General features: G+C 38.3%; 54 protein-coding genes (2 of these 54 cut by a window edge). 25 read left to right on the top strand and 29 right to left on the bottom strand.

The window, feature by feature from the left end:
• On the bottom strand, positions 1–197 hold the 5' portion of the coding sequence (locus ACH63V_RS02830) for a hypothetical protein (protein WP_263613181.1). It extends 322 nt beyond the left edge of the window; the window shows 197 of its 519 coding nt (coding positions 1–197); it begins with the start codon at positions 195–197; its stop codon lies off the left edge, out of view.
• A gap of 236 nt (positions 198–433) precedes the next feature.
• Between ACH63V_RS02830 and mrdA the strand changes: the two genes are divergently transcribed.
• Both mrdA and rsmD read left to right on the top strand, forming a co-directional pair.
• Positions 434–2,452, top strand: a complete 2,019-nt coding sequence (gene mrdA, locus ACH63V_RS02825; protein WP_396462664.1) for a penicillin-binding protein 2 — start codon at positions 434–436, stop codon at positions 2,450–2,452.
• On the top strand, positions 2,452–2,997 hold the full coding sequence (rsmD, locus tag ACH63V_RS02820; protein WP_311072065.1) for a 16S rRNA (guanine(966)-N(2))-methyltransferase RsmD: 546 nt from the start codon (positions 2,452–2,454) through the stop codon (positions 2,995–2,997). The genes mrdA and rsmD overlap by 1 nt, the downstream gene beginning before the upstream one ends.
• A gap of 72 nt (positions 2,998–3,069) precedes the next feature.
• Here rsmD and ACH63V_RS02815 read toward each other — a convergent pair whose 3' ends face one another.
• The 9 genes from ACH63V_RS02815 to ACH63V_RS02775 all read right to left on the bottom strand — a co-directional run bounded on the left by ACH63V_RS02815 (position 3,070) and on the right by ACH63V_RS02775 (position 9,347).
• Positions 3,070–3,525, bottom strand: coding sequence for a hypothetical protein (locus ACH63V_RS02815; RefSeq protein ID WP_343570480.1), 456 nt, complete (start codon positions 3,523–3,525; stop codon positions 3,070–3,072).
• A gap of 57 nt (positions 3,526–3,582) precedes the next feature.
• Complete coding sequence (locus tag ACH63V_RS02810) at positions 3,583–4,152, bottom strand: HupE/UreJ family protein (RefSeq protein WP_396462663.1); 570 nt, start codon at positions 4,150–4,152, stop codon at positions 3,583–3,585.
• Between the two features lie 9 nt (positions 4,153–4,161).
• On the bottom strand, positions 4,162–4,776 hold the full coding sequence (ureG, locus tag ACH63V_RS02805; protein ID WP_000140200.1) for an urease accessory protein UreG: 615 nt from the start codon (positions 4,774–4,776) through the stop codon (positions 4,162–4,164).
• Positions 4,777–4,802: 26 nt separating this feature from the next.
• Complete coding sequence (locus tag ACH63V_RS02800; protein WP_396462662.1) at positions 4,803–5,468, bottom strand: urease accessory protein UreF; 666 nt, start codon at positions 5,466–5,468, stop codon at positions 4,803–4,805.
• The gene (ureE, locus tag ACH63V_RS02795; RefSeq protein WP_396462661.1) at positions 5,455–5,937 is read right to left on the bottom strand and encodes an urease accessory protein UreE; all 483 of its coding nucleotides are present in this window, start codon (positions 5,935–5,937) and stop codon (positions 5,455–5,457) included. The genes ACH63V_RS02800 and ureE overlap by 14 nt, the downstream gene beginning before the upstream one ends.
• A gap of 73 nt (positions 5,938–6,010) precedes the next feature.
• Entirely contained in the window at positions 6,011–7,711 is a 1,701-nt protein-coding gene (gene ureC, locus ACH63V_RS02790) for an urease subunit alpha (RefSeq protein WP_396462660.1), read from the bottom strand.
• A gap of 37 nt (positions 7,712–7,748) precedes the next feature.
• A complete protein-coding gene (locus ACH63V_RS02785) occupies positions 7,749–8,057 on the bottom strand; it encodes an urease subunit beta (protein ID WP_396462659.1) in 309 nt (102 codons plus the stop codon).
• An 11-nt stretch (positions 8,058–8,068) separates the two neighbouring features.
• Complete coding sequence (ureA, locus tag ACH63V_RS02780; protein WP_039248685.1) at positions 8,069–8,371, bottom strand: urease subunit gamma; 303 nt, start codon at positions 8,369–8,371, stop codon at positions 8,069–8,071.
• 100 nt (positions 8,372–8,471) lie between these two features.
• Positions 8,472–9,347 (bottom strand): urease accessory protein UreD, encoded by an 876-nt coding sequence (locus ACH63V_RS02775; RefSeq protein ID WP_304393790.1) that lies wholly within the window; start codon positions 9,345–9,347, stop codon positions 8,472–8,474.
• A gap of 194 nt (positions 9,348–9,541) precedes the next feature.
• Here ACH63V_RS02775 and ACH63V_RS02770 point away from each other — a divergent pair, with 194 nt between their 5' ends.
• Complete coding sequence (locus tag ACH63V_RS02770) at positions 9,542–9,865, top strand: hypothetical protein (protein WP_188198314.1); 324 nt, start codon at positions 9,542–9,544, stop codon at positions 9,863–9,865.
• Positions 9,866–10,066: 201 nt separating this feature from the next.
• The gene (locus tag ACH63V_RS02765; RefSeq protein WP_022575036.1) at positions 10,067–10,546 is read left to right on the top strand and encodes a copper resistance protein NlpE; all 480 of its coding nucleotides are present in this window, start codon (positions 10,067–10,069) and stop codon (positions 10,544–10,546) included.
• A 63-nt stretch (positions 10,547–10,609) separates the two neighbouring features.
• Here ACH63V_RS02765 and ACH63V_RS02760 read toward each other — a convergent pair whose 3' ends face one another.
• A complete protein-coding gene (locus ACH63V_RS02760; RefSeq protein ID WP_002054455.1) occupies positions 10,610–12,214 on the bottom strand; it encodes an isocitrate lyase in 1,605 nt (534 codons plus the stop codon).
• Positions 12,215–12,802: 588 nt separating this feature from the next.
• On the opposite strand from ACH63V_RS02760, the gene ACH63V_RS02755 reads away from it, so the two are divergent.
• The 3 genes from ACH63V_RS02755 to ACH63V_RS02745 all read left to right on the top strand — a co-directional run bounded on the left by ACH63V_RS02755 (position 12,803) and on the right by ACH63V_RS02745 (position 17,130).
• Entirely contained in the window at positions 12,803–13,792 is a 990-nt protein-coding gene (locus tag ACH63V_RS02755) for a LysR family transcriptional regulator (RefSeq protein WP_001047619.1), read from the top strand.
• Between the two features lie 122 nt (positions 13,793–13,914).
• Positions 13,915–15,240 (top strand): hemolysin family protein, encoded by a 1,326-nt coding sequence (locus ACH63V_RS02750; RefSeq protein WP_263613172.1) that lies wholly within the window; start codon positions 13,915–13,917, stop codon positions 15,238–15,240.
• Positions 15,241–15,792: 552 nt separating this feature from the next.
• Positions 15,793–17,130 (top strand): CitMHS family transporter, encoded by a 1,338-nt coding sequence (locus tag ACH63V_RS02745; RefSeq protein WP_263613171.1) that lies wholly within the window; start codon positions 15,793–15,795, stop codon positions 17,128–17,130.
• A gap of 47 nt (positions 17,131–17,177) precedes the next feature.
• Here ACH63V_RS02745 and ACH63V_RS02740 read toward each other — a convergent pair whose 3' ends face one another.
• Complete coding sequence (locus tag ACH63V_RS02740; RefSeq protein ID WP_263613170.1) at positions 17,178–17,690, bottom strand: hypothetical protein; 513 nt, start codon at positions 17,688–17,690, stop codon at positions 17,178–17,180.
• A 213-nt stretch (positions 17,691–17,903) separates the two neighbouring features.
• Between ACH63V_RS02740 and ACH63V_RS02735 the strand changes: the two genes are divergently transcribed.
• Entirely contained in the window at positions 17,904–18,461 is a 558-nt protein-coding gene (locus tag ACH63V_RS02735; protein ID WP_311086397.1) for a DUF2239 family protein, read from the top strand.
• Between the two features lie 52 nt (positions 18,462–18,513).
• Here ACH63V_RS02735 and cysN read toward each other — a convergent pair whose 3' ends face one another.
• The 5 genes from cysN to lysS form a co-directional block, all read right to left on the bottom strand.
• Positions 18,514–20,127 carry a sulfate adenylyltransferase subunit CysN gene (gene cysN / locus ACH63V_RS02730; RefSeq protein ID WP_396462658.1) on the bottom strand — a complete coding sequence of 538 codons (1,614 nt, stop codon included), beginning with the start codon at positions 20,125–20,127 and terminating at the stop codon, positions 18,514–18,516.
• 30 nt (positions 20,128–20,157) lie between these two features.
• A complete protein-coding gene (gene cysD, locus ACH63V_RS02725) occupies positions 20,158–21,066 on the bottom strand; it encodes a sulfate adenylyltransferase subunit CysD (protein ID WP_000140408.1) in 909 nt (302 codons plus the stop codon).
• Positions 21,059–21,190: a hypothetical protein gene (locus tag ACH63V_RS02720; RefSeq protein ID WP_002054314.1), complete on the bottom strand. Its 132-nt coding sequence runs from the start codon at positions 21,188–21,190 to the stop codon at positions 21,059–21,061. Before ACH63V_RS02720 ends, cysD begins: the two co-directional genes overlap by 8 nt.
• A gap of 255 nt (positions 21,191–21,445) precedes the next feature.
• The gene (locus tag ACH63V_RS02715) at positions 21,446–22,888 is read right to left on the bottom strand and encodes a capsule assembly Wzi family protein (protein ID WP_396462657.1); all 1,443 of its coding nucleotides are present in this window, start codon (positions 22,886–22,888) and stop codon (positions 21,446–21,448) included.
• 189 nt (positions 22,889–23,077) lie between these two features.
• On the bottom strand, positions 23,078–24,607 hold the full coding sequence (gene lysS, locus ACH63V_RS02710) for a lysine--tRNA ligase (RefSeq protein WP_263613166.1): 1,530 nt from the start codon (positions 24,605–24,607) through the stop codon (positions 23,078–23,080).
• Between the two features lie 258 nt (positions 24,608–24,865).
• Between lysS and ACH63V_RS02705 the strand changes: the two genes are divergently transcribed.
• Positions 24,866–25,354 carry a YqiA/YcfP family alpha/beta fold hydrolase gene (locus ACH63V_RS02705; RefSeq protein ID WP_343569786.1) on the top strand — a complete coding sequence of 163 codons (489 nt, stop codon included), beginning with the start codon at positions 24,866–24,868 and terminating at the stop codon, positions 25,352–25,354.
• 22 nt (positions 25,355–25,376) lie between these two features.
• On the opposite strand, the gene ACH63V_RS02700 is transcribed toward ACH63V_RS02705, so the two are convergent.
• The gene (locus tag ACH63V_RS02700) at positions 25,377–25,817 is read right to left on the bottom strand and encodes an SRPBCC domain-containing protein (RefSeq protein WP_396462656.1); all 441 of its coding nucleotides are present in this window, start codon (positions 25,815–25,817) and stop codon (positions 25,377–25,379) included.
• A gap of 442 nt (positions 25,818–26,259) precedes the next feature.
• Between ACH63V_RS02700 and rubA the strand changes: the two genes are divergently transcribed.
• From rubA to oxyR, 4 genes are all read left to right on the top strand, one after another.
• A complete protein-coding gene (rubA, locus tag ACH63V_RS02695) occupies positions 26,260–26,424 on the top strand; it encodes a rubredoxin RubA (RefSeq protein WP_000760495.1) in 165 nt (54 codons plus the stop codon).
• 92 nt (positions 26,425–26,516) lie between these two features.
• Positions 26,517–27,698 carry a rubredoxin reductase RubB gene (gene rubB / locus ACH63V_RS02690; protein ID WP_396462655.1) on the top strand — a complete coding sequence of 394 codons (1,182 nt, stop codon included), beginning with the start codon at positions 26,517–26,519 and terminating at the stop codon, positions 27,696–27,698.
• Positions 27,699–27,750: 52 nt separating this feature from the next.
• Complete coding sequence (gene estB / locus ACH63V_RS02685) at positions 27,751–28,695, top strand: esterase EstB (RefSeq protein ID WP_215899744.1); 945 nt, start codon at positions 27,751–27,753, stop codon at positions 28,693–28,695.
• A 6-nt stretch (positions 28,696–28,701) separates the two neighbouring features.
• Positions 28,702–29,610, top strand: coding sequence for a LysR family transcriptional regulator OxyR (oxyR, locus tag ACH63V_RS02680; protein WP_002054474.1), 909 nt, complete (start codon positions 28,702–28,704; stop codon positions 29,608–29,610).
• A gap of 29 nt (positions 29,611–29,639) precedes the next feature.
• Here the strand turns inward: oxyR and ACH63V_RS02675 are convergent, their stop codons facing one another.
• Complete coding sequence (locus tag ACH63V_RS02675; RefSeq protein ID WP_396462654.1) at positions 29,640–30,230, bottom strand: SPOR domain-containing protein; 591 nt, start codon at positions 30,228–30,230, stop codon at positions 29,640–29,642.
• Positions 30,231–30,287: 57 nt separating this feature from the next.
• Here ACH63V_RS02675 and ACH63V_RS02670 point away from each other — a divergent pair, with 57 nt between their 5' ends.
• Entirely contained in the window at positions 30,288–30,416 is a 129-nt protein-coding gene (locus ACH63V_RS02670) for a hypothetical protein (RefSeq protein ID WP_396462669.1), read from the top strand.
• Positions 30,417–30,467: 51 nt separating this feature from the next.
• On the opposite strand, the gene ppk1 is transcribed toward ACH63V_RS02670, so the two are convergent.
• Both ppk1 and mtgA read right to left on the bottom strand, forming a co-directional pair.
• A complete protein-coding gene (gene ppk1 / locus ACH63V_RS02665; protein ID WP_396462653.1) occupies positions 30,468–32,546 on the bottom strand; it encodes a polyphosphate kinase 1 in 2,079 nt (692 codons plus the stop codon).
• 104 nt (positions 32,547–32,650) lie between these two features.
• Positions 32,651–33,328: a monofunctional biosynthetic peptidoglycan transglycosylase gene (gene mtgA, locus ACH63V_RS02660; protein ID WP_396462652.1), complete on the bottom strand. Its 678-nt coding sequence runs from the start codon at positions 33,326–33,328 to the stop codon at positions 32,651–32,653.
• 76 nt (positions 33,329–33,404) lie between these two features.
• On the opposite strand from mtgA, the gene ACH63V_RS02655 reads away from it, so the two are divergent.
• The gene (locus ACH63V_RS02655; protein ID WP_396462651.1) at positions 33,405–34,214 is read left to right on the top strand and encodes a rhomboid family intramembrane serine protease; all 810 of its coding nucleotides are present in this window, start codon (positions 33,405–33,407) and stop codon (positions 34,212–34,214) included.
• A gap of 1 nt (position 34,215) precedes the next feature.
• Here the strand turns inward: ACH63V_RS02655 and ACH63V_RS02650 are convergent, their stop codons facing one another.
• Both ACH63V_RS02650 and ACH63V_RS02645 read right to left on the bottom strand, forming a co-directional pair.
• On the bottom strand, positions 34,216–36,675 hold the full coding sequence (locus tag ACH63V_RS02650) for an ABC transporter permease (RefSeq protein ID WP_396462650.1): 2,460 nt from the start codon (positions 36,673–36,675) through the stop codon (positions 34,216–34,218).
• Between the two features lie 3 nt (positions 36,676–36,678).
• A complete protein-coding gene (locus ACH63V_RS02645) occupies positions 36,679–37,371 on the bottom strand; it encodes an ABC transporter ATP-binding protein (RefSeq protein WP_396462648.1) in 693 nt (230 codons plus the stop codon).
• A gap of 44 nt (positions 37,372–37,415) precedes the next feature.
• On the opposite strand from ACH63V_RS02645, the gene ACH63V_RS02640 reads away from it, so the two are divergent.
• Positions 37,416–38,039, top strand: coding sequence for an arylesterase (locus ACH63V_RS02640; protein ID WP_396462647.1), 624 nt, complete (start codon positions 37,416–37,418; stop codon positions 38,037–38,039).
• 32 nt (positions 38,040–38,071) lie between these two features.
• Here ACH63V_RS02640 and ACH63V_RS02635 read toward each other — a convergent pair whose 3' ends face one another.
• Positions 38,072–38,686: a carbonic anhydrase gene (locus ACH63V_RS02635; RefSeq protein WP_003653067.1), complete on the bottom strand. Its 615-nt coding sequence runs from the start codon at positions 38,684–38,686 to the stop codon at positions 38,072–38,074.
• 284 nt (positions 38,687–38,970) lie between these two features.
• Between ACH63V_RS02635 and ACH63V_RS02630 the strand changes: the two genes are divergently transcribed.
• Together ACH63V_RS02630 and ACH63V_RS02625 are read left to right on the top strand one after the other, a co-directional pair.
• Positions 38,971–39,996, top strand: coding sequence for an alpha/beta fold hydrolase (locus ACH63V_RS02630; protein WP_263613155.1), 1,026 nt, complete (start codon positions 38,971–38,973; stop codon positions 39,994–39,996).
• A 26-nt stretch (positions 39,997–40,022) separates the two neighbouring features.
• A complete protein-coding gene (locus tag ACH63V_RS02625) occupies positions 40,023–41,030 on the top strand; it encodes a hypothetical protein (RefSeq protein WP_396462646.1) in 1,008 nt (335 codons plus the stop codon).
• Positions 41,031–41,052: 22 nt separating this feature from the next.
• On the opposite strand, the gene ACH63V_RS02620 is transcribed toward ACH63V_RS02625, so the two are convergent.
• The gene (locus tag ACH63V_RS02620; protein ID WP_396462645.1) at positions 41,053–43,092 is read right to left on the bottom strand and encodes a ligand-gated channel protein; all 2,040 of its coding nucleotides are present in this window, start codon (positions 43,090–43,092) and stop codon (positions 41,053–41,055) included.
• Positions 43,093–43,256: 164 nt separating this feature from the next.
• Entirely contained in the window at positions 43,257–43,895 is a 639-nt protein-coding gene (gene nfuA, locus ACH63V_RS02615) for a Fe-S biogenesis protein NfuA (protein ID WP_004703125.1), read from the bottom strand.
• 158 nt (positions 43,896–44,053) lie between these two features.
• On the opposite strand from nfuA, the gene ACH63V_RS02610 reads away from it, so the two are divergent.
• The 5 genes from ACH63V_RS02610 to ACH63V_RS02590 all read left to right on the top strand — a co-directional run bounded on the left by ACH63V_RS02610 (position 44,054) and on the right by ACH63V_RS02590 (position 49,892).
• Entirely contained in the window at positions 44,054–44,671 is a 618-nt protein-coding gene (locus ACH63V_RS02610; RefSeq protein WP_396462644.1) for a rhomboid family intramembrane serine protease, read from the top strand.
• A 169-nt stretch (positions 44,672–44,840) separates the two neighbouring features.
• Entirely contained in the window at positions 44,841–46,517 is a 1,677-nt protein-coding gene (locus ACH63V_RS02605; protein WP_396462643.1) for an arylsulfatase, read from the top strand.
• On the top strand, positions 46,514–47,521 hold the full coding sequence (locus ACH63V_RS02600; RefSeq protein ID WP_396462642.1) for an SUMF1/EgtB/PvdO family nonheme iron enzyme: 1,008 nt from the start codon (positions 46,514–46,516) through the stop codon (positions 47,519–47,521). The genes ACH63V_RS02605 and ACH63V_RS02600 overlap by 4 nt, the downstream gene beginning before the upstream one ends.
• 115 nt (positions 47,522–47,636) lie before the next feature.
• A complete protein-coding gene (locus ACH63V_RS02595; protein WP_343569805.1) occupies positions 47,637–47,801 on the top strand; it encodes a hypothetical protein in 165 nt (54 codons plus the stop codon).
• A 543-nt stretch (positions 47,802–48,344) separates the two neighbouring features.
• The gene (locus ACH63V_RS02590; RefSeq protein WP_396462641.1) at positions 48,345–49,892 is read left to right on the top strand and encodes a hypothetical protein; all 1,548 of its coding nucleotides are present in this window, start codon (positions 48,345–48,347) and stop codon (positions 49,890–49,892) included.
• Positions 49,893–49,937: 45 nt separating this feature from the next.
• On the opposite strand, the gene ACH63V_RS02585 is transcribed toward ACH63V_RS02590, so the two are convergent.
• Both ACH63V_RS02585 and ACH63V_RS02580 read right to left on the bottom strand, forming a co-directional pair.
• A complete protein-coding gene (locus ACH63V_RS02585) occupies positions 49,938–51,272 on the bottom strand; it encodes a D-serine ammonia-lyase (RefSeq protein WP_396462640.1) in 1,335 nt (444 codons plus the stop codon).
• A 162-nt stretch (positions 51,273–51,434) separates the two neighbouring features.
• The gene (locus ACH63V_RS02580) at positions 51,435–53,066 is read right to left on the bottom strand and encodes an inorganic phosphate transporter (protein ID WP_396462639.1); all 1,632 of its coding nucleotides are present in this window, start codon (positions 53,064–53,066) and stop codon (positions 51,435–51,437) included.
• A gap of 465 nt (positions 53,067–53,531) precedes the next feature.
• Between ACH63V_RS02580 and metH the strand changes: the two genes are divergently transcribed.
• Together metH and ACH63V_RS02570 are read left to right on the top strand one after the other, a co-directional pair.
• Positions 53,532–57,218, top strand: a complete 3,687-nt coding sequence (gene metH, locus ACH63V_RS02575; protein WP_396462638.1) for a methionine synthase — start codon at positions 53,532–53,534, stop codon at positions 57,216–57,218.
• Positions 57,219–57,285: 67 nt separating this feature from the next.
• On the top strand, positions 57,286–57,489 hold the full coding sequence (locus tag ACH63V_RS02570) for an amino acid transport protein (RefSeq protein WP_396462637.1): 204 nt from the start codon (positions 57,286–57,288) through the stop codon (positions 57,487–57,489).
• Positions 57,490–57,498: 9 nt separating this feature from the next.
• Here the strand turns inward: ACH63V_RS02570 and ACH63V_RS02565 are convergent, their stop codons facing one another.
• Positions 57,499–57,671, bottom strand: the 3' portion of a protein-coding gene (locus ACH63V_RS02565) for a hypothetical protein (RefSeq protein ID WP_396462636.1). Its footprint extends 274 nt past the window's final position; the window shows 173 of its 447 coding nt (coding positions 275–447); the start codon falls outside the window, past its right edge; the stop codon is at positions 57,499–57,501.

Below are 57,671 nucleotides of genomic sequence, written 5' to 3'. Positions count from 1 at the left end.
ACTTTTGCGTAAGCAATTCCATAAGGATTTACCCACTCACCATTGAGATGTAACAATTTTTGAGTAAAACCTGCGCCTACATTCCAAGTAGCTGCTTTATGATCTGCTAATTTTGCTTCTGGAAGAAATGAGTAATCTTGAGCATGCGCCCAACTGCTTACTGTCAAAACTGCAAGTAAGGGATAAATTTTTCTCATTATTTTCTCCATTTTCCCTAATCGTATAGTGAGAACAACCCTATTCTATTGAATGAGAGACTTTAACAGAATTATTTTGCTTCTTATATACAAGACTCTACAATTTTGTTGTCTACAAAGTCAAAAAAGCCAATTTGCCTCTTCGCTGAAACTTTAAAAATTATGCAATATTTTAACTGCGCTTGCGTTAGAATAAGCAGCTATTTTTCTCACCCTATGTCATTAAGTCGATCCGTATGAAACAGCACTTTCCTTTAAAAGATATCCAGCAAGAAAAGCGCATTTATCGAGGTCGTATATTTTTTGCCGTAGGTCTTGTGATTATCTGTCTATTGGTATTAGCCAGCCGATACGCTTATCTGCAAATTTTTCATTACGATGAGTTCTCAACTGCATCGGATAAAAACCGTATTCGTTTACAACCGCTCCCCCCTGCTCGTGGTTATATTTATGACCGTAATGGGGTTTTACTAGCAGATAACTATCCGGTCTTTACCGCAACATTAAGTAAGGCAGATGTTGAAGATCCGGATGCAGTTATTGAACAATTACAACAAATTCTAGAGCTTACTCAAGAAGATGTAGACCGCTTTAAAAGCCGTATTAAAACGGCGCGTAAAACTGAACGCGTAGCAATTAAGCTCAACTTAACCGAGACAAATATTGCTAAGTTTAGTGAAGTTAAATACAAATTCCCTGGGGTGAGAATTGAAACCCAAATGACGCGCTATTATCCGCATGGTGAATTGTTTGCTCATGTGATTGGATATGTTGGCCGTATTAACGATAAAGAATTAAAAAGTATTGATAAAGATTTATACGCTGGAACAAACCTGATTGGTAAAATTGGCGTAGAGAAAAGCTATGAAGATTTACTTCACGGAACACCAGGTTATGAATCTGTAGAAGCAGATGCTCATAGTAATGTATTGCGTCATTTAGGGCGTAAAGATCCAACTCGTGGTAATGACCTGTACTTATCATTAGATTATGGTTTACAAGTTGTAGCATCACAGCAACTTGCTGGTCGCCGTGGTGCAATTGTTGCGATAGACCCACGTACTGGCGAAATTCTTGCGTTGGTTTCAAGCCCAAGCTTTAACCCAAACTTATTTGTGACAGGTATTAATCATAAAGATTATAGCTCTCTACGTGACAACATCGACCAACCTCTTTATAACCGTGCTGTTCAAGGGGCCTACCCTCCTGGTTCGACCATTAAACCAATGGAAGCGATGGGTGGTTTACATTATGGTATTGTCGACTGGTCCACTGCTATTTCTGACCCAGGTTACTTCCATTTACCTGGTGACTCTCACAAATTCCGTGACTGGAAAAAAACTGGTCATGGCATCGTGAACATGCACAAAGCCATTATCATGTCTTGCGATACCTATTTTTATATTTTGGCAAATCAAATGGGTATCGACCAGATGAACCAATGGATGCGCCAATTTGGCTTTGGTCAAAAAACAGGTGTCGACTTACCAAGTGAAAGTGAAGGTTTATACCCAAGTCCTGAATGGAAAATGCGTACACGCAAAACCAAATGGATGAAAGGTGAAACTATTTCCGTGAGTATTGGTCAAGGTGCATTTACTGCAACCCCATTACAACTTGCAATGGCAACTGCTATTACAGCAAATCACGGCTCACATGTAGTTCCACATGTTCTACGTGCATCGCATGGTGCAAAACCATTTACAGTCCGTAATGCACCTGATGGAAAAATTAATTTCAACGGTACAGATGAAGACTGGGTAAAAATGCGAGAAGCCATGATTGATGTAATTCAATCAGGTACTGGACGTGGTATCCGTACATCGCTCTATCAAATTGCCGGAAAAACAGGTACTGCACAGGTTAAGAGTATTGCGCAAGGTAAACGCTACAACGAAGCTGCGCTTAGTGAACGCCAACTTGACCATGGTCTTTTTGTTGGATTTGCACCTGCTGACAAACCTGAAATCGCAATCGCAGTCATTTGGGAAAATGGTCGTCATGGTGGTTCAGCAGCTCAACTTGCTAAGCCGATATTTGATTACTGGTTATTAACCCGCAATAAAAATCCGATTCGTCCAGCCAACCATCAAGTCAATGGTGGCCTTATGACAGCCGGAATTAAACCGGGTGAGCTTCCAAGTGGCGGCGAAACTGCTAGCTCTACTCCAGCAGCTGCTACAACTACCGCAGCAGCAACATCTACTCCACAAGCTGCTCCTGCTCGCCCTGCTACAAATGAGATCGATGAATAATGAAAAATCAATTACGCATTATTGGGGGCGAATGGAAAAGACGAGTTTTACCATTTGCCAGTATTGAAGGCTTAAGACCTACCCCAGATCGTGTCCGTGAAACGTTATTTAACTGGCTCATGTGGGACATTCAAAATGCGCAGGTTCTCGATATTTGTACAGGCTCTGGTGCGTTAGGCTTTGAAGCACTTTCACGCGGTGCCGCATCTGTTTACATGATTGAGCCAGATAAGACTCAAGCACGATTTTTAAAAGATAATATTCAACTATTAAAAGCTCAAAATTGTCATTTAGTTAATGCAACTGCTCAGCAAGCATTGCCGCGCTTAAAAGAACAGTTTGATGTGGTTTTTTTAGATCCGCCTTATAGTCTCGATCTATGGCAAGAGCTCGCTCATTTGGCAGATTCGCATATTAAAAAGAATGGGTACATTTATATTGAGGCTGACCGAGATTTAGCTCAGCTTCAACTTCCTGCAACATGGCAACAAGTTAAAACCACTAAAGCTGGCACAGTACACGCTGGGCTTTATCAGAAAATTTAATCATTTAGCATTTTATGGCGAATTACTTTACCTGATCTATTTATTTGAATTCGATTATTTTAATTTTGTATTTCAGAATAGATAGATCGTAAAAAATCGTATGAGTTGACCTCGATCGTAAGGAAAACTCGAAATATATTCATAACCAATTTTCAGTCTTGGATTAACACTATAATTAACTCCATACCCAACTGAAATGGATAAATCTTGAATATTAATATGATTCGTTAATCCAGTGATGCTTTTGCTGTGCAGTTGCCCCGTATCATAGGCTGTATAATTATAAATCACCCAACGCTCATTTGAATAAAATTCATTTTTGAGCACATTATAGTTATTAACTTCATCATCATGCTCAATAGCTAAACGCCTTTGTTCCAAGTTTAAATCTGATTGATCTAACAACTGGTCTGTATCTAGCAAAGTAGAATCACTTTCTAGTTGAAAAAAATCATAGGCCTGAACATCTCCACTATAAAAGATAACCATCGCTGTAAAAACAGTATAAATATTTTTATGCACACACATTTTATTTTGCAAATCAAAAAAGGTAGCTTAAAGCTACCTTTTTCTGCAAGTTTTTAATTAACTTAAACCAATGACTGCAACAATTGCTGCGCAAGTACCCACAATCTTTTTGCCATAAGGTACATATCGCGTAAACACGGCACCTAGTGCTAAGCCACCGCAATAAATAAGTGCCATGCCAGCAACCATACCTGTTACTAATGCAACAATATGCCCTGTATGTGCGAGTTCAACACCATGAGCTATACCATGAAAGCTTGCGAGTAATGCAGCAGCAATAGGCAAAATCCGATTTGATTTTGTCCATAGTGCAACCGCCGTAACAATCAAAGAAGCAATAATTCCGTATTCAGCCATACTCGCTGGCACCAAACCTTCAGCACCTACTAAAAAGCCTACAATTAAAGTAATACTTAAAGTAATGACTCCGGCAATTTTCCACTGTTTAGCTGCTGACCACAACAGGACACCAAAACCCAAAGCCATCACTAAATGATCGAGACCAGTAAAAGGGTGAATAAAACCTGCCATAAACCCTGAATGTGCATGATCATGCCCCGGGTGCGCCATAGCTAACACAGGTAACATGCTAAGGAGCCCGACACTACATTTTTTAATGAAATTCATAGTTACTCCTTAAGCCTTAAACAGCCCTTGCTTCTCAATAAATTGAATAATTTCTTCAAGTCCATCTTGTGTTTTCATATTTGAAAATAAAAATGGCTTTTCACCGCGCATGCGTTTGGCATCTTGGTCCATGACATCAAGGTTTGCGCCAACCATAGGTGCAAGGTCAGTTTTATTAATAATCAGTAAATCTGACTTAGTAATACCCGGTCCACCTTTGCGTGGAATCTTTTCACCACCTGCTACATCAATAACATATAAAGTTAAATCAGAAAGTTCTGGGCTAAATGTTGCCGCTAAATTATCACCACCACTTTCAATAATAATCAGCTCTAAGCCATCAAATTTTTCACACAGATCATCAATCGCAGCCAAGTTAATTGAGGCATCTTCACGAATTGCTGTGTGTGGACAACCACCTGTTTCCACACCCACAATCCGATCTGGCGACATCGCTTCATTACGGGTTAGAAAGTTTGAGTCTTCTTTGGTATAAATATCATTTGTCACTACAGCCATATTGTATTTATCACGCAAGGCACGGCATAAGTTAAGCGTAAGTGCTGTTTTACCTGAACCGACTGGCCCACCAATTCCGACTCGTAATGGACTACGTTCTGTCATGATTTTTATCCTTTTATTTCCTAATTTTAAGATCTGAATAAACGTGAATATTGAGTTTCGTGTTTCATGCTCAGCATGGCATAGCGGGGTAAAGCACTACTCAATTGCTCATCTTTAAGTTTTAAAGCCTTCTCTACAGCGTGTGGTACTAGACCATGCAAATGCCACAAAATTCTTTGTCCTCCCATTTGGCCCAATGGGACGGTTTTTACGGCTGCTAAAACCTGATTTTCCAAAACGGTAAAGGTATATGCCGTAAGCACATCCTCTTCTTTAAGTTCTAAACGACCACAGAGCTGCGCATAGACAGGCACAAAACCAAACTGCTTTTTAACCTCAACCGTTTTTTTTAAAACATCTTTAATCCATGCATTTAAAGAAAATGCGAGTTGCTGAGATTCAGCGAGTAACTCTTTACTTTCTCTGCTTGCCTTATACAAATGTGCCCAAATCAGGAACTCGTCTGGCTCATCATAATGTTGCATAAGACGTTTGAGTACAGGTAACTCAAAGCGTACTAACAGCATTTCCAGCACTTCTTCAAAGTAAGCAATTGCCGAGGCTTCATCGTGTATTAAGCCAATATCAATGGCTGTTTCCACACCTTGTGAATAGCAATACGCTCCAACTGGCAAAGCCGTTGAAGACAGTGTCAGCAGTTGAAGTAATTGCACAGCATTATGAATGGACATGGTGTAAAGCTTTTATTGGGCTTAAGCGATGGTCATGACTATGCTGAGCATAAGCACCGCTTTCAGGTTCAAAAGGATGATCTGTTTCTGTCACTGTCAGCCCCAAACCTTCTACCATTTCTGCAAGCACATGATCAGGTTCAAAGTATAAAGCTGTAGGCGTCAACATTAATGGCACATGTCGGTTACCTAAGTGATAGGCAGCTTTAAGTAAATCAAAATCAGTTTGAGCACTAACTTGCATTAAACGTTCAGGCTTGGCATCAACACGCAATACATCGCCCTCTTGCGTTGCAATATATGAACCACTACGCAAAATGCCAGTACGAGGCAAATCCGCACCGATATCTACGCCACTCGCTAAAGTCGCCCGAAAGCGGGATTTTTGGCGTGTATCAAAAGTCAGTTCAACCGTTTCAAATGCTTGATCAGGAGAAATATGTTCAAGGCGTTGTGTATAGATTTTCATTTAGCTCTTCTCTCCTTATTTATTTCATTCATGTTGTATAAATTAATGAGGTAATTCATCTCGACAAAATTCATCAAAACAAGAAATAACGCTGAGCCATGGGTAACACTTCAGCAGGTTCACACGTTAATAACTCACCGTCAGCTCGCACTTCATAAGTTTCAGGGTGAACATGCATAACTGGACAATATGTATTATGTTTCATATCGGCTTTGGTAATTGAACGCGTATTTTTACACGGACTAATTAACTTTTTGAGGTCTAACTTCTCAGCAACTTTTTCATCAATTGCTGCTTGAGATAAAAAGGTAATACACGTGTTATGTACACCACGTGGATAGGCGCCAAACATTGGACGATAATGCACGGGTTGAGGTGTCGGAATAGAGGCATTGATGTCACCCATAGGTGCCGCTGCAATCATGCCACCTTTAATAATCATGGAAGGTTTCACACCAAAAAAGGCAGGTTTCCATAACACTAAATCAGCAAGTTTTCCGACCTCAATCGAACCAATTTCATGGCTTAGACCATGGGTAATTGCTGGGTTAATCGTATATTTGGCAATGTAGCGTTTAACTCGATTGTTATCATGAAACTCATTATCACCGTCTAAAGGGCCACGTTGAATTTTCATTTTGTGGGCAGTCTGCCAAGTTCGTAAAATGACTTCACCGACACGTCCCATTGCCTGAGAGTCAGAAGACATCATGGCAATAGCACCTAAATCCTGCAAAATATCTTCAGCAGCAATGGTTTCACGGCGAATACGACTTTCCGCAAAAGCAATATCTTCAGCAATTGCAGGGTCTAAATGATGGCAAACCATGAGCATATCTAAATGCTCATCAATGGTATTAATGGTATAAGGTCGTGTTGGGTTGGTCGAAGATGGCAAGACATTACTTTGCCCAATTGCTTTTAAAATGTCGGGAGCATGTCCACCACCTGCACCTTCGGTATGGTAGGTATGAATGGTACGGTCTTTAAATGCGGCCAGCGTTTCTTCTAAAAAACCACCTTCATTTAAAGTATCCGTGTGAATCGCAACCTGTACATCAAACTCATCTGCCACACTCAAACAGTTATCAATCGCTGCTGGTGTTGAGCCCCAGTCTTCATGTAATTTTAATCCAATTACCCCAGCTTTAATTTGCTCTCGAATTGGGTCTGGCAAACTCAAATTACCTTTGCCCAATAGGCCAATATTCATAGGCAAATCATCAATTGCCTGCAACATGGTCGCAATATGCCAAGGCCCTGGAGTCACTGTTGTTGCTGAAGTTCCTGCTGCTGGTCCTGTACCACCGCCCACCATTGTTGTTGTACCAGACATAAGCGCGGTTTCAACTTGTTGAGGACAAATCCAGTGAATATGAGTATCAATACCACCTGCCGTTAAAATTTGCCCTTCACCTGCAATCACTTCTGTTGCAGCACCTAAAGGGATGGTAATGTCAGGTTGAATATCGGGGTTGCCAGCTTTTCCTATTTTCCAGATTCGGCCATTTTTTAAGCCAACATCAGCTTTTACAATTCCCCACCAATCCACAATTAAAGCATTGGTAATGACTGTGTCAGCAACTTCATCAGCTAAAAGTTGAGATTGCCCCATCCCGTCACGAATAACTTTACCACCGCCAAATTTAACTTCTTCACCATAGGTCGTTAAATCTTGTTCAACCTCAATAAAAAGCTCTGTATCAGCTAGGCGAATACGATCACCGACCGTTGGACCAAACATCTCAGCATATGCACGACGTGACATTTTCATAATTTTTTACTCATATCTTTCATTATGGTTGTTATGTTTAATCCAACTTACCCATGACTCGGCCTGCAAAACCATATACTTCTCGCTTACCAGCTAAAGCAACAAGTTCCACTTCTCGGCTTTGCCCTGGTTCAAAACGTATTGCGGTACCCGCTGCAATATTTAAGCGAAAACCTTTTGCTGCTTCACGGTCGAACTGAAGTGCATCATTCGCTTCATAAAAATGAAAATGCGAACCGACTTGAATAGGTCTATCTCCAAGATTAGCCACTACAACTTTTAAAGTTTCTCGTCCGACATTCAGTTCAATGTCAGTCTCTGGAGTAATGATTTCGCCGGGGATCATAAGCGTTCCTTTTATACGATAGGCTGATGAACAGTGACTAATTTCGAACCATCAGGAAAAGTTGCTTCGACCTGAACCTCAGCAATCATTTCCGCTACGCCATCCATGACATCTTCACGCTTTAATAAGGTAGTACCGTAATGCATCAAATCACTGACTGTCATTCCATCTCGTGCACCTTCAAGTAAGGCTGCGGAAATAAATGCAACTGCTTCTGGATAATTCAGCTTTAAACCTCGCGCTTTACGACGCTCAGCCACCAAGCCTGCGGTAAAAATGAGTAACTTGTCTTTTTCTGTTGGATTGAGTTCCATATCTCTTTCCTAATAACATCTAGTTTTCTTTAAGCAAAATGCGTGCTCAAAAGCAGCATACTTGTTTTAATCGTTTTTTAAATACGCAATTTAACGTAAATTAGGTTTTCCAAATTCTTGGAAATTCTTCATCTAAATCAAACCAATAACGTCTCAATCTTGCTCTTATAGCGGCAAAAGCATCATGACAATGCCGTACATCATTTCCTAAAAAACGTGCACACAGTACATCTTCTAGTAACGTCAAAGTCACAGGTACATCCATACGCATAATGAGTTCACGGATGAGTTCAACATGTTGCTCTAAATAAAATGAAGAACGGAATTTCTTAGGGGGTACAGCCCAGAAACTTGCCATCACAGCTTGATTATTCATACCTAAACATGAGCTTAACCAGCGATCTCCACCTTCAAAATACAAAGTATCGGCAACTAATAATTTATTTTCACGCCATAATTTAAACTGGTTGTGATAACTTCCCTGAACAAAATTTTCAGCCCGAGCCTGTCGACCCAATACCAGCATATCCCATCCAATAAAACTTGCTGTTTGTTCAAGGTGAATATGTGTTTCCGAGTGTGCTACAGCACCATCGAACAACATCGTTTCTTGTGGCATCCACTCTAAAATAGAGTCATTTTTTACAGTCAAATAAATATGCTGAAAAGCTTGTTTGCCGTTGGTTCTATACCATTTCCCAGCTCCAGGCGTGGTAATCACCGCATGTGCCTGCTCTGCTGTTTCAATTTGGAAAGTAAGATGATCACCTCCTGCAATACCTGCTGGTGGATGCACAATAATTGCGTGGCAAACTCCTGTTTTTTCTGGCCAAAGCATTTTTTGCACCCGAACAGGGCCATAATGTTTTCGATGACTCATTATGGTGCGAGAATTTTTAAAACAGAAACCAAGCTCTAATTGGGCATACCAAAATGGTGCTGAAGAACTCTGAGAAAATTGTTGAATCCGATTCATTTTGGCTCATTTTTAATAATGGCTTTTTTAATAAGCAAAATATGCACCAAATACAAAAAGAGGTCATTACAAACTTAGAAACAATTTTTTTATTTTAATGAGTTAAAAAACAAGCAATGTCTAACATAAAACCACAGTAAAGCATGGAATTATTTATACAATAGCGCCCATCCTCGCTCTTATAAATTTTTTCCATGAAAATCTTTTTCGTGTTAGTACCTTTTGTATTTTTAACTGGGTGTATTTTTGGCCAATCTAGTGAGGTCAAACGCGCAGAAAAACTATTAAATAATTTTCAATGTAAAAATGTTGAAACAAGTGAAATGCCTACAAGCTCTATCAACTCTTATTACCAACAAACTTTAGCGGTGAGTAAAGATAAAGCGACCTCTTATGTAGAAAGCTATAAAGAAGGTGAAGAATTATTCGCTATGCCTTTAGATGAAGTGGTAAAGAAGCAGTATGAACTTTATAAAGCAGCATGCGACTCTCTAGGTGGCGTTTCTGCACAGCCATAATTTAAAAAAGGTATCCATTAAATCACTTAAATGGATACCTCTACCCCACCAACTTAATTTAAAAATTACTATTTCAAAACGTCCAACAAGTATTCACTTTACCTTTTGATAAAATTAAGCAACATAGTAACGCTTTTATTTTCTTTTATTTTTTCCTAGGCTTTAACTACTTTTTATTTTTATTTTGAGGTTTTGGTCATTATGAAAAAATCATTATTAGCAATTGCACTTATGAGTACTCTTCTTGTCGCATGTAATAAACACGAAAATAAAACAGAGACAACTTCTGATGCATCTACCCCTGTGCAAACTACTGAAGCAAGTAATGCTGTTGCCGTAGATACTGAACATACAGCAGAGAACTCACTAGATTGGAATGGCAAATATAAAGGAACACTTCCATGTGCAGATTGTGAAGGCATTAAAACCGAATTAAAATTAAAAGATGATAAAACTTATGAGTTGACTGAAACTTATTTAGGTAAAGGCGATACAAACCCATTTGAAACACATGGTAAGTTTGCTTTCGATAAAGACAATACTTCTGTTATTACCTTAGATGATAAAGCTCAAAACCGTAAATTCTTTATTGGTGAAAATACAGCGACTGCTTTAGACATGGAAGGTAAAAAAGTTGAAGGTTCTTTGGCTGAACACTATGTGTTGAAAAAAGAAGACTAATAAATTTTTCAATATAAACAAAAAAAACCGCTCATTTGAGCGGTTTTTTTATGAAGTCAATTCTTAGTGAGCTGAGAATTGGTTCATTGTGTTTTTAGAATCATCACCAGCTTTAAGTGCGTTCTCACCAGCGAAGATTTCTTTGTGGTCATCACCGATGTCTGAACCAGCCATTGCTTGGTGTTTCACACATGCGATACCGCCACGGATTTCTTTACGTTGTACGCCAGCAACATAAGCTAACATACCTTGGTCACCGAAGTAACCTTGTGCTAATTCGTGAGTAGAAAGAGCAGCAGTATGGTATGTAGGAAGTGTGATCAAGTGATGGAACACACCAGCTTCACGCGCAGCATCTGCTTGGAAAGTACGGATTTTTTCATCAGCATCAGCAGCTAATTCAGTGTTGTCGTACTCAGCGCTCATTAATTTAGCACGGTCGTAAGCAGACACATCTTTACCTTCAGCAACCCAACGGTCATACGCTTGTTGACGGAAGTTTAAAGTCCAGTTGAATGATGGGCTGTTGTTGTAAACAAGCTTCGCATTTGGAACTACTTCTTTAACACGGTTAACCATGTGTGCAATTTCTTTTACGTTTGGAGTCGGAGTTTCGATCCAAAGTAAGTCAGCACCATTTTGAAGGCTAGTGATACAGTCAAGTACAACACGGTCAATCTGAGTGCCTTCACGGAATTGATATAAACCAGAAGCTAAACGAGTTGGGCGGTGTAACTTGCCGTCACGTTTAATTAAGATTTCATCATCAGTTGCTTCAGAGATATCAATTTCTTGAGTGTCTAAGTAACTAATATATTTAGATGCGATGTCACCTGGCTCTTTAACTACTGGAATGCTTTGAGTAAGGTCAGCACCTTCAGAGTCAGTACGAGCAACGATAACGCCTTCTTCTACACCTAATTCTAAGAATGCATAACGAAGAGCATGGATCTTAGCGATGAAGTCAGCATGTGGAACAGTTACTTTACCAGCTTGGTGACCACATTGTTTTGCATCAGATACTTGGTTTTCGATTTGAAGCGCACAAGCACCAGCTTCAATCATTTTCTTAGCAAGTAAGTAAGTTGCTTCTTCGTTACCGAAACCAGCATCGATGTCCGCAATAATTGGCACAACGTGAGTTTCGAAGTTGTCGATTTGAGCTGTGATTTCAGCTACTTTCGCAGAGTCACCCGCTTCTTTTGCTTTGTTTAAAGCACGGAATAAGTCATTTAATTCTTTTGCATCAGCTTGACGTAAGAAAGTGTAGATTTCTTCGATCAAAGCAGGTACTGAAGTTTTTTCGTGCATAGATTGGTCAGGAAGTGGACCGAATTCTGAACGAAGTGCAGCAACCATCCAACCAGAAAGGTAGATATAACGCTTGCTAGTAGTACCGAAGTATTTTTTGTTAGCAATCATTTTTTGTTGAGCGATGAAACCATGCCAGCAACCTAATGATTGAGTATATTTGCTTGAATCAGCATCGTATTCAGCCATATCACGACGCATAATCGCAGCTGTATACTTAGCAATATCTAAACCTGTTTTGAAACGGTTTTGAAGTTGCATACGAGCAGCATCTTCTGGGCTAATGTCTGCCCAAGTGTTGCCGAATTTTGATTTTAATTCACGTACTGCATCAATCGCTGTTTGATATGTAGTCATGATATTGTCCTGTATTCATTTTAGGATTTCATCGATCGAAGCCTAGAGTCATGTTACTTAAATTTCTTATGACACCAGCTGCTTCTTCATGTACACAGCTTAGACTTAGCCAATCAATTAATCCAATATCCTTGGTTAATCTTCAGTATTTATTTAAAAAATATACCAATAAATCGATATTATAAGTAAAACTAAAAAACATAACACTTTGTTTATAAAAACAAAATAATCCTAAAGGAGTATAGTATTTTGATCAAAAAACTCTCCAAGTTTTATTTTTATACAATTTTTGAGATTTTTCCATTCATTTTTAGTGTTAAAAGTCAATTGTAAATTAGGCGACTTTTGCCAATGAAAAAAGTCAATCAACATGCTAGAACAATACTAAATATTAAGTAAAAATATTTCTTCCATAACTACAAATATAAAAACAGATCAAAGATAACAAAATAGAGCATTTGAGGCGCTTTTCAGGCATACTTAATTTCAACAAAAAATGTCGTTTTTCTCATCATTTTTTCACACAATGTTCTTTAAATATGGCATAATTTGAAACAATTTTAGGGTTTTATTTTCGGTATTTTTTTTATGAATCTGGAGCGGGTAGATCTTAATCTATTAATATATCTTGATGTTCTTCTTCGTGAAAAAAACGTTACGCGCGCAGCCGAACAGCTTGGTGTTACTCAGCCTGCCATGAGTAATATTTTACGCCGTTTGCGTAATTTATTTAATGACCCTCTCCTGATCCGTTCATCTGAAGGGATGACACCGACAGAACGTGCACTTGAATTACAACCACGTATTCGTGATGCCCTTTCTGATCTTTCCATGATTTTGGAACCGCGTACCGAATTCCGCCCTTATACCAGTAATCGCGTTTTCCGTATTATGACTTCTGACTATGCAGAAGCAACCCTAGTCCCGCGTCTTGTTAAAGCCCTACGCTCTGAAGCACCAAATGTTGTACTCGATTTTCTTACACCAAGTGATGTGTCATATAGAGACATGGAACAAGGTAAAGTTGATTTAGCTATTAACCGCTTCAATGAAATACCACAAAGTTTCCACCAAGTTTTAGTTTGGCGCGATAGCTTTAGCTGTATTTTAAATGACAAGCACCCTGCTGTTACTCATTTAAATTTAAAAAGCTATTTAGATGCTCAACATATTTGGGTATCTAAAACTGGTATGGGCGTTGGTTTTGGGGTAAACCCGGACAAACAAGGTGGCTTAGGCTGGATTGATCAAGCATTAGAACGTATTGGTCAACGTCGTAAAATTTCTGTATTTACGCGTCACTATCAAATGCCAGCACTGCTTGCTCAAAACGTTGACTTGATTGCAACACTTCCAACTCGAATGGCGCGCTTGCAAGCACAAAATCCAAAATTAGTCATTAAAGATCCACCGTTTTATATTCCTGAGTTCGAACTTAAAATGGCATGGTGTCCTCTATTACACCATCATCCAGCTCATCGCTGGTTACGCCAACTTATCCTATTCGTTGCTCGCCAAATGATCGAAGAGGAAAATCGTGAGTTTCTAACCAATAATTCACAATTTTCCCACTATTAAATAAATTTTAATTTAATTGTCTCTTTCCAACATTATCTTAAGCGCTGAGCAATCAATCTGATTACCTCAGCGCTTTTTTGTGTTAAAACATAGTCATAATAATGATGATCCTCGGGTGATTTGTGAGTCTCTTTCAAAATATCATTATCATCGTACTGCTCATCATCGCAGCAGGCTTTTTATCTTTAACTGAAATCGCTCTAGCTGGTGCCAGAAAAGTAAAGTTAAAAATTTTGGCCGAAGCTGGCGAAGAACGTGCTCAACAGGTACTTGATTTACAAGAACAATCTGCAGACTTTTTTGCAGCATCCCAAATTGGCCTAAATGCTGTCGCAATCTTAGGCGGTATTTTGGGTGAAGCTGCATTTCGTCCTTTCTTTGTCAACTTAGTTGACCGCTTTTACCAAGGCCCTTGGACACAAACAATTGGTTTTGCCCTATCTTTCACCTTGGTAACTTCTTTATTTATTTTATTTGCCGATCTCATGCCAAAACGTTTGGCTATGATTGCACCTGAAAAAATCGCAATTAGTGTCATTAACCCTATTCAGATTTTTATTAAAATCTGTAAGCCTTTAGCTTGGGGAATCAACGCAATTGCAAACTTGTTATTCCGCTTATTTAAAGTAAATACAACACGTGAAGACAATATAACTTTTGATGATATTTCAGCAGTTATGGATGCTGGTGCCCAAGCAGGCGTACTTCAGAAACAAGAACATCACTTTATTGAAAATGTATTTGAACTTGAAGAACGCACAGTGCCATCAAGTATGACCACGCGCGAAAATGTTGTTTACTTTACTTTAAATGAACATGAAGACAGCATTCGACAAAAACTGGCAGAATATCCTTATTCTAAATTTTTGGTGTGTAATGAAAATATTGATCAGGTCATTGGTTATGTAGATGCAAAAGACTTTCTGGTTCGTATTTTAAATAATCAATCACCTACACAGTTAAATGAGTCTACTATTCGTAACGTTCTGATGATACCAGATACATTAACACTATCAGAATTGCTCGATCGCTTCCGTTCAACAAAAGAAAAGTTTGCCGTTGTAATTAATGAATACGCGCTTGTGGTTGGTGTTATTACACTAAGTGATATCATGATTACCGTTATGGGTGACTGGGTTACCCCTATTGAAGAAGAACAGCAAATTATTAAACGCGATAATAACTCTTGGTTAATTGACGGTAGTACACCTATTGAAGATCTTAAGCACGCGCTTGAAATTGATGAAATGCCTGATGACGAAAACTATGAGACCCTCGCAGGCTTTATGATGTACCGTTTACGCAAAATTCCTCGTCCAGCAGATTTTGTGGAATTTGGTGGTTATAAATTTGAAGTCGTCGATGTAGACCATTTTAAAATTGATCAATTATTAGTAACCCGTGTATTAGAAAAATCTGATTTACAACCTCCGTCAGATGAAAATTGATTTATTTTGGTGCAAAATATCCTGCTAATCAAAGCAGGATATTTTTTAATACAATATATATCTTTTAAACTAACAGTTATTTTAAATATATTTATATTAAAAGTTTAATTTATTATCTTAATCATATTTTCAAATATATAAATTAACTCTTTAATTAAAATAAAATTTTTAATTTAATAGAAATAAAAAATTGCATATAAAAGAATTTACAGCTTCCTCTTTCTTGTGTAACGTAAGCATTACAAGCATTGTAAATGGGTATACTTCTCATTTCAGCATTCAAACTAAATATAAATTCTAAAAATACATGATAATTTTAAATATGATAAAGGCTTTATAAGTTCTTATAATAAGTGCCATATATTATAAATAGACTATACCATTAATATATATGTTCAGTATTTCCACAGAATATACCTTTCCAAGTGAATATATATTAACCAAATAAACTAAATATATTATTTGTCTTTTTAATAAAAATTCATAAGAATAATCAAAGTCAGAGTTTTGAATAAACTTGTTCAGTAAAACTAAAGGCAAAGGATTGATTTTATGCTGACATTACTTGGTGTTGGCATGATTTTATGCTTCATGTATTTAATCATGTCCAAACGTTTAAGCCCTATTATTGCTTTAATTCTTATCCCATTTATTTTTTCTCTTATCGCCTGGGGCCTTGGTCACTACTTTGAAAGCTTAAGTCATATTGAGCTTAAGGGTCTCAGCGAAATGATGCTAGAAGGCATCAAAAAACTTGCGCCTACTGGCGTAATGTTATTATTCGCGATTTTATATTTTGCCTTAATGATCGATGCAGGTCTTTTCGATCCTCCGGTTAAATGGATTTTGAAAAAAGTTAAAGGCGACCCTCTAAAAATTACATTAGGGACCGTTTTTTTAACTACCTTAGTTTCTCTTGATGGTGATGGCTCAACGACATATATGATTTGTGTAGCAGCAATGCTCCCTCTCTATCAACGCCTAGGTATGAATACACTCATCATGACAGCACTTATGTTGTTATGTAGTGGTGTAATGAACCTTACACCATGGGGTGGCCCTACTGCCCGTGCAGCGAGTGCGCTTCAAGTTGATCCAAGCCATATTTTTGTACCAATGATCCTTCCAATGGTGATTAGTATTGGCTGGTTATTCTTCTTGGCATATTTATATGGTCGATATGAGCAAAAACGTTTAGGCGTGATTGAGCTTGAAAGTCATCATGGCGACAACATTACTGTTTCAAAAGATCCAGAAGCGACTCGTCCACATTTACGTAAAGTAAATATGGTGCTCACCATTCTTCTTATGATTGCATTGATCAAAGGTATTTTACCTATGTCAGTGTTATTCATGCTGGCGTTCTGTATTGCAATGCTCATCAACTACCCTGATGTTGATATGCAGAAAAAGCGTATCGCTATGCATGCAGATAGCATCTTGGCTGTTGTAGGTTTAATTTTTGCGGCAGGTATTTTTACAGGTATCTTATCTGGCACAGGCATGGTTGAAGCAATGTCTAAAGAATTTGTCGCAATGATTCCTGCAAGTATGGGTCCATATCTCGCACCGATTACAGCTTTCGTAAGCATGCCATTGACCTTCTTTATGTCAAATGATGCATTCTTCTATGGTGTATTACCTATTCTTGCTGAAGCTGCTTCACATTATGGTATTAGCCCAGAAGCGATTGCACGTGCTTCTATTGTAGGCCAACCTGTACACTTATTATCACCACTTGTTCCATCAACTTACTTGTTATGCGGTCTTGCTAAAGTCGATTTTGCAGACCATCAAAAGTTCACTTTTAAGTGGGCATTTATCACTTGTATGGTGTTAATGGGTACAGCATTAGTGATTGGTGTTTTCCCACTTTTTAGTGCGGTCTAACTACATTCTGCTATAAAAAATAAAAGCCCCAATTGGGGCTTTTATTTTTATTTATTCACATACTCAATCATGGCATCTAAGAACGCATGAAAGTGCAAGCCAATATCTTCTTCTAAAATTTTATAGGCATTATCAAATTGCACCATTGGCCAACCTTCTTTCCAAAATGGGAAGATGTCATGCAAGTCATGAGTAACAATTGCATCTTCTCGCACAATTGCTTGTGAAATTTGTGCCAAAACTTGCGCTGTTTCTGCACCATCAATAGCTAAGTAATCAATACCACGTGCTTTTAAAATACGAATTCGATCTTTTTTATAGCGAATTTTTTTAGCTTGAGCTGCATTTAAACCTAAGGCAAGAGTAACCGCCTCTACAAATTTCTCTTCAAAATTTGTATTTAGTGCCACTAAAGCCTGTTTATGTGCTTCCTGACGTCCTGCTTTCCCCCCGCTACGGATGATCTCATTTGCTTCCGTATCTAGCTTATCTTTTTTCATCGACTGTAAAATGTCTAAAATTTCGATATCGCTTAAAGATTCAGGAGATTGCTCAAACATAGGAGTCCTTATACATACAACTAAAGGCACATTCTCTCATAAAAGCGATATTAAAGCAGAACAAAATTTTAAATAGCCTATTACCTTAACTATTTTTATAGTCCTAACTTCTGATACCACACCCATAAAATCAAATAATTCTTTGGTTATAAATTTTAATGTTTGCCAAATTAGTTTTACCCTGATAATATTATTTTACCCTGATAAAAATATGTGGCAAAAATGAATACTACAATCACCTATACTGCTTTTACTGGAAGTACACTTATTGCAAGCGACTCTCTTGTTGAACTTGCAAAAAAACTCAAAGATCTTCCTCAAACAACGGAAAATATTCTGATTTTTAATGATCAAACAGGTCAACAAATTGATCTTGATCTTTCTGGTTCGGAACAAGAATTTCAACAACGTTATGCTGAGCCGGAAGAAATTAAAAAAGTTGGACGACCTAAACTTGGTGTAATTTCTCGTGAAATCACTTTACAGAAAAAACATTGGGATTGGTTAGATCAACAAAGTGCGAGTGCATCAGCAGTGATTCGCAAGTTAATTGATAAAGAGTTAAATAACCCAAATTCTGAAGGCAATATTATGCTCGCCAAACAAGCCATCGACCGTTTTATGTCTGCCATGTTAGGTAATATGCCAAATTATGAGGAAGCAACACGTGCCCTATATCAAGGCGATCGGGATACATTTTTAAAGATGATCCAGAGCTACCCTAAAGATTTAAGAGAATATTTAATTATCAAAGCTAACAATATTTTTTAAACTCAATAAAAAACCCGCTTACGCGGGCTTTTTAGAACTCATTTTCAATCTATTAAAGACGAACCAATTCCACGATTTTTTCTACTGCTTCTTCTACAGTTTCAGCAGCTATCTCTGTATCTCTACCTTCCACAGAAGTTGTGATAATTACAACACCCGTCTCACGCAATAGAATCAATTGCTCAGCTGTTAAGTTTGCTTTTGCAATTGCAACTACACCTTGCTGAATCAGCAAACTTTCTAAGACTTGAGCTTTTTCAATTAGTTGGGCAGAAACACCAATCACCGCAGGTTTTTGACCTAAACGAGCAGCACGGTCTTCGGCAGTAACAGCATTGCTATGAGCAGTCCATTCTACTGCCGCCTCTACCATGCCCGCGCCAACAGTCACATTACTTAAACGGTCAATAAAAATAAATGAACCTGTGTAACGCGAATCTTGATAACGGTCAAACACGACTGGAGCATCGAACTCAACCACAACATCCGCAATTGCATTTAACTCAAGCTCTTCGACCTGAGTATGCTCAAGTGTATTTACGTTCACACGATAGTGAATATTAGTCACTTTTGCTGGAACAGTTTGTGTACCAATCTTAATGTTGTACAACTTACCTTTTACAAGCGGGTGCTCATTCATCCATACCACAGAAGCACGAACGCTACGTGAAATTAATGGTTGCTCGCCAGCACGCACCAAAACGTTACCACGGCTAATATCAATTTCGTCATTTAACGTTAATGTAACTGCTTGACCAGCCACTGCTTGCTCAAGGTTACCGTCAAAAGTAACGATTTCTTTAACCGTAGAACGCTTACCAGAAGGTAACGCTACAATTTCATCACCAACATTGATTTCACCTAAAGCAACAGTACCAGCAAAACCACGGAAGTCGAGGTTTGGACGGTTCACATACTGAACAGGGAAACGGAATTCATGTTTGTTAGATTCGCGGCTAATTTCCACAGACTCAAGAATACTCATCAAGGTTTGACCCTTGTACCAAGGAGTATGAGCTGATGGATTTACAACGTTATCGCCATTTAAAGCAGAAATTGGAACAAATAAGATATTGGCTGGACGACGATCACCTAATTGGCTTACGAAAGCATCATATTCAATCTGAATTTCAGTGAAACGTTCAGGTGAATATTCAACCAAGTCCATTTTATTAATGGCAACAACAATATTCTTAATACCAAGCAAACTTGCAATAAATGTATGACGACGAGTTTGAGTTTGTACACCATAGCGCGCATCAATCAAAATGATTGCAAGATCTGCAGTCGATGCACCAGTTGCCATATTACGGGTATATTGTTCATGTCCCGGTGTATCAGCAATAATAAATTTACGCTTTTCAGTCGAGAAATAACGATACGCAACATCAATGGTAATACCTTGCTCACGTTCTGCTTGCAGACCATCTACCAGTAATGCCAAGTCTGGTGCATCACCCGTAGTTCCTACTTTTTTACTGTCACGCGTTACTGCTTGTAATTGATCTTCATAAATCAATTTTGAATCGTAAAGTAAACGGCCAATTAAGGTACTTTTACCGTCATCTACGTTACCGCAAGTCAAAAAGCGTAAAAGATCTTTTTGTTCATGCTGTTTTAAATAAGCCAGAATATCTTGGCTGATTAAGTCTGATTGATGAGACATTGCTCAAACTCCACAAATTTAGAAACTGTCTTAGAAATAGCCTTCTTGCTTTTTCTTTTCCATTGAGCCTGCTTCATCATGGTCAATCATACGACCTTGACGCTCAGAACTTGTTGCCAATAACATTTCCTGAATAATTTCTGGCAATGTATCAGCTTCAGACTCAACTGCACCTGTTAATGGATAACAGCCAAGCGTACGGAAACGTACAGACTTCATTTGCGGAACTTCACCCTCTTTTAAACGCATGCGTTCATCATCCACCATAATAAGCGTACCACTACGCTCAACCACAGGACGAACAGCAGAGAAATAAAGAGGAACAATTTGAATATTTTCTAAATAGATATATTGCCAAATATCTAACTCTGTCCAGTTTGATAATGGGAATACACGAATACTTTCGCCTTTGTTTACTTTACCGTTGTAAAGATTCCAAAGTTCAGGGCGTTGGTTTTTAGGGTCCCAACGATGCTTACTATCACGGAATGAATACACACGCTCTTTCGCACGTGATTTTTCTTCATCACGGCGTGCACCACCAAAAGCAGCATCAAATTGATATTTATCCAAAGCCTGTTTTAAAGCTTGGGTTTTCATAATATCTGTATATTTTGAGCTACCATGATCAAATGGATTGATCCCTGCTTCACGGCCTTCTTTGTTCTGATGAACAATTAAATCAAAACCATGGGTTTTTGCCATGTTATCGCGAAACGCGATCATGTCTTTAAACTTCCAACCTGTATCTACATGTAATAAAGGAAATGGAAGTTTCGCAGGATAAAATGCTTTTAAAGCAAGATGAAGCATTACAGCCGAGTCTTTACCAATTGAGTAAAGCATGACTGGATTTTCAAATTCTGCCGCAACTTCACGAATAATGTGAATACTTTCAGCTTCAAGTTGCTTGAGATGTGTAAGTCTTGATTCAGTCATGAACACGTCCTTCTCTATCCATTTTGCCCATAAAATCTAGAAGTGGTATTAAACCACCACTTAGAAGACCATGTGGAGGAACGAGTGCCATAACAACTCCAATTTTTTGTGATAAATAATCCAACTACATGCCTTTATGAGGCTTATAGCATTAGTTATGCATTATAGTGATTTAAAACTGTTTTCTTTTGCTTGTTTTTTCATATTGATATTCAAATTCATCATATAAATGTAAAATACTGATTCGCATAGATAACATGCTCATCCTAGCTCGCATCGTTAACTGAAGCAAATCACGATCTCATCTTTAGATTTCTTTAAATACCATAAAAAAGAGAAGCCATTTTAGCTTCTCCTTTTCATCAGCAATATTTAAGTCTTAAAAACCAAACATTTTACGTTCTAACGGAATTTCAATACCAATAGATGCACCTGAATCATTACCCTCTAAATCAGAGTCACTAATCCAACCATTAATTTTTAATGGAAGATCAGGTTTGATGTAATGCGTCCAAGTTAAATCAAGCGCTTTGATTTTATCTTCTTTAGGGAAGGCTTTATTAATTGCCAAGTTAGATTCATTCACCTTAACAACCATTGCTCGGCCACTTAAGCGATTCATCGTGTCAAAGCGAATATCACCACCAACAGAGTACATTTGACCATCACCACCCATTGCATGCCCTAGAGGGAAACCATGCTGATAATAACCATCTGTATAAATATAATGATTATAAGAGATTCCTTTTACATCATTATTGGTACGTGTATCTGCCCATTCAGCATAAACTTGATAAGGCATATCTTTATAGCTAGAAGAATAATCAGCACCAGCTAAATACATTTTTTTAGAAGGAAGCAAACCGGCTTCATCTTCACCTACATATTGACCATAAATACCAACAGGAACATTTAAAAGAGATTGCAGATTTAAACGAGCATCAAATCCAGCAATTTGGTTAGATCTGTCTTCAGCTGCATCATAAACATTATCATTACCTTTAATTGCATTCCATAATGAGTTCCAACTTTCAGAACGCCCTTCACCACCCCATTGTAAAGTTCGGGAAGCACCCAGTTCCAAGTAAGGTAATGGACTTGCCGTAACACGCAAACCTAATAACTTAGCATGAGGAATAGCTTTATAATCATCTAACTGACCTGCAAATAATTGGTATTGCCAAGGACCAATCCAAGATAACCATTTGGTATCAAATGCATTTTGTATAGCTCTTTGAGCTGTCACCCCATACACAGGACGACTTGCATCACCACGGATTAAACTACCATCATGGCCAGGTCCCCACCATGTTGGAATTTGACCAGCAACAACCCATTGGTTCCAAATTTTACCAGCGACATAAGAACCTTCCACATTGACATCATGGCCATTATCAATTTGTGGATCTTTTTCTGCGTTTACACGGATTTTTGCATCCCAGTTTTCACCGCCCGCATTAAACTCTACAGAACCTTGATACTGTGATTTTTGGTTATCGCCAAAAGCTTGTGGAAGATTTTTAATATCAGATTCGGCAAAAGCACCCACTTTAACTGTATCGTTATCTGCCTTTAATGCATTGAGAACTGAGTTAATAACTTTTTGTTGAGCTGGATGTGTTACTTTAGCCTGAGAGAGTGCGCGCTGAATTTCATCACCGCTTAAAGGCCAAGTAGAAGTGCTGATGTTAATAACACCTTGTTGATTCAACCAATTTAAATCTGTACGCAAATCATCATTATTAAGCACCAAACCTTGGGCAAAAACAGCTGATGAGGCAGCTGCTAATAATGCAATTGAAAGTGTTTTTCTTAAAAACATGTCAGCACAATTCTCAAAGTTATTTATGAGCAACACATTAATTTTTTTATCGCAAATTTGCAATTGTTAAACTGTGCAATTACATTTTTTAACGTGCTCTTAAGTTTTCTATAATTTAAGTGTTTTTTATATATAAATAGTTAATAAAAAAGGCAGTATAAACTGCCTTTTTCTGTTTTAAAGATTAAATTAACCTTCTTTACGACGCATATGCGGGAATAAAATTACATCACGAATACTTGGTGCGTCTGCAAAAAGCATAACCAAACGGTCAATACCAATACCTTCACCCGCTGTTGGCGGTAAGCCGTACTCAAGCGCTTCAACAAACTCTGCATCGTAATGCATTGCTTCATCGTCGCCTGCGTCTTTTTCAGCAACCTGAGCTTGGAAACGTTCAGCCTGATCAATCGGGTCATTTAACTCACTAAAACCATTTGCCAATTCACGACCACCAATGAAGAACTCAAAACGATCGGTAATGTGCGGATTGTCATCATTACGGCGGGCAAGTGGAGAAGTCTCGGCTGGATATTCAGTAATAAAGGTAGGTTGACGAAGTTTAGTCTCAACTGTTTCTTCAAATACGATCGTTTGAAGCTTACCTAAACCAAAACCAGGTTTAACTTCTTCTTTCAGCTCTTCTCGCACAAATTTTGCAAGGAATTCACGGTCACCCACATTTTCTGGCGTGAACTGAGGGTTATTCTCTAAAATCGCATCAAACATAGAGATTTTCTTGAATGGCCCTTTAAAGCTGAACACTTCGCCTTGGTAAGGCACATCAGTTGTACCTAAAATATCAAGTGCTAACTTTTCAAGCATGTTTTCAGTTAAAGCCATCAAGTCTTTATAATCAGCATATGCTTGATAAAACTCGATCATTGTAAATTCAGGGTTATGACGTGTTGACACCCCTTCATTACGGAAGTTACGGTTAATTTCGAACACACGTTCAAAACCACCAACAACCAAACGCTTTAAATAAAGCTCAGGTGCGATACGCAAGAATAACGGCATATCTAGAGCATTGTGATGCGTTTCAAAAGGACGTGCAGAAGCACCACCCGGAATCACATGCATCATTGGCGTTTCAACTTCCATGAAACGTTCATTTGTTAAAAATGCGCGAATACCAGCAACAACTTTGGCACGAATTTCAAAAGTCTTACGAGTTTCTTCATTCACGATTAAGTCGAGATAACGTTTACGGTACTTAACTTCGGTATCGTTCAAACCATGAAACTTATCTGGTAATGGACGAAGTGATTTTGTAAGAAGTTCAAAACCTTCAAGGTGTACATACAAATCACCTTTACCAGAACGACCGATATAACCTTCAGCAGCAATAATGTCGCCTAGGTCTAAACCTTTAATGGTTTCAAGAATATCTTTTGGTAAACCTTTACGGTCAACATATAACTGGATACGACCAGTCATATCTTGGATTACCATGAAAGAACCACGGTTCAACATGACACGGCCAGCAACTTTTACATAGACATGTTCAGCGCTTTCAATCTGTTCTTTCGACTGATCTTTAAATTGTTCTTGTAGATCAGCAGCGTAGTGTTCACGTTTGAATGTATTTGGCCAAGGACTTTTTCCAGTATCCTTTGCAACATCTTGGATTTGCTTTAATTTGGCATGACGCTGTGCAATTAAATCGTTTTCGGAAATAGTTGGTTCAGAAGTCGATTGAGCGTTTTGTTGCGTCATCTCTGCCTCGATTTAAGTAAAAATGAAGTGGCATAGCTTAACAGATTGCTGAGATTTTTCGAATGATTTCAATCAAACAAAAATGAAAAAAGTCAAAGCAGTCAAACTAAAGACGTTTTGAATGAAGAAAATTACTTAGACCAATCGCTAAGATCATTTTTTTTTGCTTTAAGTAAAATATAAAAAAATCCAAATAACCTCGATTTTTAAAAGGCCTATTTTGCCTTTTATTTTATCTATGAGATTGTGTAGCAAATAATGAAAATTCTATTTTTACATGGCTTGGATTCTTCTCGTGAATCAACAAAATTCCATGCCATTTTACATCCTGAAAAATTTTGTATTGATGTAGATTATCGTAACTTAAGTTATGCCTCAGTGAAGGACTTTTATCATCAAGCAATTGAAACGATTAAACCTGATTTATTAGTCGGTCATAGCCTTGGTGGCTATTGGGCTTTAAAAACAGCTGCTCAACATAAGTTAGCTGTTGTTGTTGCCAATCCAAGCCTTAATCCTAGTTTTCGTAATGATTACCCCAACCTTTGTGATGAAGATCTTGATCACTCTAATCCTAAAATGGCTTATTTAGAGTTAGGAGACGAGCAACTTGATATGTATCAAGTACAGGAAAAACTTTCACCTTATATGACAGTAGAAACATATGACGGAGGCCATCATCGTCTTGCTTATCCTTCTCGTCTCAATGATCTGATTTCTAAAATTCATAAAAAATACTTTGCCTAAACAACCAACTGAGCAAGATGAACTAACTCCCTTCTGCAATATCTTTTACAACTTCAAAACCTTGAACAAAGCCACTTTTTAACATACCGATATATTCAGGTAAGGTGGCCAATTCAACTTTTAAAGTTGTAGTATTCCCATTTTGGCTTAAAAAATATTTTTCTAGTGAACCACTCCAGCCTTTCACCTCTTCACTTTCTAAGTCTTCCTTACCCTCTTTAATCATTCCTAAATGTTTAAAAATTAGCACCTCAGGCTTTTTCATTTCTTCAATGGTCGAAACCATTCCATTTCCTTCTCCGTCTAGAAAATATGTTTTACCACCAATCTTCCAGTCAGTACGCATTGAAGAATCCGGCGCAAAGAATTTCGTCCATGCATTATATGTCTCGCTATTCCAGAGTATATTCCATACTTTTTCTATAGGCGCGTTAATTTCTACTTCATATACTAGAATTTCCATATTCAATTTCCTTATCTCTGTTACTCAAGTGTTCAATAAACTTTCTCGTTTTATATAAACATGAATTTACCTGTCTATTTATTAATCAGCTTATGTTTTTAAGAACTTTATTTATATAAATGCTTTGTTCTTTTTGTAACCCTTCATATCACTTAAAACCTTATTACATTAATAAGTGAATAAAAACATATGATTTATTATATGCTTATGTTGAAGTTTTGCCTAAATAACCAGTTATTTGTCTCGATATGCCATTCATCTTTGCTTACGAATGATTAAACTCCCTTATGTGCTTTACTTTGAATGTAGAACTGCGTAAAAATTTGATACCCGATCAAAGCTACATTAGTTATTATTGAACGGATCGTAGTTACATTATTAATAGATGGAATAGTTTTACTGAAAGGCAGCTTTGAGCAAACTTATCAGTGCGGAGAGTCTCATGAAAAAATATCAATGTATCGTTTGTGGATGGATTTACGATGAAGCAGAAGGATGGCCACAAGACGGCATTGCAGCTGGAACAAAATGGGAAGATATCCCTGATGATTGGACTTGCCCTGATTGTGGCGTTTCAAAAGCTGACTTTGAAATGATCGAAATCTAATGTCTTAAATTAAAAGGCCATGATTTACATGGTCTTTTTTATATATCACCAATCACCGTATTAAATGAACAATTCTAATTCTGGAGAAAAAAATGCATCCAATCGTCATTATCGGATCAGGCATGGCGGGTTATACCTTAGCACGTGAGTTCCGTAAGCTTAACCCAGAGCAAGAACTTGTGATGATTTGTGCGGATGATGCGGTGAACTATGCAAAACCAACGTTATCTAACGCCTTTGCAGGTAAAAAGGCTCCGGAACAAATCTCGTTAGGTGATGCTGCAAAAATGAGTGCACAGCTCAATATGCGTATTGAACCTTTTACATGGGTGAAAGAAATTTTAGCTGAGCGTCATGAGCTTGTTCTGGAGAAAGATGGGGTAACTTCAAATCAACCCTACTCAAAACTGATTTTAGCCGTTGGTGCTAACCCGATTCGTCTTGCAATTGCAGGTGATGGCAGTGATGACATTCATGTGGTGAACTCACTGATTGATTATCGTACCTTCCGCGAAAACCTTGCTCAGCGCAAAGATAAACGTGTTGTGATTTTGGGTGCTGGTTTGATTGGTTGTGAATTTGCCAATGACTTACTTCATAGTGAATATGATGTAACAGTAATTGATTTAGCACCTCAACCATTAGGCCGTTTGTTACCGTCACACATTGCTTCAGCTTTCCAAGAAAATCTTGAAGAAGCTGGGGTTAAATTTGCATTAGGCACAACCGTTGAAAAAGTAAGTAAGATCAATAATGGTGAAGATTACGCCGTTACATTAGCAAATGGTCAAACTTTAGTTGCTGATATCGTGCTTTCAGCAATTGGCCTACAACCAAATATTTCTCTTGCTCAAAGCGCAAATATTCAAACCAGCCGTGGTGTAATTACTAATAGCTTGCTTGAAACCAATCAAGCAGATATTTATGCGATTGGTGACTGTGCAGAAGTGAACGGTACCCTGCTTCCATATGTAATGCCAATTATGCAACAAGCGCGTGCTCTAGCAAAAACATTAAGCGGCCAACAAACAAATGTACATTACCCTGCAATGCCAGTTGCGGTAAAAACCCCGGCTGCACCACTTACAGTTTTACCGGCACCGGTTGATGTCGATGTAAATTGGGAAACTGAAGAATTCGACGATGGTATGCTTGCCAAAGCAATTGACAATGAAGGAACATTGCGTGGTTTCGTATTGTTAGGTGCAACAGCAGGCAAGCAACGTTTAACGTTAACTAAGCTTGTTCCAGATCTTATTCCTGCCCAAGCATAAGGTTTAAACTGGGAATACTCGCTCAAGAGTATTCCTTCAAGGAATGCATAACATGAATAGCGCCTTACAATTTAGTATTTCACCCTACACTCCTTTTATGCAAGAAACCAAAGTCAACTTAGGCAATGGTATTGAATTGCATGTAGAAGTAGGTGGAAAAGCAGAGCATCCGACCATTTTGCTGATTATGGGCTTAGGTGCCCAAATGCTATTTTGGCCGGACTTTTTCTGTAAATCGCTCATTGATCAAGGTTTTCGTGTTATTCGTTTTGATAACCGTGATATTGGCCTTTCTTCAAAAGTTCGTCATCAGGGTAAACGTTTAAATACCATGAAATTGATGGGACGCTTTGCTTTAGGGTTAAAAAATCAGGGAGCACCTTATACATTGTATGATATGGCAGACGATGTATCGATGCTTCTCGACCGTTTAGGTGTAAGTAAAGCACATGTGGTCGGTGCATCAATGGGTGGTATGATTGCCCAGATACTTGCTGCAAAATATCCGGAGAAAGTAGAAAAATTAGGTTTGATGTTTACCAGTAACAACCAACCTTTTTTACCACCACCGTTTCCTAAACAACTTTTAAGCTTGATTGGCAAGCCCGAATCACGTGATGAAGAAGGGATTGTTAACCACAGCTTAAAATTATTCCAATTGATTGGTTCTCCTGGTTATATTAATCATATTGAAGCCGTTCAAACTGCACGAAAACTTTATCAACGTAGCTATTATCCTGCTGGTGTACTTCAACAGTTTTTAGCAATATTATGTACAGGTTCCTTACTGCAACTGGACCGTGAAATTAAGCAACCCACCATAGTCTTACATGGCTCTCGTGACCGCTTACTTCCACCAAGCCACGGTAAGGCTGTAGCAAAAGCAATTTCCGGTGCTAAGTTTGAATTAATTGATGGAATGGGGCATGATATCCCTGCCCATTTTATTCCACAGCTTAGCGGTTTATTTGCGCATCATTTTAAATCATCATACTAGGACACTATGGCTGCATTACCCTCACTAAGACAGCTATCATATTTAGTTACGTTGTCGGAAACTTTGCATTTTACTGAAGCAGCACGCCGCTCTTTTGTTACCCAATCGACTTTATCGGGCGGTATCATGGAGCTGGAAAGGCTATTAGGTGGCGTTCTGGTTGAGCGTGACCGTCAGAATGTGCGCTTAACACCATTAGGTGAACAAGTCGTTGCTAGAGCCCGTGTATTGCTAGCAGATGCTCAGGATTTAATGCGTTTAAGCCGTGAAATGAGTGAACCATTAACTGGTGATCTTCATTTGGGTGTTATTCCAACCATTGCACCTTTTATCCTGACACGGTTACTTGATGAAGTGCATCAACAATTACCAAAGATTCAGTTGCATTTACATGAAGCTCAAAGTGAGAAAATTGTAGAGCGCTTAGAACACGGTAATTTGGACATGATCGTCCTTGCCCTACCTTTTGACACAAGAAGTCTAAAAGTAGCTGAAATTTCAAAAGAAAATTTATATCTTGTTTGTAGTAAGCAAGATACAAATGCACTTCAAGCAAACTCTCTCGATGACCTTGATTTATCGCGTCTTATTTTGCTTGAAGAAGGTCACTGTTTACGTGACCATGTATTAAGTGCTTGCCCAATTGGTGAACGTAAAAACGATAACCGCTTAAAAGCAAGTTCATTACCAACATTAGTCGAAATGGTTTCTTCTAATTTAGGTTTTACGCTTTTACCAGAAATCGCAATTGAAAACAGTATGATCAAGTTTAATGATCAGATTACTGCAAAACCAATTGAAGATGCACCAAGTCGTACTCTAGCGCTCGTTACACGTAAAAGTACACCATTGCAAAGCGAGTTTGATGTACTCCTGCAAATCATGCAGAAAATCACAACAAATTTACATGAATAAAAAAAGGAGTCTTCGGACTCCTTTTTCTTTTACTGTGCTGTTAAAGATGCCCATTTAAAGACCCAAGCCGATTTCAGATCCAAACTCTCATCTGAAATTATTTTTTCTCGAATAATTTGTGCAATCGCAAAATCATTAGCGGGGTCTACCATAACCCGTATTCCTTTTGTGGTTGGGCTAGTCACAATCTTATATCCTTTCGCCTGCAATTGAGACTGGATCATATTTGCTTTATTTTGATTAGGTGCCAATGCAACTTGTACCATCCATTTTTTTTCGCCATTTTCTAAAATTTCTTTAGCTACTGCTGCATCAAGCTGTTTTTTATTCTCAAGATTTTTCTTTTCTTCTATTTTTTTTAATTGAGTATCTTCAACTTTCTTTTGTGCTACCAGCTCATCTTGAGTAGGTTTTCTTTTCTGAACCGTTATTACTTTATTTTGTGTATCATTTTTCTTATTTTTCTCCTTAGAAGGTTGTATAAAGTAGGGATATATCATTTGATCATCATATTTATGAAATACAATAATATCTCCATAGCACTTTTGATCTGCATACGCAGTCACTGGCATTACCCCTAAAAATATTCTAATAAATAAACTTTTAATAAAGCATTGCATATTATTCACTTACCAAAGTTAAGTATATTTAATGCAGCGTATTAAAGTAGATTTCACATAATTTGTATATTTTTAAAATTCAATGTTTTATGTAAAGAATCACATATTTTAAAAACATATTGCGGTGTTTCAAACTATTATCGTATATCCTGCAACCATTTAAGAATTCTGATTAAATTACTATGAATTTCAAACAATTAAAAAGCCGATATAATATCGGCTTTTTAATATTAAGTTTTATTTAAATGTTTCTAATAATTCTCTTTGAGCATTATGTAGTTTTTCACCTTCAGTAGGTTGAGCACGGACCCAAGTACCATCACCTTGTAATAACCAAGCTTGCTGATTGTCTTGCAAATAATTAAGAAGACCTTGCTGATAAATTCGTTTTTTCAATGCAGGATCTTCAATCGGGAAGCATGCTTCAACACGATTAAATAGGTTACGATCCATCCAGTCTGCACTTGAACAGTAAATACGTGCATCACCATTATTACTAAAGTAATAAACACGTGTATGCTCAAGGAAGCGTCCTACAATTGAACGTACTCGAATATTTTCCGATAAATTTGGCAATCCTGGGCGTAAGCAACAAATAGAACGGATAATGAGATCTACCTGTACCCCTGCTTGAGAAGCTTCATACAATTTATTGATTAATTGAACTTCCGTTAAAGCATTCACTTTCACAATAATTTGAGCTTTACGACCAGCCTTTGCATTGGCAATTTCTTCATCAATAAAGTTGATGAGCTGAGCATGCAAAGTAAAAGGTGCATGGAGTAACTTTTTCAGTTTTGCCATTTTGCCCATACCTGTTAACTCTTGGAAGATACGGTGTACGTCTTCACATAAGTCTTTATCAGTCGTCATGAGACCATAATCGGTATAAATACGGGCATTCATAGCATGGTAGTTACCTGTTCCTAAATGAACATAACGTACCAATTTATTATTTTCACGGCGTACCACCATAATCATTTTGGCATGGGTTTTATAACCCACGATACCGTAAACGACCACTGCTCCTGCTTCTTGAAGTACATTTGCCACTTCAATGTTTGATTCTTCATCAAAACGGGCACGTAATTCAATAACTGCCGTTACTTCTTTTCCATTACGTGCAGCTTCAGCCAAGACTTGTACAATTTCCGAATCAACACCACTACGGTAAAGCGTTTGTTTAATTGCAAGTACTTGTGGATCACGTGCTGCTTCACGAAGTAACTGAATAACTGGAGCAAAAGATTCAAATGGATGATGAAGTAAAATATCCTGCTTTTGCATGGCCGAGAAAATACTCTCGGTCTTTTTAAACACTTTTGGTACGACTGGCGTATGCGAGTCATAACGCAAATGAGGACGTTTAAAGTTTGAAACCAGACGAGCCAAGTTTACCGGACCATCAACTTTATATAGTTGTTCTTCGTTTAAGTCGAATTCTTCAAGCAGATATTCATAAATATGTTGTGGACAGTTATGAGTTACTTCCAAACGAACTGCACGACCAAATCGGCGTGAACTTAATTCACCTTTTAAAGCTTTAGCTAAATCTTCAACGTCTTCATTGAGCGCCAAATCAGCATTACGAGTTACACGGAATTGATAACATCCAGTTGCAGTCATGCCGGGGAATAAGTCTGATACATGTTCATGAATAATTGCCGACAGCATGACATGATGCTCTTTACCGCCTGTTAACTCATCTGGTAATCGTACAACACGTGGTAATGAACGCGGCGCTGGTACAACGGCTAAATCAATTTGACGACCAAACGCATCTTTACCTTCCAAAGTCACAATAAAGTTCAGACTTTTATTGACTAACCGTGGGAATGGGTGAGCAGGATCTAGACTAATTGGTGTTAAAACAGGTGCAACTTGTTCCTGAAAATATTTTTTAACCCAAGCCGATTGAGCGGGCGTTAATTCCCCACGACGCAAGAAGCAAATATCTTCTTCACGGAGTTTAGGCAAAATTTCTTCGTTTAAAATACGATATTGGCGTTCAATTGCCGCATGAGCAGTCTCAGAGATTTTTTGTAAGACTTGTCTTGGTGTTAAACCATCAGGGCTTCGACTTTCATTGCCTAGAGCATATTGCTCCATAACTCCTGCCACACGAATTTCAAAAAACTCATCTAAATTACGCGAAAAAATGAGCAAGAAATTCATTCGCTCAAGTAATGGATGTAAAGGGTCGACTGCCTGCTCCAATACGCGCAAATGAAAGTCAAGAATAGACAATTCACGATTAATATAACGGTCGTTATAACTATATTCTGTTGGGGTCGTTGCTGTAATCGCTGTATTCATGTCTAACTTAATCTCTTTCCAACCAAAATCTCTGCAAAATAGTATGCTGCAAATTTATGTCAATTTGATAAAAACTAAAAAAATAACACATCTTTAAGACAGAGTTATTCAGGAATCTGGGTGCTATTCATATAACGTAAAATAACGCGTTTTCGATATTGTAGTTTATGGTCATTACGGTGATCTTGATAATATTTTGGATCAGGCAATAACGCGGCTAAAAAAGCAGCTTGTTCACGCGTTAAGCTTTTAGCACTTTTACCATAATAATATTGAGAAGCTGCTTCAACACCGTATAGATGTTTGCCAAATTCAACCGAGTTCATATACACCTCAAGAATTCGGCGTTTTGACCACATGCGCTCCATCATCCATGTCGCTACTGTTTCTTGGCCTTTACGAATAAATGAACGCTTATTATATAAAAACAAATTCTTTGCAAGCTGTTGAGACACGGTAGAACCACCCGCAACAACTTCACCCTCTTCATTGTTACGCTCAAGGGCAAAATGAATACCGTACCAATCAAAGCCATGATGATGGATAAATTTAGCATCTTCACCAGCTAAAATCGCATGTTTGAAATTATCGCTAATATCGTCATAGTCGAGCCATTCATGAATAATTGGCCGAGATGTATCAGACCAATAATCAATTCGCATAAACATGGTGGTATCAACTTCATGTGTACGCCACCAAACCAAACTTGAGAAGATCCAAAGCTGAATTAAGAGAATTGCCCCAATAAAAATTAACAACACGCGAACAATAAAAGCTTTCATGTTCGTCCTGATCTCCTGTATTCAACTTTTTTCATGTTAAGCTGTAAAGCATGTTCATATATAACAAAAGCATAGCATGACTCAATCTCAGCCTCCGCACATTAATCGTAAACTCAATGTACAAGCATGGTGGCTGACCGCCCTACTGATCTCAATTAATGTAGGTTTATTCATCTGGCAAATTATATCTGGGGTCGACATTAGTGACCCAGCCATAAAAGATGCTCTTCACTGGGGAGCAGATTTTACACCACTTACTTTCTCTGGACAGCCAGAACGTTTATTTACCAGCATGTTTTTTCACTTTGGTATTATTCACCTTATGCTTAACATGTGGGCCTTATATATTTTCGGTAATGTCGCTGAAGCTTTATTTGGTCGTTTATATGTTATTGGTCTGTATTTACTTGCAGGCTTGTTTGGTAGCCTTTTAAGTAGTTATATCAATATTCAAAATGGACATGAATTACTACAACACTTTGATCCAAGCTTACTTCCTCACGTAAGTGCGGGTGCCTCGGGTGCCGTGATGGGACTAGGTGCAGCTTTAACTGTTCTTTCTTTATTTCCACCCGTACCACACCAAGCCTACATACTTGATAAAAAAGCATTATTAATGATTATGGCGATTAACCTTATATTCGGTTTGGTTGCCACAGGTATTAATAATGCTGCACATGTCGGTGGCATGGTTATGGGTGCATTACTCGCACTGATTTGGTATTTAAGCTATCGCACTCAATTTAGAAGCCTACTAAAATTTTTAGGGTTGGTGGGAGGCCTTTTAATGATTGTCGGCTTCTATATCTACTGTAATCAGCTCAACTCACCATTACTTCCGCTTTGGCATGAGGTTTTAATTCAAAACCCAGAAATACTACCCTAACTTAAATCTGGTTTAGTTCCCGTAAACTTTGTAATGGCGGCAAATTACAAAGATACCCAAGTCGATATCGACCAATGAGAGCACAAAGCAACATCATAGCCAGTGGTAAAATCAACCATATTTCAATATGCCACTGTAGAGCCATATTCATTTTATAACTTGCAATTGCACTAATTACCTCAGCAAAACAGCAGGCAACAATGCCTGCTAACAGCCCTAAAAATCCAATTTCTAAGCTCAGCATCTGCTTCATTTTATTTTTAGACAAACCAAATGACCGTAATAAAGCAACTTCCCGACGGCGCTCATCCATTAACAGATTTAAACAAGCAATTAATACTAATACTCCAGAAAAGCCAACCAAAGCCGCGAGCACAGTCACGATTTTGACCAATACATTCATTAAACGCTTTACTTCATCTAAAATTCGATCAACATCAATAAAAACCGTATTGGAGAATTGCTGAATAATATGAATCATCTTAGATTGATCTTGCTTAGGCACGTAAAAACTACCCAAGTAGCTACCTGCATTCTCATCTAAAGTTTTTGGCGAAAAAATAAAGAAGAAATTTGGACTAAAACTTTCCCATTCAACATTTCTAAAATTCACAACTTTAGCTTGTAAAGTACCGTCTGGCAGGCTAAAAGTAAGCTTATCGCCAATCTGAATACCTAGACTTTCAGCAGTTTTTGCCTCTACTGAAACTTGGCCTACAGCGTTGAACCCAGATTGACCTTTTGTAATGGCATTGTCATTTGGTAAAGCACTCGACTGAGTTAAATTTAATTCACGGCGTAAAGCATTATTTTGCTTTATGGCTTCTTCTGAAAAAGGTACATCATTCTTTGCGAGTAACCGCCCACGAATGTTTGGATATAACGGTGTACTTTGCCAACCATTTTGCTTTAACTGTTGCTCAAAAGCTTTTAAATCGAATGGAGGTAGGCCATAAACAAACTGGTTTGGTGTTCCCTCTGGTAATTGCTGTTGCCAACGCTCTAATAAATCTGTTCTTAATACACTTAACACGGTAATGAGACTTAAACCCAAAGCCAGTGCTGTAATTTGTAAAGCACTTTGCGATGGTGAACGAATATAAAAAGATAAACGGGTTTTCATCTTCTTTAAACTACGAAGCAAAACCCAAACAGCGGTGTACAACAAAATACAAAGAGCGATAATCGCAGCCAAAACCATAATGCTGAGCATCAAGTTTTCACTTAAAACTAAGCTAAAAATAACAAGACTGGTAATACCAGCAAAGAACATAAAAAATAGTGATTTTCGAGATTTTGCCTGCTCTCGAATAACTCGAATTGGAGGTGTATTTAACAGCTCCCAAATGCTTGGCAAAATAAATCCGAGTAGCACAATCACACTCGTAAAAATGGCAATTGGTAAGGGGCCAATTAAAAAACCGACCGCGGAAAAACTTAACTCTAGTTGTGGAATGAGCTGCAACATAAGCTCAAGCAAGCCATAGCCCATCATTATTCCGAGTAGGCTACCGATCACAATCGAAACTGCACTGACTACACAAAGTAGCCCGATATAGGCCCATAAAATTTGGAACTTACTGGCACCTAAACAACGTATTAAAGCAATATGATCTTGGTTTTGCTGAACATAACGCTGACTCGTTAACGCGATGGCAATGCCACATAATAAAATCGTTAAAATATTGGCAAGTTGTAAGAATGTATCGAGGTTTTCTAACGGACGTAATAATCTACTATTTGATTCACTGGCATCGCGTAAGCGTAAACCTGCAGGTTCTTCCTGATCATTTACGGGTTTATGTTGCTGTTTAAATTGCTGACTAAAGTTCTGAACCTGTTCAGGTTGACCAGACATTAACAATCGATAATCAATTCTACTGCCAGTTTGTATTGCATGCGTTTTAGCAATATCGGCTTGATGAATAATAACGGTAGGCGAAAAACCAGAAAAACCTAACTCTTGATTTGAATCTCGTACGATGACACCACTAAAACGAAATTCGGCATCTGCAATAGAAACCGTATCGCCTAGTTTAACTTTAAGTAAATCGGCTGCTCTTTGACTTAACCACACTTGGCTTGGTTGAATGCTATGAGCACGGGGTGCAATCTCAAGCTTTCCTCTTAATGGGAAAGCAGGTTCTATTGCTTTGACATTGACCATGACAAACTGATCTTGAGTATGTGCCATTGAACTAAACATGGTCACATTGGTCTGCCTTAAACCAAGCTGCTCTGCTTTTTTCTGCCATTTAGTGTCTAGAGGTTCGTTATTCGACAGAACTAAATCAGCTGCTAACATTTGTGCTGCTTGTAGGCTTACCGCATTTTTCACTTGATCATTACTAAACTTAAGGGCCGTGGTTGTGCTAATGGCAAGTGAAAGCGCAATAATAAGTAAATATAGCCCTCCAGTACGAAAGCTTTGTAGTAAAAGTGGCTTAAGTAAATTACGCATAGTCTAGCCACCCTGTACTGTCTTTAGTCGTCCGTCATCTAACTCAACATGACGTTGACAAAGCGCTGCCAAGTTACGGTCATGTGTGACCAAAATAAGCGTTGTACCAAGCTCTTTATTTAAATCAAAAAGTAGAGTTTCAATTTCTTGAGCCGTTTGTCCATCTAAGTTCCCAGTAGGTTCATCGGCAAAAATGATTTGTGGTTCGGCAATGAGAGCCCGAGCAATTGCCACACGTTGCTGCTCTCCTCCAGATAAGACTTTAGGGGTTTGCTCTGCCTGTCGGCTTAAGCCTACTCGATGCAACCAATCTAAGGCTTTTTGTTCAGCAACTTTATAATCAAAATCTTTACGCAACCGAAGTGGTAACATTACATTTTCAAGTGCACTTAACTGCGGTAAAAGTTGGAAAGACTGAAATACAAAACCGATATGCTGCATTCGAATTTGAGCGCGCTGCTCTTCTGTTAACTGATGAACCGCCTGTCCACATAACCACACTTCTCCTTCAGATGGTTGATCTAAAGTCGCTAAAATACCCAGTAATGTTGATTTACCCGAACCAGAACGTCCTGTAATTGCTACCTGCTCCCCCTCATAAATTTCTAAATCAATATTTTTTAAAATCGTAAACTGATTTTGGTTAATCTGAATAGTTTGTGTAACTTGATGGGCAGCAATGATAGGTTGTGGCATGATGTGGACAGTCCTATATATTTAGTATTCGGGTCGAAACACAAATGTATAAATCTTATTTGTTTAGTTCTAAAAGTCTCTTGCTTATTTCATTGAGCATGTTGCCTATGTTCGTCTCGGCCAAAACTATTTTAATTTTAGGAGACAGTATTAGTGCCGGTTATGGAATAGACCCTAAACAAGGTTGGGTACAATTACTACAAAAACGTTTAGACCAACAGTATCCCAAACAACATAAAGTGGTCAATGCAAGTATGAGTGGTGAAACGACTAGTGGCGCGTTGGCACGATTACCTAAACTTTTACAGACGTATAAACCAGAGGTTGTTGTTATTGAATTAGGTGGGAATGATGGCTTGCGTGGACAACCGCCACAAATGATTCAACAAAATCTGTCTCAGCTCATCCAATTAAGCCAAAAACAAAAAGCACAGGTTATTCTTTTTGGTATGAAGATTCCGCCAAATTATGGGACTGCTTATAGCAAGGCTTTCGAAAACAACTATAAAACTGTAAGTCAAAAATATCAGGTGAAATTACTACCATTTTTCCTTGATGGAGTCGCTGGTCAAAAACAGCTTATGCAAAATGATTTGATTCATCCAAATGCTCAAGCACAATTGAAACTACTTAATTTAGCTTATCCATACATAAAAGGTGCCCTATAGGCACCTTTTAATTTTAAATCTTTTTAGACTGATCAGAAGTCAAAAAAAGTAACTTCACCAGTTTCTAATGAATATTCTGCACCAACAACAATCAATTCACCTTTTGCAATCAAGCTTTCAAGCACACTTGAACCATGACGTAACTGATTTACCGAAGCAAAAACATTTGAACGTACTGCATGGCACGATAATTTTTTCAAATCATTTTTTAAGTCAGTTTGCATTAAAATTTCAACAGATGGACGAACACGGTTCACAATCGACATCAAGTTAGATGAAGGCGGTTGATCAGGGTTCATTAATGTATCAATTGTTGCTTGAATCGCGCCACAATGACTATGTCCTAATACAACTACAACTGGACAGTCATAGCGCTCTGCTGCGAACTCAACACTACCAACTTGTGAAGGTGCAACCACATTACCAGCAACGCGAATTACGAATAAGTCACCAAGACCTTGATCGAATACCATTTCTGCTGGTACACGAGAATCAGAACAGCCTAATACAATCGCAAACGGATTTTGATCCTTTGCCATTTCAGCACGTTCGTGATGCGATAAGGTTTTTGCAAGGGAAGTATTTCCATTTACAAATCGTTGATTACCGGCTTTCAGACGATCTAAAACTTCTTGCGCAGTAGGCATTTTATATTTCCATTGTTTTTTCAAGGTTGGAAATCATTTTAATGTGTCAAAATTTGAATGTCACTGACAAAAAATAAATCCTTTTTCATGAAAAATTTTAAAAATACTTCCTTTACTTAAATGTGAAACTTACTGTCCCTTCCCTACTGTTTAGTGAAAAAATAAACATACTTTAGTTCCTAGATTGACTATAATTTTCTTCATTCCAAACGTTTGGCAAATGACTCATTGGCAAAGTTTTTCAATAATTTTTCAAACTCGCTTAAGCTTCAAGGATGAAATCTATGACCAGGCTGTCTGCATCAATTAAAGCCTCTATGAAAAAAACTGCTACTGCACTGACATTAGCTTGTAGCTTATGGTCGGTTATGAGCATTTCTCAAGCACAGGCAATCGACAATATTGATGTAACGTATCAAACAGTCTTACAGCAAGAACGCAGCTGGGCGGGCCTTCAAAGCAAAAAATTAAAAGTAGGTGATATCACTTGGTCATATAGTGAAGGTGGTTCGACCACAAAACCAACCTTATTACTTATTCATGGTTTAGGTGGCAGTCGTGACAATTGGAATCGCATGGCGCATTACTTAACTACGAATTACCACGTCATTATTCCAGACCTACCAGGTAGCGGCGAAACTATTGTTGCTCAAGACTTTGACTATTCGGTTCCGAACCTTGCTGAAAAATTACGCCGTTTTGTTGAAGCTGAAAATTTGAAAGGACCTATCCATATTGCTGGGCACTCACTTGGTGGTTCTATTGCCCTACTCTATGCTGGACAGTATCCATTTGAAACCAAAAGTCTATTTTTAGTTGATAGCGGCGGTATTTTCCGTTCTGCCAATACAATTTATCTAAAAGACCCTGCCTACTTAAAACAACTTTTGGTCTCTAAAAAAGGTGACTTTAATTATTTATTAAAACAAACCATGTTTAATCCTCCGTTTATTCCTAAAGAGTTCTTACAAGCTCAAGAAAAACTGATGATTAATCAGGCGCCACAAACTCAAAAATTGGTCGACCAACTCATTGCACTTAATAAAGTCTATACTCCAGACTCTTTTGCGGTACTCACCAAAACCATTGATGCACCCACACTCATTTTATGGGGCAAACAAGATAAGATTATTAATGTAGAAGTGGCGAGTGAACTCAAACGACTTTTGAAAAACGCACAGCCTCCAGTTATTTTAGAAAACGTAGGCCATATGCCAATATTGGAAGCTGAGCAGTTAGTTATTCAACAATATGTACCGTTTTTACTAAAAGTAGAAACAGATCAGACGTCAAAAACGACCGCACCTTAAATAAAACTTCGGACTTGTGAGACCTTATGTCTACCCAACCAATCATAGAAAAACTTATTGAAGCTCATCTAGATTTTTTAGATGAGCAATTTGCTCAGACTCAGGTGATCCAACAAGAGTTTGAACAATTTTATCATTGGTTGAGCAGTCGACAATTACAGCACCTTTGGACCTTTGACCAAATTCAACAGCTCATTCAAAAGCAGATTTTAGGTACACCTGCTTCTGATTTTCTACTTGAACAGATTGCTGAGCATATTCGCTTTGCACTCATTCATCCTGCAAATGACACGGCAACAGTTGAAGACGTTATTCCTGTTTTAACCATTGACCGCATTGCGCAGTATGTTGCAAGTAAAGAAGAGCACCGTAAAAAACTCATTAAAACAATTGTAAATAATCCGGCCTTTTCTGCCCTTTTAACGCAACTGATTCAGCAAACAATGCATGATTATTTAGATGAATCTATGTCAAAACGTGTACCGGGTGTAGGCCGTTTTATGAAAATGGGTAAATCGGTATTAGAAACAGTGACTGATTCTAATCTCGACGATACCATTAACTATTATTTGCAAAAGAATATTTTAAAACTCAGTCAAATGAGTGAACGCGTTTTAAACCAACATTTTGACAATGATAAGCTCTACCATTTTCAGGCAAATGTTTGGCACAAAGTTAAAACGATGCCTCTTTCTGTTTTGAAAAATTATGTAGAAGTTCAAGATTTAACAAAAACAGTGGGCTTAGGACATGAGATTTGGGACCACATTCGTCAAACTGATTACCTGAAACAACAAGTACATGATGGTATTTACACTTGGTACGTCCGTAATCAGGAACGTAGTTTTGACTTATTACTGCGTGACCTTAATATTGATGAAAGCCTAGTACAACACGAACTCACTCAGTTACTTGTACCAGTATTACAGCAATTAGTGACAACAGGACATTTAAGACGCCGTGCTCGCGTGTATCTAGAGAAATTTTATTATTCTGAAAAAACATTAGAAATTCTAAACAACAAAGGCGCTTAAAGCGCCTTTGTTGTTTAACTATTTAAAATTTATAAATAACCCCTAAATTATAACGGCGTCCGTCTAAAACATAATTGTAAGTTGCTACATCAATATCTTTATCAAATAAGTTATAAATACCTGCTGCAACTTGGATTTTATCAGTCGGTTTATAGTTCATACCAATATCAACCAACCCATAAGCAGGTTTTCCTTCAGCCATTGAAGTTCGGCTTAAATATTCAGAAGTTTTACTACGGAAATTCAAGCGGCTCCACATGCCCACCAAATCATTCACTTGCCAATCTAAAGTAGTATTAAACATGTGTTCCGGCATTTCATTTAAAGGTTGACCTTTAAACTCCCCACTCTTTTGCTCTGTATCAGTATAGGTATAATTAGCATTCAACTTTAAGTCAGGTGAAATGAGCCAACCAAACGTCGCTTCAACCCCTCTCATACTGGCTTTATCTACATTCGTACGTTGACTGACAAAATCAAATTTTGTACCTAACCAATCACAATTATAAGTACCTGCATCTCCTGAACAGGTTCTAACTTCTGTAATTTTATCCTTAAATTCGCTATTAAAAATCGTTAGGCCAGCATTCAAGTTATCTAAATTATCCCAAGAAAATGACAGCTCATAGTTAGTACTTTTTTCTGGTTTTAGATTTGGATTACCAACAATTACCCCTGCCGAACGTCCTCCTCCCGTAGCTTGTCCCCATTCTGCTACTGTCGCTCTTAGCGCAGGTGTTTTATAGCCTGTTGAGACACCGCCTTTAATGATCCAGTTATCATTTAAAGTCCACACACCGTAAACCTTAGGAGTGAAATGATCTCCAAATTTTTCGTCCTGATCCATACGCAGTGACATTGTTAAAGTAAACGGATCAATAATATTCCATGCATCTTCTGCAAATAATGCCCAGCTATAACGATCTAAATTAGAAACAGGTTGTGACCCGCCCACTTTTAATTGGTTTCCTAAGTCATCTAATTCTTCTTTTAAATAACTGCCCCCAACGCTCAGCGCATGATTTGCGAGTGTGATCTGGTTAAGCGTATTAAAAGTAGTATTCACCGCTTCCATATTTCTAGATGGATTTTTATTTTCTTCGCGTTGAATATAAGAATGAGTTTTTACAGGACCAATGTCACCACGATGGGTCAAACTATATTCAGTACGATAATAATCCGTTATTGAATCCACTGGTGGATTACGTCCAGTTTGAATAGGCGAAACTGATTTTCCAACTGTAGCATTACGATTTTGAATAGAACGCTGATATTCAAGTTCAATGGTATGTTGGTCATTCGGAGTCAGACTTAAAGTGGCCCCACCTGCACGGATTTTTTGTTTGCTATAACCACCAATAATTTCATCTTCATCTCTTTGTGAAAATGTGCCGTTGGCTTTTAACCCAAGTAAATTCTTAATTAATGGCCCTGAAACATAAGTATTAGCTTGGTAAAGATTGCCAGATTTATTGTTTTCTTGGATGGTGGTATCCAACTTAACCGAGCTACTCCAAACATCTGCAACTTTTTTAGTAATAATATTAATTACACCACCCATCGCATCTGAACCGTAGAGTCCAGACATTGGGCCACGAATAACTTCAATACGTTCGATACTTTCGATTCCCGGTAACCAACCTTGTTCAATACCTGAATTATCACTATTTGGTCGTACAGAACGTGTGTTTACTTTCTTACCATCGACCATAATAACGGTATAGGCACTCCCCATTCCACGAATACTGATATCAGATGAACTTCCGCCCCCTGTAACCACGACACCAGGCACATCTTTAAGTGCATCAGTGACATCACGATATGCTTTTTTATTAATTTCATCTTGAGTTAAAACAGAAATAGAAGCGGCTGCTTTTTTTATATTTTGTTCAAAACCACTTGCTGTCACGACTATTTTTTCTAACTGTGCCACTTCACTATCTTTTTTATTTTTTCTGGAAGAATCAACTAAAATATTTTCACTTTCAGCGGCATAAGCCGCAGGAAACATTCCTGTAAGTACCGAAATTGATAGTACAGATTGGAAAATACGCTTAGTCATATCCTGCTCCAACAGATTAAATTATGAATAAATATTAAGTTTTACTTAAACAAATGTAACAAATTTAAATAATAAAATAAATAATATTGATAATTATTTTCAATTGATAAAAATAAAAAAACCTCAGGAAGAGGCTTTTTTATTTCACTTTTCAAATAATTTTATTATTTGAAGTAAGCGCCTTCTGCTTGCGTATGGTCTGTTTGGTCAACCACACGTTGAAGCTCAGGAATGTTTTCTTTCAAGGTTGTTTCTACGCCTTGTTTTAAAGTCACATCAATTGCAGAACAACCTTGGCAACCACCACCGAATTTCAATACAGCAGTTAAGCCATGTTCTGGGTCATCTTGCACTTCTACCAAGCTACAATTACCGCCATGCCCTGCAAGACCTGGGTTAATTTCTGCTTGAAGAATGTAAGTAATACGTTCTTCAATTGAAGCATCTGGTCCTACGCGTGGCACTTTAGAGTTTGGTGCACGGAAGGTTAACTGACCACCAAAACGGTCTTTGTTGTAATCAATTACAGCGTCTAAAAGATATGGAATAGACGGTGCATCAATGTATGCAGGAAAATCAGGATAGTCCTGTTTATAATCCGTTGGTACCACTTCTTCTGGTGCGCTATATGCCATACAGCACTCTGCACGTGGTGTACCCGGATGTTCAACAAAAATTCGAACGCCAATTCCCGGAGTATTTTGCTTCGCCAATAATTCGTGCAAATACTCTTGTGCAGATGGTGTAATCAAAAGGTTCGGAATTTCTTCTGCAACAGCAGTGTTGGTGTTCTCAGTCGACATAACAATATTCCTCAAGCTGATGCCTTTATATTAACCGAAGATGAGGGGGATTTAAAAAAAATCAACTAAATTTGTCGGATTTATACACAACAGGGTTTCAAGTTGTATTTTTAATGGCATTATTGACCTTAGTATTGATCATTTTTTAAATATTTCTTATGTTGCATTTGCCGTTTAACCATACTATTACCCTTATTATTATTACGGTCGTCGTCTCTTTACTTGCTTTTAGCAATCAAAACGTTATGAACCGCCTGATCTTCTGGCCGCCTGCAATGCAAAGTGGACAATTTGATCGTTTCATCACCCATGGTTTTATTCATGCCGATGGAACACATCTACTTTTTAACATGATTACCCTGTTCTTCTTTGGCAGTATTATTGAAAGTTTTTATCGCCAATATTTCTACGACATGGGCTTTGTCTTGTTCTATTTAGGCGGATTAATTTTTGCGATTTTACCAACCTATTTACAGCATAAAAATGATGCCAATTGGACAAGTCTAGGAGCTTCTGGTGCTGTATCTGCCGTTCTATTTGCTTATATTCTGTTTCAGCCGTGGAAGCTGATTTTTGTATTTTTTATTCCAGTACCAGCCATTATTTTTGCGGTTTTATATGTGGCTTATAGTATTTGGGCTGGTAAACGTGGCAATACTAATATTGACCATAGTGCCCATTTATGGGGTGCAGCTTACGGTGTAGTTGTAACGATTTTGATTGAACCAAGAGTGATTCCACATTTCTTGGATCAACTTACCCGCTTGCCGTTTTAAACTTAATATTTTTGAAAAGCCCAATATGGGCTTTTCTTTTTTTCTCATTTATTTATCAGCATAAATTCTCAGACATTTTTCTGATTTTCTTTGATCAATTCCTTGTTTGGATAGCAAAAACCATCTGATTAAACTCAAGCACAATTCTTTTAATAATTCAGATGATACAATGAAGTACAAAGCTCTTTTATCTAGTCTTTCCATTGCTTTATTTAGCTTATCTTTAGCTGGCTGTAACGATAATAACTCACAAGAAACTGCAGCAAGTACACCAAAGCAGCCCAATATTTTATTCATTATGGCTGACGACTTAGGCTATTCAGATTTAGGAGCCTTTGGCGGTGAAATTCATACACCTAATATTGATAGTTTGGCACAAGAAGGCCGACTTTTAACGGACTATCATACTGCACCCACTTGTTCCCCTACTCGCTCGCAACTCATTTCAGGGACTGACCACCATCTAGCAGGTATAGGGGCTATGGCAGAGCTTACCCCTGACCATTTAAAAGGACAGCCAGGCTACGAAGGCTATTTAAATGAACGCTCTTTATCAATTGCTCAAGTACTCAAAGACAATGGTTATCGGACATATATTAGTGGTAAATGGCATTTAGGCTTAACCCCTGAAACCAATGCACATGCCAAAGGTTTTGATCATTCATTTACTTTATTACAAGGTCTAGACCATCACTTTAAACAAGCTCCAAGCGCTTTTAAGCGAAACTCAACTTATACCGAAGATGGACAAATTATTCCTGTTTCAGCATTGCCTGATGACTTCTTCTCGACCAACTATTTTACCGACAAATTGCTGAACTACTTAGAGTCAGGCAAAAATAGCGGCAAACCGTTCTTTGCTTATGCTGCCTATACTGCACCTCACTGGCCTATACAGGCGCCTGCTGAATACCGTGACAAATATCGTGGCGTTTATGATGTTGGCTACGATGCTATTCGTAAAGCGCGTATAGCTCGCCAAAAACAGCTTGGAATTATTCCGGCAAACTTTGAGGCTGCAGAACCTATTGCGACGCAAAATGCACCACAAAAATATGGAAAATGGGATGAGTTAACGGCTGAGCAGAAAGCACTTGAAGCCCGAAAAATGGAAATCTACGCAGGTATGGTAGAAAATCTTGATGCCAACGTAGGTCGAATTATCCAATATCTAAAACAAAATAATCTTTATGAAAATACTTTAATTTTCTTTGTTTCTGACAATGGCGCAGAAGGTTTTATTCGTGGTGGATATGGTAGCGAATCTGGTTTTGATAACTCTGTAGCAAACGTAGGGACCCCTACTTCATACCACTATATTGGGCCACGTTGGGCCGAGGTCAGTGCAGCACCTTTCCATTTATGGAAAGATACCGCTGGGGAAGGTGCAACTACAGCACCTGCCATTGTGAAATTACCAAATCAGAAGAAAGCTGAAGAAACCAATCATAGCTTTGCATCTGTACTCGACGTTTTTCCAACGTTATTAGATTATGCTCATATTCCAGTCCCTCAAGGCCAATATAAAGGTCGAACCATTAATACACCGAGCGGTTATTCTTGGAAATCTGTACTTGAAAATAAATCACAAACCATCCGTCCAGCAAATTTCAGTTTTGCCGATGAACTCCATGGCAGTAAATATGCAAAACAAGGCGAATGGAAAATTGCGCTTCAAGGTCGTCCTGAATTAGGCACGAGTACTTGGGAGCTCTATAACATTGCCACTGACCGTGGTGAAAATCACAATGTTGCACAGCTTTACCCAGCAAAAGTACAAGAGTTGCTCTCGGTTTATCAAAAATACACTGAACAAAATGGCGTACAGGAATATAACGCCAAATGAAATTGAAACTGCTTCTAAGCACTACAATCAGTCTGTTGTTCATCACAGGCTGTAGTAAGTCTGAACATAGCTCTGACACGAAAATAGTTTTACCAAAGCAAGCCACCCCATCGGCTGCTTTGGGTTCTATTGAACAATGTAAAAGCTATACAGGCCTTCCTGCAGGTTGGCTTAAAAATGCAACTGCCGGAATGGTATTCATACCAGATGGGCATTTTAATTTTGGCTCTGAAAAAGCTTATCCTGATGAACTTAATTTTGGAAAAAAACAGCGGGAAGTTAAAGGTTTCTGGATTGATCAAACTGAAGTTACTGTCGCTCAGTTCTCAAGTTTTGTAAAAGCCACGGGTTATATTACCGATGCTGAAAAACAAAAGCAGGCTGCTGTTTTTTCTCCAGATCCCCATCATCCACAGCAATGGTGGCAACTCAAATCAGGATATACATGGAAAACACCAAACGGCAAAAATGGTGCACTTCCCAACTCTCATGAACCTGTACGCTACGTGACAAAAAATGATGCTGAGCATTATGCAGTTTGGCTAGGACGTGATTTACCAACAGAACTAGAATGGGAGTACGCCGCCAAAGCGAACTCACAAACTGACACGCCTTTACACCAAGCACCTACCGATGAACATCAGCATCCCCAAGCCAATTACTGGCAAGGTGCATTCCCTTTTGAAAATTTGAATCAAGATCATTTTACGAGTATTGCTCCTGTCGGCTGCTTTAAACCCAATGGCTTTAAGCTATTCGATATGATTGGAAATGTTTGGGAATGGACATCCTCTCCCTACCAAGGCGCGCATGATCAACATATGGGTAATTATTCTGATTTAAGACAAAAAGAAATGAGCAGTACCCAATATGTCATTAAAGGAGGCTCATTTTTGTGTGCTGAGAATTACTGTTCACGTTATCGAAATAGTAGCCGTTACCCTCAAGATTTTGATTTAGCAGCTACCCACGTCGGTTTTCGAACAATTTTACGTACACCTTAACTAGTTAAAACTATTTTGTAGTGTTGATATTTCTTAACCAAAAGTAGATCGAAAAACGATCTAATAATTTTTATAGTAGATAGTAAAAGGGAGAATGATAAAAAGTGAGAACAATATGAAAGCATTACTAGTTTGTGCAGCAGCAATTTTCACAATATCACTATCCGCCTGTGCGGTCCATACACCTGAAGGTAGTATTGTGATTGACCCAGATTCACCATATTACGGACATCCAGGAGGCTTTTGCCCACCAGGACAAGCTAAAAAAGGCCGTTGCTAATTAAAGGTTTAAATAGACTATAATCGAATTGACCTTACCGTTTAGCAAGATAACTTACAGCTCATGTGAAGGGTTTCACCCAAAATTAGATGGGGCGAAACTAGAAAATTATGGTGTAAAAAATCACCATATCCCCAAGATTTTTAAAAGACAATCTTACGTTGTCTTTCATCTAGTTTCACCCCAATTCTTTCTTATTCCGTTTGACTTGTCTTATCGTTTCATAAAAAAGTCTAGTTTTTACTCATCATCGTATCTTTTTTATTGATACATTTTGAACATTTTATCTTCAGCTTAAATCTGATGATTTCGCTCTATACAAAATAATCATTTATGTAACGTAAGTCTATAAAAATGTTCTAAAAATGTGAAAAAAATTGAGGTAAAAATGAGATCGAATTATCATAAAAAATCACTCAAACCACCTCTATCACAAAAATAATTTAATTTTCATTTTGTCAGTTATTGCCACTCGTTTCTTTTAATTGGCATAGATAATGTATACACCTGTATATTAATGCTACCGTACAAGTGAGATATTTTATGTCCAGCCAGAGTCCAGATGAAGGTCTACAGTTTCCGATACACGCTTCAACCAAAAAGCAAAGTACTTCTCGCACAGGCCAAGAGATTTTGTCAGAAGCTTTATCTATTGTAGATAATAAAACTGCTCAACAGATTTTGACTGAAAAAAACTGGCGGAAAAATTATCCAACATATTTTAAATCACTTGTTCAGCATGGACTCTCTAATAACAACAATCCGATTACCATTGCAAAACAGGGTTTACATAAGGCTCATCATCTCTTTGACTATTTCCGAGATGGTAAACACTATCTTTTAAAAGATGCTCTGCATATTTCCTCTTCTAAACCTTTAAATACAGTAAGGTTTAAAGGCGAAAGTGAAGCTGCACCAGAATGGTATGTGCAGTATAAAGGTAAAAAACTGAGTGGACAAAGCTTACTCGATCAAATCCAAAAATGGGAAAGCGCAGGCATTATTGAGCCTAGCCACGCCAAAGCATTACGTGAAGCCGTTGCCCACCCTGAATGGTTTGATTTATCTGACCGCACTATGGTCCTGTTTGGTGCGGCATCAGAAGCTGGCCCTTTACCTTGGTTAGCAAAGTGGAAAGCGAATATTGTTGCAGTAGATCTACCGAACCCAAGAGTTTGGGGCAAAATTTTACATACGATTCAGCAAGGAAATGCGACGCTGATTGCACCTACGATTGAATCAGTTGACTCATCAGCAAAAGCTTCAGAATTAAGAGATAAATTAGGCGCCAATTTACTAACTCAAATACCAGAAATTGCACAGTGGTTAGTTCAATTTCCACAAAAGTTAGATTTGGCTGCTATTGCTTATTTAGATGGGGAAAAGCATGTCCGTGTCTCAATGGCAATGGACAGCATTATGCAATATGTGAGTGAACATAAATCTGATACAAGCTTAATGTTTATGTGCACCCCAACCGATGTCTACGCAGTACCCAAAGAAGTTGCAGATGCTGCTCAAGAGAAATTTAAATCTCGTTCACAACTACAAAAAATGGCTGCAAAAGGAGTTTCTGCTCTTTCGCTCAAACGTTTTTTCCAAGCGCCTTATCAAGATTTGGTTACCAGCGAAAATGGTAAAACTTATGGTATTGCAGACTGTTTAGTGGTTGAACAAGGGCCAAACTATGCTTTGGCAAAACGTATTCAACAATGGCGTGCAACACTTGCCCGTCATCAAGGCCAACGTGTAAGTATTAATATTGCCCCTTCTACCACAACTCACTCGGTGACTAAAAATCCGCTACTTAAAGCTGCTTTTAATGGTGCCGAACTGTTTGATGTAGAAGCATTTAACCCAGAAACTACCAATGCGATTATGGCGGCGCTATGGATTCATGATTTAAGAAATGAATCTTCTGTGGCGAACCCTGAAACCGTACTTGATCACCCTCTTGAGTTGATGATGGAAGGTGCCAACCACGGTGGACTATGGCGTGTGGCTTATTTAGCTCGTACTGCCCTTCCTTTTGCTGCTATTTACGGTTTTGCAACCGAAAAACTTCCATTTAGGAAATCTTCTAAAAAATAATGAAATTAAAAGCCCAATTTTAGAATTGGGCTTTTTTAGCTTCAGTTATTTGTTTTGACTATGATTTAAATATTTTTGCATTTCATCTGGTGGCACCATACCACCACCAGTCGCCCAGACCACATGTGTTGCCTGCTTTAATTTCTCTGCTGACAATTGATGCAAAGCTAAATAATCAGGAGTAGTTTGCACATAATATGGCCCCATCATGCCTGCCGCAGCTGAGGGTTCAACTTGAATACTTTCAGTTTGATTTAAAAGCGCAATGAGCTCATATAAACATTCATCATGAATCGTGTAATAGCCATCAATTAACTGCTCCATAGCACGCCCTACGAAACCAGAAGCACGACCAACAGCTAACCCATCTGCAGCAGTAATGTTATCTAAACCAATGTCATTTACGGAAATCTGATCATGCAGACCTGTATAAACCCCCAGTAACATACACGGAGAATGTGTCGGTTCTGCAAATATACAATGTACATGCTCACCAAAAGCGAGTTTTAATCCAAAACTTACGCCACCAGGGCCACCACCTACGCCACAGGGTAAATAAACAAATAATGGGTGTTCTACATCGACTTTAATCTGTTTTTGCTCACACTGTTGTTTTAAGCGTATTCCTGCTACTGCATAACCTAAGAATAATGTTGTTGAATTTTCATCATCAATAAAAAAGCAATTTGGATCTTGTTCTGCGGCTTTTCGTCCCTGCTCTACAGCAACGCCATAATCACTGGCGTATTCCACGACATTGACACCTAGCGAGCGTAATTTATCTTTCTTCCATTGTCTTGCATCGGCAGACATATGCACGGACACTCTAAACCCGAGCTTCGCACTCATAATACCAATAGATAAACCAAGATTACCTGTAGAGCCTACCGCTATTTGATATTTGGAAAAAAATGTTCGAAATGCATCTTGATCAAGTTTACTGTAATCATCTTCTAACGTGAGAAGCCCAGCCTTAATTGCTAGTTTTTCAGCATGAGCCAAAACTTCATAAATACCACCACGTGCCTTGATTGAACCTGAAATAGGTAAATGACTATCTTTTTTAAGCCAAAGCTTTCCCGTAAGCTCCTGTTGTTTTGTTACAGATAGGGCTTGCTGCATATCTGCAATTTCTACTAATTCAGATTCAATTTTTCCATGTTGTGCTTGAGTTTCCGGAAATACTTTTGCCAAGTAAGGTGCAAAACGTTCTAGTCGAGCCTCGGCATCTTTTACATCTTGCTCGCTAAGTCCTACCTTCGCAAGAGCATCGTTTAAAGGATAACGGTTTGGATTGAACCAGAATGTTTCTTGGTAATCTTGTAATGTTTGAATGAGTGGAAATTGTTGTTTTAATTGATCGAGTTGAACCGTTTTCATCCTATATCCTTTCATAAATTTTTTGAGCTAATCACTTAGCACTAAGTGTTCGCAATAATCATTAACTCTTTACTGAATTTACCTGAAAAAAGCGATCTTTTCTTAAATATGCCAATAAAAAAGCCACTAATAATAGTGGCTTTTTAGATTTAAACAGACAACTTAAATGAACTTTAAGAACAACCAATATAAACCACCTGACAAACAAATGGTCGCAGGTAAAGTAAATATCCAAGCTGATAAGATTGTTTTAACAGTATTAAAGTTTAGACCTGATTTATTTGCAACCATGGTACCTGCAACCGCACTGTTTAAAACATGTGTAGTTGAAACTGGCATACCTAAACCATCTGCTGCTGCAATTGTACTCATTGCAATAAGCTCAGCAGACATACCTTGACCATAAGTCATATGGTTCTTACCAATACGCTCACCTACAGTCACCACAATGCGTTTCCAACCGACCATAGTGCCAAGACCAAGTGCCAATGCAACTGCAACTTTTACCCAGTTTGGAATATACTGTAAGAATGAATCCAAGCTACCACGATAATCTTTCACAAGCTTTTTCTGTGAATCATCCATTTTTGGTAAAGCATCTGCTTTGTCCAAACGTTTAAACGTCGTTGTGCTTAAATACATGTCATTACGAATTTCACTAATCGCAGCTTCTGGAATATCTTTTAAGTCGCGATAGCTAGAAACACGAGCACCTAAATGATCAGTCATACTTGCCAATGCAGGTACAACTTCAGGTGTTTGTTGCTTGGTTTGAATATATTTAGTTAAAACTTCACGCGCTTTTTCATCAGTCAACTCTTGCTGATTATGGTTTAACAAAACAGCAGTTTGAGAAGAAAGCTGATGGAATGATTGAACCTGTTGTGTATCGAGGTTTTTATTGATTGAATAAGCTAATGGTACTAAACCAACCAAAATGAGCATGATGAGTCCCATACCTTTTTGGCCGTCATTTGAACCATGTGCAAAACTTACACCTGTACAGGTAAAGATTAAAATTGCACGAATGATTGCTGGTGGTGGCTTATTACCTTCAGGTGGCTGGAATAATTCTAATTGGCGTTTGAAAATAGTTTTAACCAACAAGAATAAGATTGCTGCAAAAGCAAAACCAATTAAAGGTGAAAATAATAATGCCTTACCTACTTTAATCACCTGATCCATATCTACACCACTGGTCGTTACGCCAGTCGATGCACTCAACAGATGGTTCATAATACCCACACCCAAGATTGAACCAATCAATGTGTGAGAGCTAGAAGCTGGGATTCCTAAGAACCAAGTACCCAAGTTCCAAAGAATTGCAGCGATTAACAATGCAAAAACCATTGCAAAGCCAGCACCGCTCCCCATATTCATGATAAGTTCAACAGGAAGCAATGCAATAATGCCATACGCAACAGCACCACTTGCGACCATTACCCCAAGGAAATTACAAAAACCAGCCCACATGACTGCAACTGGTGCAGGCAATGCATTTGTATAAATGACCGTTGCAACTGCATTCGCAGTGTCATGGAAACCGTTAACAAATTCAAAGCCCAATGCAATGAAAAGTGCAGTAGATAAAAGAACAACCGAATAAAGGCTCAAAGGTGGAACATGCGCTAAATCAGCACTAACCTGAAACCCAATATAAATAAGTGTTGCAACAATAATCGTCAGAAACACCGGCATAAAAAATTTCGGTGTTGGGACGTGTACATTCGTCGATTTTGCTTGCAGGTTTGCCGCAAGTTTTGAATCCGAAACAGGGGGTAGATTAGAATTCATGCAGACGGTAAGAGGATAATAAAATCCTCTGTATTCTTAAATTAAATTATGACAATTATATGACAAAGAGCCGCCTGATGAAGTCAAATTTTTATATTTTGACCTCATTTGATGCACCTTTCCTCGCTAATTTTTATTTTATTTTTAAAATACAATAACTTAAATCATTATTTACAAGCTCCTTTTGTGCTTATTTTTACAGCAAAAAAACAAATAAAATGACCCACATGTCTATTTTTTACACAGAACAACTGTAATATTTCGGCATATTGATCATGAAATATTTCAATATCATGATCATTTGATGAATATTTCATGAAAATTCTTTCGTTTTTGTCATAAAACCCCCCTCTCTTTTTAATTTTTCTCTCATCAACTCATGACCTTCGTAGGTCATCATTTGTGCTGCTATTCTGTTACAATAGCGCCGCATTTTTAAATTCATATAAAAGATCGGGGTTTTCTATGTCTACGCTTGCCACCCTAAAAGCGCTTCTTGCTAAACGCATTCTGATTATTGATGGTGCTATGGGAACGATGATCCAGCGCCATAAATTAGAAGAAGCCGACTACCGTGGTGAGCGTTTTGCCGATTGGGCACATGACTTAAAGGGTAATAATGACCTTTTAGTTTTGACACAACCTCAAATCATTCAAGGCATTCATGAAGCTTATCTTGATGCTGGTGCAGACATTATTGAAACCAACAGCTTTAACGGCACACGTGTTTCAATGTCTGACTATCACATGGAAGATCTTGTTCCAGAGATTAACCGCGAAGCAGCTCGTTTAGCCAAAGCAGCTTGTAAAAAGTACTCGACTCCAGACAAACCACGTTTTGTTGCTGGTGTACTTGGGCCAACATCGCGTACTTGTTCAATTTCACCGAATGTAAATGACCCTGCTTTTCGTAACATTACCTTTGATGAGTTAAAAGAAAATTACATTGAAGCGACTCATGCACTGATTGAAGGCGGTGTTGATATCATTTTGATTGAAACCGTATTTGATACATTAAACTGTAAAGCAGCAATTTTTGCGGTTAAAGAAGTCTTCAAACAAATTGGTCGTGAGTTACCAATTATGATTTCAGGGACCATTACCGATGCATCAGGCCGTACCTTAACAGGTCAAACTGCTGAAGCATTCTGGAACTCTGTTCGCCATGGTGATTTGCTTTCAATTGGTTTTAACTGTGCTCTTGGTGCAGATGCCATGCGTCCTCACGTAAAAACTATTTCTGATGTCGCAGATACTTTTGTTTCAGCGCATCCAAATGCAGGCTTACCAAACGCATTTGGTGGATATGACGAAACGCCTGAGCAAACTGCAGCTTTCTTAAAAGAGTTTGCTGAAAGCGGTTTAATTAACATTACGGGTGGTTGCTGTGGTACGACACCAGATCATATTCGCGCCATTGCCAATGCAGTAAAAGACATTGCACCACGTCAAGTACCTGAAACAGTACCTGCTTGCCGTTTAAGTGGTTTAGAACCATTTAATATTTATGATGACTCACTTTTCGTAAATGTCGGTGAACGTACTAACGTTACAGGCTCTAAGAAATTCTTACGTCTCATTCGTGAAGAGAACTTTGCCGAAGCTTTAGAAGTTGCACAGCAACAAGTGGAAGCTGGCGCGCAAATTATCGACATTAACATGGATGAAGGGATGCTCGATTCGCAAAATGCGATGGTGCATTTTTTAAACCTTGTAGCATCTGAACCTGATATTTCACGTGTGCCAATCATGATTGACTCATCAAAATGGGAAATCATTGAAGCTGGCTTAAAATGCGTACAAGGTAAACCGGTTGTTAACTCTATTTCCTTAAAAGAAGGTTATGACGAGTTTGTAGAAAAAGCCCGACTTTGCCGTCAATATGGTGCCGCAATTATTGTGATGGCCTTTGATGAAGCTGGGCAGGCTGACACCGCTGAACGTAAACGCGAAATCTGTAAACGTTCATACGACATTTTAGTGAATGAAGTGGGCTTCCCTGCTGAAGATATTATTTTTGACCCGAACGTGTTCGCAGTGGCAACAGGTATTGAAGAACACAACAACTACGCGGTCGATTTTATTGAGGCGACAGGTTGGATTAAACAGAACTTACCACATGCCATGATTTCTGGTGGTGTATCGAACGTTTCATTCTCATTCCGTGGTAATGAACCCGTTCGTGAAGCGATTCACTCTGTGTTCTTGTACCATGCCATTAAGCAAGGCATGACCATGGGTATTGTGAATGCTGGTCAAATGGCAATTTATGATGATATTCCAGCCGAGCTAAAAGAAGCAGTTGAAGATGTTATCTTAAACCAAAACCAAGGTGAATCAGGTCAAGCTGCGACTGAGAAACTGCTTGAAGTAGCAGAAAAATACCGTGGACAAGGCGGCGCAGCTAAAGAAGCTGAGAACCTTGAATGGCGTAATGAGTCGGTTGAAAAACGTCTTGAATATGCATTGGTTAAAGGTATTACCACTTATATTGACCAAGACACCGAAGAAGCTCGCTTAAAATCAAAACGTCCTTTAGATGTGATTGAAGGGCCGCTGATGGACGGTATGAACGTTGTTGGTGACTTGTTCGGTTCAGGCAAAATGTTCTTACCACAGGTTGTAAAATCTGCCCGTGTAATGAAACAAGCTGTAGCATGGCTCAACCCATACATTGAAGCTGAAAAGGCTGAAGGACAATCTAAAGGTAAAGTCCTGATGGCAACGGTTAAGGGTGACGTACACGATATTGGTAAAAATATTGTAGGCGTGGTACTTGGCTGTAATGGTTATGACATTGTTGACCTTGGTGTGATGGTCCCTTGCGAGAAGATCTTACAAACTGCAATTGATGAAAAATGTGACATCATTGGCTTGTCTGGTCTGATCACTCCATCTTTAGATGAAATGGTATTTGTTGCGAAAGAAATGCAACGTAAAGGCTTTAACATTCCTTTATTGATTGGTGGCGCGACTACTTCTAAAGCACACACAGCAGTAAAAATTGACCCTCAGTATCAAAACGATGCGGTGATTTATGTTGCCGATGCTTCACGTGCTGTAGGTGTTGCAACCACTCTCCTTTCGAAAGAAATGCGTGGAAACTTTATTGCAGAGCATCGTGCTGAATATGCCAAGATTCGTGAGCGCTTAGCCAACAAACAGCCAAAAGCTGCCAAATTGACTTATAAAGAGTCGGTTGAGAATGGCTTTAAAATTGACGAAAGCTATGTACCACCAAAACCAAATCTTTTAGGAACACAAGTCCTCACCAACTACCCACTTGCGACACTCGTAGATTATTTTGACTGGACACCATTCTTCATTTCTTGGAGCTTGGCAGGTAAATTCCCGAAAATTTTAGAAGATGAAGTGGTGGGTGAAGCGGCAACTGACCTTTACAACCAAGCACAAGCGATGTTGAAAGATATTATCGATAACAACCGTTTTGATGCTCGTGCTGTATTTGGTATGTTCCCTGCACAGCGCACTGATGCCGACACAGTGAGCGTATTTGATGAAGCGGGTCAAAATGTTACGCATACTTTTGAGCACTTACGTCAGCAATCTGACAAAGTGACAGGTAAACCAAACTTGTCTTTAGCAGATTACATTCGTAAAGATCGTGAGCAACAAGACTACTTGGGCGGATTCACTGTATCGATTTTTGGTGCAGAAGAACTGGCAAATGAGTACAAAGCCAAAGGTGATGACTATTCTGCAATTTTAGTTCAGTCACTAGCCGACCGTTTTGCAGAAGCTTTTGCAGAACACTTACATGAACGCATTCGTAAAGAGTTCTGGGGTTATAAAGCTGATGAACAGCTTAGTAATGAAGAACTAATTAAAGAGAAATATGTCGGTATTCGCCCTGCACCGGGCTACCCTGCTTGCCCAGAGCACTCTGAAAAGGCAGTGTTATTTGATTGGTTAGGCTCTACCGACAAAATTGGTACTAAACTGACTGAACACTTTGCAATGATGCCGCCATCTTCGGTAAGTGGTTTCTATTATTCACATCCACAAAGTGAATACTTTAACGTGGGTAAAATCTCTCAAGACCAACTTGAAGATTATGCAAAGCGTAAAGGTTGGTCACTTGATGAAGCAAAACGCTGGTTAGGACCGAATTTAGATGATTCGATTGCTTAAGCTTATGTAATTTTTGAGGAGAGCTACATATGTAGCTCTTTTTTATTCGAATATTTAGAAATTCTTTATGAACACAACTCAACTTTTTCTCGGCGTAATCTTTAGCTCAATTGGACTCGGTTATTTTCTTTATGGAAAAAAGCAAAAAATGACGGTGCCTTTTATTGTGGGTTTAGTTTTAATGATTTTCCCTTATTTTATTGAAAGTAATGTCTTGCTTAGTGGCATTGGTATTCTACTATCCGTTATTCCCTATTTTTTACGCTTTTAGTGTCATTTCTTAAATGATCTGAATTTCCTTAACTCTTAAGTGATGCATCATCTCTCGAATAAATACAAAGTAGGTACAAATATAAAACTGATCTGGGGCTACTTGGTTTGTGGAGTAGCTCAAACGTTCAATAAAATCATTAAATCCATGCTCAAGCTCGATACGGCCAATTTGCTTTTTAG

Origin of the sequence: Acinetobacter sp. ABJ-A23_2 (assembly GCF_044538765.1) — a bacterium.
Lineage (GTDB): Bacteria > Pseudomonadota > Gammaproteobacteria > Pseudomonadales > Moraxellaceae > Acinetobacter > Acinetobacter nosocomialis_A.
The sequence above is the reverse complement of the archived record's forward strand: the minus strand, read 5'-3'. Positions and strand labels throughout refer to the sequence as shown.

Coding starts and splice junctions, on each gene's coding strand:
- mrdA (WP_396462664.1), top strand. CDS start 434: ATGAAACAGCACTTTCCTTTAAAAGATATCCAGCAAGAAAAGCGCATT.
- rsmD (WP_311072065.1), top strand. CDS start 2,452: ATGAAAAATCAATTACGCATTATTGGGGGCGAATGGAAAAGACGAGTT.
- ACH63V_RS02815 (WP_343570480.1), bottom strand. CDS start 3,525: ATGTGTGTGCATAAAAATATTTATACTGTTTTTACAGCGATGGTTATC.
- ACH63V_RS02810 (WP_396462663.1), bottom strand. CDS start 4,152: ATGAATTTCATTAAAAAATGTAGTGTCGGGCTCCTTAGCATGTTACCT.
- ureG (WP_000140200.1), bottom strand. CDS start 4,776: ATGACAGAACGTAGTCCATTACGAGTCGGAATTGGTGGGCCAGTCGGT.
- ACH63V_RS02800 (WP_396462662.1), bottom strand. CDS start 5,468: ATGTCCATTCATAATGCTGTGCAATTACTTCAACTGCTGACACTGTCT.
- ureE (WP_396462661.1), bottom strand. CDS start 5,937: ATGAAAATCTATACACAACGCCTTGAACATATTTCTCCTGATCAAGCA.
- ureC (WP_396462660.1), bottom strand. CDS start 7,711: ATGAAAATGTCACGTCGTGCATATGCTGAGATGTTTGGTCCAACGGTC.
- ACH63V_RS02785 (WP_396462659.1), bottom strand. CDS start 8,057: ATGATCCCCGGCGAAATCATTACTCCAGAGACTGACATTGAACTGAAT.
- ureA (WP_039248685.1), bottom strand. CDS start 8,371: ATGGAACTCAATCCAACAGAAAAAGACAAGTTACTCATTTTTACCGCA.
- ACH63V_RS02775 (WP_304393790.1), bottom strand. CDS start 9,347: ATGAATCGGATTCAACAATTTTCTCAGAGTTCTTCAGCACCATTTTGG.
- ACH63V_RS02770 (WP_188198314.1), top strand. CDS start 9,542: ATGAAAATCTTTTTCGTGTTAGTACCTTTTGTATTTTTAACTGGGTGT.
- ACH63V_RS02765 (WP_022575036.1), top strand. CDS start 10,067: ATGAAAAAATCATTATTAGCAATTGCACTTATGAGTACTCTTCTTGTC.
- ACH63V_RS02760 (WP_002054455.1), bottom strand. CDS start 12,214: ATGACTACATATCAAACAGCGATTGATGCAGTACGTGAATTAAAATCA.
- ACH63V_RS02755 (WP_001047619.1), top strand. CDS start 12,803: ATGAATCTGGAGCGGGTAGATCTTAATCTATTAATATATCTTGATGTT.
- ACH63V_RS02745 (WP_263613171.1), top strand. CDS start 15,793: ATGCTGACATTACTTGGTGTTGGCATGATTTTATGCTTCATGTATTTA.
- ACH63V_RS02740 (WP_263613170.1), bottom strand. CDS start 17,690: ATGTTTGAGCAATCTCCTGAATCTTTAAGCGATATCGAAATTTTAGAC.
- cysN (WP_396462658.1), bottom strand. CDS start 20,127: ATGTCTCATCAATCAGACTTAATCAGCCAAGATATTCTGGCTTATTTA.
- cysD (WP_000140408.1), bottom strand. CDS start 21,066: ATGACTGAATCAAGACTTACACATCTCAAGCAACTTGAAGCTGAAAGT.
- ACH63V_RS02715 (WP_396462657.1), bottom strand. CDS start 22,888: ATGTTTTTAAGAAAAACACTTTCAATTGCATTATTAGCAGCTGCCTCA.
- lysS (WP_263613166.1), bottom strand. CDS start 24,607: ATGACGCAACAAAACGCTCAATCGACTTCTGAACCAACTATTTCCGAA.
- ACH63V_RS02705 (WP_343569786.1), top strand. CDS start 24,866: ATGAAAATTCTATTTTTACATGGCTTGGATTCTTCTCGTGAATCAACA.
- ACH63V_RS02700 (WP_396462656.1), bottom strand. CDS start 25,817: ATGGAAATTCTAGTATATGAAGTAGAAATTAACGCGCCTATAGAAAAA.
- rubA (WP_000760495.1), top strand. CDS start 26,260: ATGAAAAAATATCAATGTATCGTTTGTGGATGGATTTACGATGAAGCA.
- rubB (WP_396462655.1), top strand. CDS start 26,517: ATGCATCCAATCGTCATTATCGGATCAGGCATGGCGGGTTATACCTTA.
- estB (WP_215899744.1), top strand. CDS start 27,751: ATGAATAGCGCCTTACAATTTAGTATTTCACCCTACACTCCTTTTATG.
- oxyR (WP_002054474.1), top strand. CDS start 28,702: ATGGCTGCATTACCCTCACTAAGACAGCTATCATATTTAGTTACGTTG.
- ACH63V_RS02675 (WP_396462654.1), bottom strand. CDS start 30,230: ATGCAATGCTTTATTAAAAGTTTATTTATTAGAATATTTTTAGGGGTA.
- ppk1 (WP_396462653.1), bottom strand. CDS start 32,546: ATGAATACAGCGATTACAGCAACGACCCCAACAGAATATAGTTATAAC.
- mtgA (WP_396462652.1), bottom strand. CDS start 33,328: ATGAAAGCTTTTATTGTTCGCGTGTTGTTAATTTTTATTGGGGCAATT.
- ACH63V_RS02655 (WP_396462651.1), top strand. CDS start 33,405: ATGACTCAATCTCAGCCTCCGCACATTAATCGTAAACTCAATGTACAA.
- ACH63V_RS02650 (WP_396462650.1), bottom strand. CDS start 36,675: ATGCGTAATTTACTTAAGCCACTTTTACTACAAAGCTTTCGTACTGGA.
- ACH63V_RS02645 (WP_396462648.1), bottom strand. CDS start 37,371: ATGCCACAACCTATCATTGCTGCCCATCAAGTTACACAAACTATTCAG.
- ACH63V_RS02640 (WP_396462647.1), top strand. CDS start 37,416: ATGTATAAATCTTATTTGTTTAGTTCTAAAAGTCTCTTGCTTATTTCA.
- ACH63V_RS02635 (WP_003653067.1), bottom strand. CDS start 38,686: ATGCCTACTGCGCAAGAAGTTTTAGATCGTCTGAAAGCCGGTAATCAA.
- ACH63V_RS02630 (WP_263613155.1), top strand. CDS start 38,971: ATGACCAGGCTGTCTGCATCAATTAAAGCCTCTATGAAAAAAACTGCT.
- ACH63V_RS02625 (WP_396462646.1), top strand. CDS start 40,023: ATGTCTACCCAACCAATCATAGAAAAACTTATTGAAGCTCATCTAGAT.
- ACH63V_RS02620 (WP_396462645.1), bottom strand. CDS start 43,092: ATGACTAAGCGTATTTTCCAATCTGTACTATCAATTTCGGTACTTACA.
- nfuA (WP_004703125.1), bottom strand. CDS start 43,895: ATGTCGACTGAGAACACCAACACTGCTGTTGCAGAAGAAATTCCGAAC.
- ACH63V_RS02610 (WP_396462644.1), top strand. CDS start 44,054: ATGTTGCATTTGCCGTTTAACCATACTATTACCCTTATTATTATTACG.
- ACH63V_RS02605 (WP_396462643.1), top strand. CDS start 44,841: ATGAAGTACAAAGCTCTTTTATCTAGTCTTTCCATTGCTTTATTTAGC.
- ACH63V_RS02600 (WP_396462642.1), top strand. CDS start 46,514: ATGAAATTGAAACTGCTTCTAAGCACTACAATCAGTCTGTTGTTCATC.
- ACH63V_RS02595 (WP_343569805.1), top strand. CDS start 47,637: ATGAAAGCATTACTAGTTTGTGCAGCAGCAATTTTCACAATATCACTA.
- ACH63V_RS02590 (WP_396462641.1), top strand. CDS start 48,345: ATGTCCAGCCAGAGTCCAGATGAAGGTCTACAGTTTCCGATACACGCT.
- ACH63V_RS02585 (WP_396462640.1), bottom strand. CDS start 51,272: ATGAAAACGGTTCAACTCGATCAATTAAAACAACAATTTCCACTCATT.
- ACH63V_RS02580 (WP_396462639.1), bottom strand. CDS start 53,066: ATGAATTCTAATCTACCCCCTGTTTCGGATTCAAAACTTGCGGCAAAC.
- metH (WP_396462638.1), top strand. CDS start 53,532: ATGTCTACGCTTGCCACCCTAAAAGCGCTTCTTGCTAAACGCATTCTG.
- ACH63V_RS02570 (WP_396462637.1), top strand. CDS start 57,286: ATGAACACAACTCAACTTTTTCTCGGCGTAATCTTTAGCTCAATTGGA.